At 68.4% G+C, this 55304-nt stretch carries 57 protein-coding genes (2 of these 57 only partly in view); 32 read left to right on the forward strand and 25 right to left on the reverse strand.

Translation table 11 applies throughout. The features are described from left to right. The 3 genes in view from GH266_RS04195 to GH266_RS04205 are tightly spaced (at most 34 nt apart) and all read left to right on the forward strand, a layout consistent with a single transcriptional unit that may run on beyond the window. Positions 1 to 488: the end of an enoyl-CoA hydratase-related protein gene (locus GH266_RS04195; protein WP_158192783.1), read on the forward strand. 904 nt of this gene lie to the left of the window's left edge; 488 of the gene's 1392 nt are visible here — the last part of the coding sequence; its start codon lies off the left edge, out of view; it ends in the stop codon at positions 486 to 488. After that, positions 485 to 1279 (forward strand): enoyl-CoA hydratase/isomerase family protein, encoded by a 795-nt coding sequence (locus tag GH266_RS04200; protein WP_158192784.1) that lies wholly within the window; start codon positions 485 to 487, stop codon positions 1277 to 1279. Before GH266_RS04195 ends, GH266_RS04200 begins: the two co-directional genes overlap by 4 nt. Before the next feature lie 34 nt (positions 1280 to 1313). Further along, complete coding sequence (locus GH266_RS04205) at positions 1314 to 2252, forward strand: NAD(P)H-dependent flavin oxidoreductase (RefSeq protein ID WP_158192785.1); 939 nt, start codon at positions 1314 to 1316, stop codon at positions 2250 to 2252. Between the two features lie 20 nt (positions 2253 to 2272). Here GH266_RS04205 and GH266_RS04210 read toward each other — a convergent pair whose 3' ends face one another. The 5 genes from GH266_RS04210 to GH266_RS04230 form a co-directional block, all read right to left on the reverse strand. Then, positions 2273 to 2578 carry a type II toxin-antitoxin system RelE/ParE family toxin gene (locus GH266_RS04210; RefSeq protein WP_158192786.1) on the reverse strand — a complete coding sequence of 102 codons (306 nt, stop codon included), beginning with the start codon at positions 2576 to 2578 and terminating at the stop codon, positions 2273 to 2275. Then, positions 2575 to 2829: a type II toxin-antitoxin system ParD family antitoxin gene (locus GH266_RS04215; RefSeq protein ID WP_158192787.1), complete on the reverse strand. Its 255-nt coding sequence runs from the start codon at positions 2827 to 2829 to the stop codon at positions 2575 to 2577. Before GH266_RS04215 ends, GH266_RS04210 begins: the two co-directional genes overlap by 4 nt. A gap of 76 nt (positions 2830 to 2905) precedes the next feature. After that, positions 2906 to 3361, reverse strand: coding sequence for a translation initiation factor 2 (locus tag GH266_RS04220; RefSeq protein WP_199270439.1), 456 nt, complete (start codon positions 3359 to 3361; stop codon positions 2906 to 2908). A 105-nt stretch (positions 3362 to 3466) separates the two neighbouring features. Continuing rightward, complete coding sequence (locus GH266_RS04225; RefSeq protein ID WP_158192788.1) at positions 3467 to 3961, reverse strand: GNAT family N-acetyltransferase; 495 nt, start codon at positions 3959 to 3961, stop codon at positions 3467 to 3469. A 116-nt stretch (positions 3962 to 4077) separates the two neighbouring features. Continuing rightward, a complete protein-coding gene (locus tag GH266_RS04230) occupies positions 4078 to 4977 on the reverse strand; it encodes a LysR family transcriptional regulator (protein WP_158192789.1) in 900 nt (299 codons plus the stop codon). Between the two features lie 127 nt (positions 4978 to 5104). Here GH266_RS04230 and GH266_RS04235 point away from each other — a divergent pair, with 127 nt between their 5' ends. From GH266_RS04235 to GH266_RS04275, 9 genes are all read left to right on the forward strand, one after another. Then, positions 5105 to 6037: a VOC family protein gene (locus tag GH266_RS04235; RefSeq protein ID WP_158192790.1), complete on the forward strand. Its 933-nt coding sequence runs from the start codon at positions 5105 to 5107 to the stop codon at positions 6035 to 6037. A 73-nt stretch (positions 6038 to 6110) separates the two neighbouring features. Beyond that, complete coding sequence (locus tag GH266_RS04240) at positions 6111 to 6713, forward strand: alpha/beta hydrolase (protein WP_158192791.1); 603 nt, start codon at positions 6111 to 6113, stop codon at positions 6711 to 6713. A 30-nt stretch (positions 6714 to 6743) separates the two neighbouring features. Continuing rightward, the gene (locus GH266_RS04245) at positions 6744 to 7460 is read left to right on the forward strand and encodes a pirin family protein (RefSeq protein WP_158192792.1); all 717 of its coding nucleotides are present in this window, start codon (positions 6744 to 6746) and stop codon (positions 7458 to 7460) included. A gap of 173 nt (positions 7461 to 7633) precedes the next feature. Further along, positions 7634 to 8548: a helix-turn-helix domain-containing protein gene (locus tag GH266_RS04250; protein WP_158192793.1), complete on the forward strand. Its 915-nt coding sequence runs from the start codon at positions 7634 to 7636 to the stop codon at positions 8546 to 8548. 115 nt (positions 8549 to 8663) lie between these two features. Further along, positions 8664 to 9320: a hydrolase gene (locus GH266_RS04255; RefSeq protein ID WP_158192794.1), complete on the forward strand. Its 657-nt coding sequence runs from the start codon at positions 8664 to 8666 to the stop codon at positions 9318 to 9320. Positions 9321 to 9398: 78 nt separating this feature from the next. Beyond that, on the forward strand, positions 9399 to 9692 hold the full coding sequence (locus tag GH266_RS04260; protein ID WP_158192795.1) for a DUF1427 family protein: 294 nt from the start codon (positions 9399 to 9401) through the stop codon (positions 9690 to 9692). Between the two features lie 37 nt (positions 9693 to 9729). Next, positions 9730 to 11598 carry an amidohydrolase gene (locus GH266_RS04265; protein ID WP_158192796.1) on the forward strand — a complete coding sequence of 623 codons (1869 nt, stop codon included), beginning with the start codon at positions 9730 to 9732 and terminating at the stop codon, positions 11596 to 11598. Positions 11599 to 11603: 5 nt separating this feature from the next. Continuing rightward, a complete protein-coding gene (locus GH266_RS04270) occupies positions 11604 to 13250 on the forward strand; it encodes an MFS transporter (RefSeq protein WP_158192797.1) in 1647 nt (548 codons plus the stop codon). Further along, positions 13247 to 14065 carry an alpha/beta fold hydrolase gene (locus GH266_RS04275; protein ID WP_158192798.1) on the forward strand — a complete coding sequence of 273 codons (819 nt, stop codon included), beginning with the start codon at positions 13247 to 13249 and terminating at the stop codon, positions 14063 to 14065. The genes GH266_RS04270 and GH266_RS04275 overlap by 4 nt, the downstream gene beginning before the upstream one ends. Here the strand turns inward: GH266_RS04275 and GH266_RS04280 are convergent. Further along, the gene (locus GH266_RS04280) at positions 14055 to 15005 is read right to left on the reverse strand and encodes a LysR substrate-binding domain-containing protein (RefSeq protein WP_158192799.1); all 951 of its coding nucleotides are present in this window, start codon (positions 15003 to 15005) and stop codon (positions 14055 to 14057) included. The two genes, GH266_RS04275 and GH266_RS04280, sit on opposite strands and share 11 nt — an antisense overlap. A gap of 319 nt (positions 15006 to 15324) precedes the next feature. Between GH266_RS04280 and katG the strand changes: the two genes are divergently transcribed. From katG to GH266_RS04295, 3 genes are all read left to right on the forward strand, one after another. Next, positions 15325 to 17529: a catalase/peroxidase HPI gene (gene katG, locus GH266_RS04285; RefSeq protein ID WP_158192800.1), complete on the forward strand. Its 2205-nt coding sequence runs from the start codon at positions 15325 to 15327 to the stop codon at positions 17527 to 17529. A 333-nt stretch (positions 17530 to 17862) separates the two neighbouring features. Continuing rightward, positions 17863 to 18786: a dihydrodipicolinate synthase family protein gene (locus tag GH266_RS04290; RefSeq protein WP_158192801.1), complete on the forward strand. Its 924-nt coding sequence runs from the start codon at positions 17863 to 17865 to the stop codon at positions 18784 to 18786. Continuing rightward, a complete protein-coding gene (locus tag GH266_RS04295; protein ID WP_158192802.1) occupies positions 18786 to 19562 on the forward strand; it encodes an SDR family oxidoreductase in 777 nt (258 codons plus the stop codon). The genes GH266_RS04290 and GH266_RS04295 overlap by 1 nt, the downstream gene beginning before the upstream one ends. Before the next feature lie 37 nt (positions 19563 to 19599). Here GH266_RS04295 and GH266_RS04300 read toward each other — a convergent pair whose 3' ends face one another. Genes GH266_RS04300 through GH266_RS04310 form a run of 3 tightly spaced genes read right to left on the reverse strand, consistent with a single transcriptional unit; the run spans position 19600 to position 22336 of the window. After that, on the reverse strand, positions 19600 to 20361 hold the full coding sequence (locus GH266_RS04300) for an enoyl-CoA hydratase/isomerase family protein (RefSeq protein WP_158192803.1): 762 nt from the start codon (positions 20359 to 20361) through the stop codon (positions 19600 to 19602). Continuing rightward, positions 20358 to 21662, reverse strand: a complete 1305-nt coding sequence (locus GH266_RS04305) for a phenylacetate--CoA ligase family protein (protein ID WP_158192804.1) — start codon at positions 21660 to 21662, stop codon at positions 20358 to 20360. The genes GH266_RS04300 and GH266_RS04305 overlap by 4 nt, the downstream gene beginning before the upstream one ends. Beyond that, positions 21659 to 22336 (reverse strand): TetR/AcrR family transcriptional regulator, encoded by a 678-nt coding sequence (locus GH266_RS04310; protein ID WP_158192805.1) that lies wholly within the window; start codon positions 22334 to 22336, stop codon positions 21659 to 21661. Before GH266_RS04310 ends, GH266_RS04305 begins: the two co-directional genes overlap by 4 nt. Before the next feature lie 747 nt (positions 22337 to 23083). Here GH266_RS04310 and GH266_RS04315 point away from each other — a divergent pair. The 3 genes from GH266_RS04315 (at position 23084) to GH266_RS04325 (ending at position 26246) form a co-directional block, all read left to right on the forward strand. After that, on the forward strand, positions 23084 to 24043 hold the full coding sequence (locus GH266_RS04315; RefSeq protein WP_158192806.1) for an IS110 family RNA-guided transposase: 960 nt from the start codon (positions 23084 to 23086) through the stop codon (positions 24041 to 24043). A 96-nt stretch (positions 24044 to 24139) separates the two neighbouring features. After that, entirely contained in the window at positions 24140 to 24370 is a 231-nt protein-coding gene (locus GH266_RS04320; RefSeq protein WP_158192807.1) for a hypothetical protein, read from the forward strand. A gap of 244 nt (positions 24371 to 24614) precedes the next feature. Next, positions 24615 to 26246, forward strand: a complete 1632-nt coding sequence (locus tag GH266_RS04325) for a serine hydrolase (protein ID WP_158192808.1) — start codon at positions 24615 to 24617, stop codon at positions 26244 to 26246. Here the strand turns inward: GH266_RS04325 and GH266_RS04330 are convergent. Together GH266_RS04330 and GH266_RS04335 are read right to left on the reverse strand one after the other, a co-directional pair. Then, the gene (locus GH266_RS04330; RefSeq protein ID WP_158192809.1) at positions 26243 to 27577 is read right to left on the reverse strand and encodes an SDR family oxidoreductase; all 1335 of its coding nucleotides are present in this window, start codon (positions 27575 to 27577) and stop codon (positions 26243 to 26245) included. The genes GH266_RS04325 and GH266_RS04330 overlap by 4 nt on opposite strands. Before the next feature lie 3 nt (positions 27578 to 27580). Next, positions 27581 to 28087, reverse strand: a complete 507-nt coding sequence (locus GH266_RS04335; protein ID WP_209001540.1) for a DUF2269 family protein — start codon at positions 28085 to 28087, stop codon at positions 27581 to 27583. Between the two features lie 112 nt (positions 28088 to 28199). Between GH266_RS04335 and GH266_RS04340 the strand changes: the two genes are divergently transcribed. Then, the gene (locus GH266_RS04340; RefSeq protein ID WP_158192811.1) at positions 28200 to 29414 is read left to right on the forward strand and encodes an MFS transporter; all 1215 of its coding nucleotides are present in this window, start codon (positions 28200 to 28202) and stop codon (positions 29412 to 29414) included. Positions 29415 to 29562: 148 nt separating this feature from the next. Here the strand turns inward: GH266_RS04340 and GH266_RS04345 are convergent, their stop codons facing one another. The 10 genes from GH266_RS04345 to GH266_RS04390 all read right to left on the reverse strand — a co-directional run bounded on the left by GH266_RS04345 (position 29563) and on the right by GH266_RS04390 (position 39157). Further along, a complete protein-coding gene (locus GH266_RS04345) occupies positions 29563 to 29973 on the reverse strand; it encodes a Fic family protein (RefSeq protein ID WP_158192812.1) in 411 nt (136 codons plus the stop codon). Next, positions 29970 to 30161, reverse strand: a complete 192-nt coding sequence (locus GH266_RS04350; protein WP_158192813.1) for a hypothetical protein — start codon at positions 30159 to 30161, stop codon at positions 29970 to 29972. Before GH266_RS04350 ends, GH266_RS04345 begins: the two co-directional genes overlap by 4 nt. A 106-nt stretch (positions 30162 to 30267) precedes the next feature. Further along, on the reverse strand, positions 30268 to 31182 hold the full coding sequence (locus GH266_RS04355; protein ID WP_158192814.1) for a LysR family transcriptional regulator: 915 nt from the start codon (positions 31180 to 31182) through the stop codon (positions 30268 to 30270). 205 nt (positions 31183 to 31387) lie between these two features. Next, positions 31388 to 32200 (reverse strand): class II aldolase/adducin family protein, encoded by an 813-nt coding sequence (locus GH266_RS04360; RefSeq protein ID WP_158192815.1) that lies wholly within the window; start codon positions 32198 to 32200, stop codon positions 31388 to 31390. Positions 32201 to 32330: 130 nt separating this feature from the next. Beyond that, complete coding sequence (locus tag GH266_RS04365; RefSeq protein ID WP_158192816.1) at positions 32331 to 33653, reverse strand: TRAP transporter large permease; 1323 nt, start codon at positions 33651 to 33653, stop codon at positions 32331 to 32333. Continuing rightward, entirely contained in the window at positions 33650 to 34204 is a 555-nt protein-coding gene (locus tag GH266_RS04370) for a TRAP transporter small permease subunit (RefSeq protein WP_158192817.1), read from the reverse strand. Before GH266_RS04370 ends, GH266_RS04365 begins: the two co-directional genes overlap by 4 nt. 110 nt (positions 34205 to 34314) lie before the next feature. Beyond that, on the reverse strand, positions 34315 to 35373 hold the full coding sequence (locus tag GH266_RS04375; protein ID WP_158192818.1) for a C4-dicarboxylate TRAP transporter substrate-binding protein: 1059 nt from the start codon (positions 35371 to 35373) through the stop codon (positions 34315 to 34317). A 59-nt stretch (positions 35374 to 35432) separates the two neighbouring features. After that, positions 35433 to 37808 carry a xanthine dehydrogenase family protein molybdopterin-binding subunit gene (locus tag GH266_RS04380; protein WP_158192819.1) on the reverse strand — a complete coding sequence of 792 codons (2376 nt, stop codon included), beginning with the start codon at positions 37806 to 37808 and terminating at the stop codon, positions 35433 to 35435. Then, positions 37805 to 38320 (reverse strand): (2Fe-2S)-binding protein, encoded by a 516-nt coding sequence (locus GH266_RS04385; RefSeq protein WP_158192820.1) that lies wholly within the window; start codon positions 38318 to 38320, stop codon positions 37805 to 37807. Before GH266_RS04385 ends, GH266_RS04380 begins: the two co-directional genes overlap by 4 nt. A gap of 9 nt (positions 38321 to 38329) precedes the next feature. Beyond that, complete coding sequence (locus GH266_RS04390) at positions 38330 to 39157, reverse strand: FAD binding domain-containing protein (RefSeq protein WP_158192821.1); 828 nt, start codon at positions 39155 to 39157, stop codon at positions 38330 to 38332. Positions 39158 to 39377: 220 nt separating this feature from the next. On the opposite strand from GH266_RS04390, the gene GH266_RS04395 reads away from it, so the two are divergent. Further along, positions 39378 to 40082, forward strand: a complete 705-nt coding sequence (locus tag GH266_RS04395) for a TetR/AcrR family transcriptional regulator (RefSeq protein WP_158192822.1) — start codon at positions 39378 to 39380, stop codon at positions 40080 to 40082. Here the strand turns inward: GH266_RS04395 and GH266_RS04400 are convergent. From GH266_RS04400 to GH266_RS04410, 3 genes are all read right to left on the reverse strand, one after another. Further along, complete coding sequence (locus tag GH266_RS04400; protein WP_158192823.1) at positions 40052 to 40456, reverse strand: hypothetical protein; 405 nt, start codon at positions 40454 to 40456, stop codon at positions 40052 to 40054. The two genes, GH266_RS04395 and GH266_RS04400, sit on opposite strands and share 31 nt — an antisense overlap. Positions 40457 to 40528: 72 nt before the next feature. After that, positions 40529 to 42388 carry a sodium:solute symporter family protein gene (locus tag GH266_RS04405; protein WP_158192824.1) on the reverse strand — a complete coding sequence of 620 codons (1860 nt, stop codon included), beginning with the start codon at positions 42386 to 42388 and terminating at the stop codon, positions 40529 to 40531. Between the two features lie 10 nt (positions 42389 to 42398). After that, complete coding sequence (locus GH266_RS04410) at positions 42399 to 42665, reverse strand: DUF4212 domain-containing protein (RefSeq protein WP_244953772.1); 267 nt, start codon at positions 42663 to 42665, stop codon at positions 42399 to 42401. A gap of 249 nt (positions 42666 to 42914) precedes the next feature. Between GH266_RS04410 and GH266_RS04415 the strand changes: the two genes are divergently transcribed. Further along, complete coding sequence (locus GH266_RS04415) at positions 42915 to 43541, forward strand: esterase (protein ID WP_158192825.1); 627 nt, start codon at positions 42915 to 42917, stop codon at positions 43539 to 43541. Beyond that, entirely contained in the window at positions 43538 to 45712 is a 2175-nt protein-coding gene (locus GH266_RS04420) for a DUF294 nucleotidyltransferase-like domain-containing protein (RefSeq protein ID WP_158192826.1), read from the forward strand. The genes GH266_RS04415 and GH266_RS04420 overlap by 4 nt, the downstream gene beginning before the upstream one ends. Positions 45713 to 45895: 183 nt before the next feature. Here GH266_RS04420 and GH266_RS04425 read toward each other — a convergent pair whose 3' ends face one another. Then, entirely contained in the window at positions 45896 to 46450 is a 555-nt protein-coding gene (locus tag GH266_RS04425) for a tautomerase family protein (protein WP_158192827.1), read from the reverse strand. A gap of 259 nt (positions 46451 to 46709) precedes the next feature. On the opposite strand from GH266_RS04425, the gene GH266_RS04430 reads away from it, so the two are divergent. The 10 genes from GH266_RS04430 to GH266_RS04475 form a co-directional block, all read left to right on the forward strand. Continuing rightward, positions 46710 to 47522 (forward strand): GntR family transcriptional regulator, encoded by an 813-nt coding sequence (locus GH266_RS04430; protein WP_158192828.1) that lies wholly within the window; start codon positions 46710 to 46712, stop codon positions 47520 to 47522. 64 nt (positions 47523 to 47586) lie between these two features. Then, complete coding sequence (locus GH266_RS04435; protein ID WP_158192829.1) at positions 47587 to 48819, forward strand: ABC transporter substrate-binding protein; 1233 nt, start codon at positions 47587 to 47589, stop codon at positions 48817 to 48819. Between the two features lie 76 nt (positions 48820 to 48895). Continuing rightward, complete coding sequence (locus GH266_RS04440) at positions 48896 to 49768, forward strand: branched-chain amino acid ABC transporter permease (protein ID WP_158196040.1); 873 nt, start codon at positions 48896 to 48898, stop codon at positions 49766 to 49768. 3 nt (positions 49769 to 49771) lie between these two features. Continuing rightward, positions 49772 to 50740 (forward strand): branched-chain amino acid ABC transporter permease, encoded by a 969-nt coding sequence (locus tag GH266_RS04445; RefSeq protein WP_158192830.1) that lies wholly within the window; start codon positions 49772 to 49774, stop codon positions 50738 to 50740. A 7-nt stretch (positions 50741 to 50747) separates the two neighbouring features. After that, on the forward strand, positions 50748 to 51533 hold the full coding sequence (locus GH266_RS04450) for an ABC transporter ATP-binding protein (RefSeq protein WP_158192831.1): 786 nt from the start codon (positions 50748 to 50750) through the stop codon (positions 51531 to 51533). Then, positions 51526 to 52230, forward strand: coding sequence for an ABC transporter ATP-binding protein (locus tag GH266_RS04455; RefSeq protein WP_158192832.1), 705 nt, complete (start codon positions 51526 to 51528; stop codon positions 52228 to 52230). The genes GH266_RS04450 and GH266_RS04455 overlap by 8 nt, the downstream gene beginning before the upstream one ends. Continuing rightward, entirely contained in the window at positions 52230 to 53531 is a 1302-nt protein-coding gene (locus tag GH266_RS04460; RefSeq protein ID WP_158192833.1) for a 3-isopropylmalate dehydratase large subunit, read from the forward strand. Before GH266_RS04455 ends, GH266_RS04460 begins: the two co-directional genes overlap by 1 nt. Then, positions 53528 to 54034, forward strand: a complete 507-nt coding sequence (locus GH266_RS04465; protein ID WP_158192834.1) for a LeuD/DmdB family oxidoreductase small subunit — start codon at positions 53528 to 53530, stop codon at positions 54032 to 54034. The genes GH266_RS04460 and GH266_RS04465 overlap by 4 nt, the downstream gene beginning before the upstream one ends. After that, a complete protein-coding gene (locus tag GH266_RS04470) occupies positions 54031 to 54930 on the forward strand; it encodes an isocitrate lyase/PEP mutase family protein (RefSeq protein WP_158192835.1) in 900 nt (299 codons plus the stop codon). Before GH266_RS04465 ends, GH266_RS04470 begins: the two co-directional genes overlap by 4 nt. Continuing rightward, on the forward strand, positions 54927 to 55304 hold the start of the coding sequence (locus GH266_RS04475) for a hydantoinase B/oxoprolinase family protein (protein WP_158196041.1). Its footprint extends 1362 nt past the window's final position; only the first 378 of its 1740 coding nucleotides appear in the window; it begins with the start codon at positions 54927 to 54929; its stop codon lies beyond the right edge, outside the window. Before GH266_RS04470 ends, GH266_RS04475 begins: the two co-directional genes overlap by 4 nt.

Consider the following 55304-nt stretch of genomic DNA (forward strand, 5'->3'; position numbering starts at 1 on the left):
AGGGCCGGGCGCGGGCGGACCGGGACGGACCTCTTGCCACCGCCTGCCGAAACGCGCTCGACGCCGAAGCGCTTCGCATGCAGGCTGAGGGCATGAGTCCCGCCTTCATCCGCAATGCCGCCGAGGCGATCGGTCTTTCCGCCCTGCCCGCCTTGCCGACCGACGTGCCCCTTGCGGCCGCCGACGACGAGCGCGCGCGCGCGGCTCTGCGCCCCGCCGGCCTGCGGCTTTTGCGCGCCATGGCGCTTGCCGCCGCCGCAACGCTTGACCGCGGCGACGTCGCCTCGGCAAGCGAGGCCGATGTCCACGCCATCGACGCGGCGGGCTTCCCCGTGTGGACCGGCGGACCGCTCAGCCTGATCGACACGCAAGGCGCGGCGGAGTTCGTCGCCGCCTGCCGTGCCGACAAGCTGGAGATCCCGGTCGGCCTTGCCGCCATGGCCCGCGACGGCGGACGGTTCCATTCAGTGAAGGAGGCCGCCGCATGAGCGACGACCTGGTGCTTGCCGAGATCGATGCCGCAACCGGCATCGCCACCATCACCATCAACCGGCCGAAGGTGCTGAACGCGCTCGACGTGCCGACCGCTCGCGCCTTCCTGCAGGCGGTGCGCAAGGTCACCACGACCAAGGGCGTGCGCTGCATCGTCCTTTCCGGCAGCGGCCGCGCCTTCATGGCCGGCGGCGATGTCGCCGCCTTCGGCACCGACCCGGACCGCGCGGCCGAGGTCGTCCACGACCTGCTCGACGCGCTGCACCCTGCGCTCACCGCCTTGCGAGAGTCCCCTGCTCCGGTGATCGCCGCCGTGCGCGGCGTGGCGGCCGGCGCCGGCTTCAGCCTGGTGCTCGGCGCCGATCTCGTGATAGCGGAGGCCGGCGCGCGCTTCGTCGTCGCCTATGACCGCATCGGCACCTCGCCCGACTGCGGCGGCACCTGGGCACTGCCGCGCAAGGTCGGCCGCGCCAAGGCGATGGAACTGCTGCTGCTCGGCGACGCCTTGGGCGCGGAGGAAGCCCGCGAGGCGGGCATCGTCAACAAGGTGGTGCCGGCCGAGGAGCTCGACGCCGAAACCCTCGCCCTTGCAAGGCGCGTTGCCAGCGGCCCGACACAGGCGCAGGGCGCGGTTCGCGCGCTCATTGATGCGGCGCTCGACCGCCCCTTCGCCGCCCACCTGGAGGCGGAACGCGCCTCCTTCATCCGCATGACCGGGACCCGCGATTTCCGCGAGGGCGTCTCGGCCTTCCTCGAAAAGCGCCAGCCGCAGTTCCGCGGCGAGTGACCGGCACGCCCGGCAGATACCGGAGGGATCCCGCATGACCATGCCGAATGCATTCGAAGGCCGCCTCAAGGTCCCGGCGATCGCCTCGCCGATGTTCCTCGCCTCCGGCCCGGACCTTGTCGTTGCCACCTGCCGCGCCGGGGTGATCGGCACCTTCCCGGCGCTCAACCAGCGCACGACCGAAGGATACGGCGAGTGGCTGAGCGAGATCGAGGACCGCCTGTCCGGCCATGCCGATGCCGCGCCCTACGGCGTCAACCTGATCGTCCACCGCAGCAACAAGCGGCTGGAGGCCGATCTCGCGATGACCGTCGAGCGCAAGGTGCCGCTGGTCATCACCTCGCTCGGCGCCAACCCGGATGTCGTCTCCGCCGTCCAGTCCTATGGCGGCCTCGTCTTCCATGACGTCATCAACCCGCGCCACGCCCGCAAGGCGGCCGAGGCCGGCGTCGACGGCATCATCGCGGTCTGCGCCGGCGCCGGCGGTCATGCCGGCACCATGAGCCCCTTCGCGCTGGTCTCGGAAATCCGCGCCTTCTACGACGGCGCCATCATTCTGGCCGGCGCCATCAACACCGGCGCGCAGATCGCCGCCGCCCGCGCCATGGGCGCGGACCTCGCCTATCTGGGCACCCGTTTCCTCGCCACCGCCGAAGCGATGATCGTCGACGACTACAAGCAGATGATCCTGGACGCGACCGCCGCCGACATCCTCTACACCCCGGCGATCAGCGGCGTGAACGCCAACTTCCTGCGCCCGAGCATCGAGCGCGCGGGCCTCGACCCGGACAACCTGCAGCACGCGGGCGGGCTCGACATGGGCAGCGAGGCGAAGGTCTGGAAGAACATCTGGTCCGCCGGCCAGGGCACCGGCACCATCACCGACCTGCCGCCTGCGGCCGAGCTGTGCGTGCGCCTTCGCGCCGAATACCGCGCCGCCTGCGCCGCCCTTGCCTCGGACCCTTACGCCTGAGTTGAAGTTGGGCGCGAAGGCTATTCGCCTCCCGCCCAATCTTCACGCGCCCAATCTTCGTGGCCATGGCGGATACGCACGACCAGTATCCCGCCATCTTCGTCCATGACGTAGACGACGAGATGCGCCTTGAAGGGGTGAATGCGCACAGGAGGCGATATCTCGCCGCGTTCGCGCGCCAGTTTCGGATTTTCGGAAAGAAGCTCCAGCACCGCAGCCAGGTCGCGGTGATAAGCCTCGGCATGCGCCTCGCCGAAAAGACGCACACCTTCCAGATAAACCTGGATGAGGTCCTCGGCAGCCCTGGCGGACAGCCGATAGGTCACGACGTTCCGGTGTCCTTCACCGCCCGCGCACGCGCGGCTTCCAGGACGCCGTTCATGTTCAGGTCGCTCACGCCGCTCGCCAGTCCCTCGTCGACGAGACGCTGCATGGTCGCAATCCGGTCGTTCCGCTCCTGATCCCTGCGGATGAGGTCGCGCACGTAATCGCTCGCGTTCGCGTATCGCCCGCTCCGGGCCCGGTCTTCGACCCAGGCCTTCATCTGCTCGGGAAGGGAAACGTTCATCGTCGCCATGTCGACCTCCAGTGTCGACATCATACGATATTTGGCAAGCTTTGCCAAAAAGCGGATCGCAGCGTCTCCTTGCTCCTTACGAAACAGGAACGGCCTTTGGCTTCGTCACCGGCGGTTCGGGCTTGCTGATGTTGGTGCTCTCGCCCTCGGCATCGACCGGGACCAGGGTGATGTTCACCGGGTTGGGTGTATGGTCGAGGGTCGCACCGGAAATGGCGTCGACACCGACGCCGACCACGCCGCCCAGCAGGATGTTGCCAGCGAGTCCGGCCGCTCCGCCGCCGCTCACCTTGGTGTCGACGAAGACCTGCCCCGGCTTGTAGCCTTCCTTCTCCGCACGCACCATGAAGGTTTTCTTGCGGCTCACTTCGACCGTGCAAGGCGACTGCTTGCAGGAATGTCCAAGCGTCGTGGTGACCAGGGCATCTCCCGGTTCCACGTTGATGATGACGTCCTCGCTGGTGCCGCGAACGACCGAAGCGCAGCCCGAGGCCAGCACGGCGCAGGCAATCACACAAACAATGGCTTTCACTTCCACCCCCTAAAAAATACGAGGGCCACGGAAGCATGATCGGGCAACGAGAGTCGATACAATTGCCAGTGTTTTTCCACGGAAAATGCCGCAGCGTGAAGCCGCCTAGGCGTCGCCCGCCAAGTCTAGCCGGTATTTGCGAAAGCGCGTGCCCTCGTACTCGACTTCGCCGAGGAACCGCGCGCCGAGCCGGGCCAGCGCCGACAGGCTGCGCCGCGAGGGCGCCAGCAGGAAGGTGACATGGGAAATGCGCGGGTCCGCCTTTGCGACGTCGAGCGCCTTCGCCGCGATCCTCGAGCCGAGCCCGAACGCATCAGGCCGCAGCACGAGGCCGAAATCCCAGTCCTCGCCCTCCTTCTGGAAACCGCCCCAGCCGACATAGCACCCGTCGCACAGGATAGCCCAATGGCCGAGCCCGTCGCGCTCCCAGCGCGCTTCCTTGGCGGCGATGAAGCCCTCCACCGTCTGCGCGTCCCAGGGCTCCGTCATCAGCGGCATGTGCTCGCCGACGCGCGGGTCCTGCATATGCGCCAGGATCTCCTCGCGGGAAACCTCGGTCAGTCGAACAAAGGCGATTTCGGGCAGGCCGGGGCGGCTCATGGCAGGTGCGATTCCTGGGCGGGTCGGTCCGGCGGAAGGTGGCCGCCATCACGCTGTCTTGCAAGAGGCCGCGCCCACTGCCCGCATCAACTGGGCGTGCACGACCCGGGCGCCGGCTAGAGCGGCCGCGTCTTCGTCACATAGGCCTCGAAGAAGTCGGAGAATTTCGCGACCCGCATCGGCAGGCGTTCGTAAGGCGGATAGTAGAGCGTCAACCAGATGTCCGGCGCCTGCCAGTCGGGCAGCACCTGGGCAAGCCGGCCTTTCGCCAGCCCGTCCTCGACGATGAACAACGGCAACAGGGCAATGCCCTCGCCGTTTTCCGCAAGGCGCGCCAGCAGGTCGCCATTGTTGCCGGCGATCGTGGCGCCAGCCCGCACCCGGCGCGTGCGCCCGTCGTGGCGCAACTCCCAGGTCTCCGCCTGCGAGCGCTCGTCATAGGCAAGGCAGGAATGATCCGAAAGGTCGTCCGGCGTCTCCGGCACGCCGCGCAAGGCCAGATAGGCGGGAGACGCGACCATCACCCGCCGCACGAGGCACATCTTGCGCCAGATCGTCGACTTGTCGCGCGGCGCCTCGGAAATGCGGATGGCGAGGTCGAAATCGTCGGACACGATGTCGATGAAGCGGTCGGTGAGGCTGATCGACAGCGAGGCCCGCGGATACTGGCTGCGGAACCCGGCCGCCACATCGGGAAGCACCTGCTGGCCGAGCGACATCGGCGCATTGATCCGGATGGTGCCGGCCACATCGCCATGCTGTTCCTGCAGGTCCTCGGTGGTACGGCGGAATTCCTCCAGCAGCGGCGCGATGCGCGCGGCATAGACAGCACCGGACGAGGTCAGCGACACCTGCCGCGTGGTGCGCAGAAGCAGCTGCACGCCGAGCTGCTCCTCGAGCGCGCTGACCGCGCGCGTGACCGTCGGCGCCGTCATCGACAGCTGGCGCGCAGCGGCGACGAAGCTCCTGTGCTCGGCGACCGCCAGGAAGATGCGGATGTGGTCGAGATCGATCATGCGCGAGATTATTACACATATTGCAATAATCTAAGCGAAATTAATTCCATTCTCAAAAGGCCTCGCCTGCCCCATCTTCACGTCAACGGCACAAGCCGGCGACGTTTCGAGAAAGGGAACCAGCGCCATGCTCACGCAGATCAAGGGCCTGCATCACGTCACCTCGATGGCGGGCGATGCCCAGGAAAACAACGATTTCTTCACCCGCAGTCTCGGCCTGCGGCGCGTCAAGAAGACGGTCAACTTCGACGACCCGGAGGTCTACCACCTCTATTACGGCGACGAGACCGGCACGCCCGGCTCGGTCATGACCTACTTCCCCTTCCCGCATATCGTGCAGGGCCGTCCCGGCGCCGGCGAGGTAGGCGACACCTATTTCGCGGTGCCCGAGGGCTCCCTGCCTTACTGGACGGAGCGCCTTTCCGGCCAGGGTGTCGGCGGTCTCGAAGAGTACGACGCCTTCGGCGAGAAGCGCCTGCGCTTCAAGGGGCCGGACGGCGACGGCTTTTCGCTGGTGGAAACGAAGGACGACGAGCGTCTCGGCTGGACGGCCGGCGGCGTCGGTTCGGCCGAGGCGATCCAGGGGTTCCGCGGCGCGGCCTTCCGTCTGCAGGATGCCGGCGGCACCGCCGAACTGCTCCGCTTCATGAACTACCGCGAGGTGGAGCGGAGCGGCAACTGGACCCGCTTCGCCATCGAGGGCGGCAACGGTGCCGATGTCATCGAGATCGAGGAAGTGCCGTCCGCCGGCCACGCCCGCCAGGGTGCCGGCTCGGTGCATCACATCGCCTTCGCGGTGGAGAACCGGGCGGCCCAGCTGGAGGTGCGCAAGGCGCTGCTCGACACGGGATACCAGGTCACGCCGGTGATCGACCGGGACTATTTCTGGGCGATCTACTTCCGCACCCCCGGCGGCATCCTCTTCGAGGTGGCGACCAACGAGCCCGGCTTCGACCGGGACGAGGACACCGCCCATCTCGGCGAGGCGCTGAAGCTGCCGACCCGCTACGAGCAGTTCCGCGCGCAGATCGAGGACATCCTCACCCCGATCCGGGACTGACATTCACGCCTCCGCAAGGCTCCTGAGGGCCGGGCGGAGGCCTTCTTTCTCGGCTCATCTGGGACTTAACGCCATGACAACGCAAACCTATCACGCCCTGACCACGGAGCCGGCACCCGGCGCACCGCTGGTTTTCGCCTTCCACGGCACCGGCGGCGACGAGCACCAGTTCGCCCGCTTCGTCGAGGAAGCGCTGCCCGGCGCCGGTCTTGTCGCCCCGCGCGGCGACGTCTCGGAGCACGGGGCGCTGCGCTTCTTCCGCCGCACCGGCGAAGGCGTCTACGACATGGACGACCTTGCCCGGCGCACCCAGGCGATGGCCGGCTTCGTCGAGGCCCACCGCAAGGCCCATCCGGGTCGCCCGGTCTACGGCTTCGGCTACTCCAACGGCGCCAACATCCTGGCCTCGGTCGCCTTCCTGCGGCCGGACCTGTTCGACCGGATCGCCCTTCTGCATCCGCTGATCCCGTTCGAGCCGGCACCCCAGCCGGGTCTTGCCGGGCGAAAGGTGCTGGTTTCCGCCGGCCAGCGGGACCCGATCTGCCCTCCGGCCGCGACCAGCGCGCTGATCGACTGGTTCAAGGCCCAGGGCGCGGACGTCACGCTCGCCGCCCATGAGGGCGGGCACGAGTTGCGACAGAACGAAATCGACGCGCTGGTGGGCTTCCTCAAGTAGCCGCCACGCGCATGACAAGGAGACGGTACGATGGTCCTGATCCATGAGAACATGAGCCGTGGCCGCACGCAGAGCGGATGGCTCGACGCCTGGCACACCTTCTCCTTCGGCGGCTTCCGCGATCCCACGCGGATGGGCTACGCCGCCCTGCGGGTGCTCAACGAGGACCGTGTCGTTCCCGGCGCCGGCTTTTCCGAACACGCCCATTCCGACATGGACATTCTCACCATGGTCCTGTCGGGCCGGCTGCGCCACACCGACACGCTGGGCAACGAGGCGGAGATTGCCGCCGGCGAGCTCCAGCTCATGTCCGCGGGAAGCGGCATCCGCCATGCGGAGATGAACGCCTCCGACAGCGAGCCGGCCCATGTGTTGCAGATCTGGCTGATCCCGGACGCGACCGGCGGCGCGCCGACCTATCAGCAGGTCGACCTGCCGGCGCCGGAGACGACGCGGGACTGGACCCTTCTGGCCAGCGGCAAGGAGGGCGAGGCGCCCTTGCGGCTCCTGTCCGATACAAGCGTGTCGCTTGCCGCCCCTTTGGCGGGAGATACGACCGCCCTTCCCGTCGCCCCCGGGCGGCGGCTCTTCGTCCACCTGGTCGAGGGTATCGCCACCGTCGAGGGCGAGCGTCTGGTTGCCGGCGACGGGTTGCAGATCGGCGAGGAGGAGATCGGCGATCTCCTTTGGCAGACAGACGGCCGCGCCCTGCTCTTTGACATGAGCGCCCGCGCCGGCACCGCCTGAGCGTGCCGGCCTCACGCACCGACCCGGCCCGATTCGCCGGACCGGGTCGGCTGCGAAACCATCTTGTATGCAGTGCAAAATCCCGTTGCCTGTCACACGGGCGCGGAAAATACTCTCCAAAAGCGGCGGCAAGACCGAAAACCTTCGTCGGAAACGAAGTACGAGGTGTCGTGATGAACGCTGTCGCACCGTCCCGCGATCGTCTTGGCTGCCGTGCAACGGACCTGGCACGGGACGAGGAGCTGGCCCTGAACGACGTCACCTTCCTGCGCAAGACCTCGTGCAGTGCAACGCCGGTCAAGGTCGAGACGCCACCGACCGGACAGGGCCTCGTCCTCGGCATGTCGCTGGGCGACGAGCATTGGCGCGACATTCGCGCCGGCAAGGCGGCGCATCGCCACCACTTCCAGCGCAACAGCCTTTATTTGCGCGACTTCGAGATCGCCTACCGGGCGGAGCTCGGCGGCCAGTTCGACTTCCTGCTGGTGGAGATCCCCTGGGAGCGCTTTCTCCCGCAGGACGAGACGAGGCCGCGCGTGATGCCGCGCCGGATCGATTTCGAGACCGGCACCACCGATCCCACGGTCACCCATCTGCTTTCCGCCATCCAGCCGATGCTGTCCGGCCAGCAGCCGCGCGACCAGCTCTTCATCGATCAGGTGGCAGAGGCGCTCGTCACCTACCTGCGTCATCGCTACGCCCGCACCAGCCTCCCGGAGCGCCCCCGTGAGCATCGCCCCTCCCCGCTGATCCGCCAGGCGCTGGAGATCCTGCGCACCAGCCTGGACGGCAACGTCTCGCTCGACGACATCGCCCGGCGCTGCAATGTCTCGCGCTCGCATTTCTACCAGGTCTTCCGCCAGGAACTCGGCTGCACACCGCACGAGTGGCTGGTCAGGACACGGTTGGAGCAGGCCCGCGCCCTGCTGCGCCGGCCCGGCCTGTCGCTGGCCGACATCGCCGCCCAATGCGGCTTCGCCGACCAGAGCCACTTCACCCGCGCCTTCGGCCGCCGCTTCGGCCTGTCGCCAGGGCGCTGGCGGGCGGAGCACGGCGCCGCAAGCTCGAGAGAGCCGGCCTCGGGGTAGGTAGAGTCCCGGACAATCCTTCAACCGCTAGACGACGGGCATTCAAGACAGTCAATGCCAGGGGCCGATACGGTCGAGCCATCCGATTGCCACTCCTCCACAAGGACTGACGACCATGGCTCCCACTGCCACGCCGACCCCCGGCGAGTTGCTGCTTTCCCCGACCGACCACATGCTGGTGATGATCGACTTCCAGTCGCAAATGTCCTTCGCGACCAAGTCGATCGATGCCACCGTGCTGCGCAACAACGCCGCCCTCGTCGCCAATGCCGCCGCCGGCTTCAAGGTACCGACGATCCTCACCACCGTCGCCGAGAAGTCGTTCTCCGGGCCGATGTTCGACGAGATCACCGACGCCTTCCCGGGCCAGGCGCTGCTCGACCGCACCTCCATGAACACCTGGGAGGACGCCGCCGTCATCGACGAGGTCAATCGCATCGCCAAGCCGCGCATCGTGCTGTGCGGGTTGTGGACCAGCGTCTGCATCGTCGGCCCGGCGCTCTCCGCCCTGTCGCAGGGCTTCGAGGTCTATGTCATCGCCGATGCCTGCGGCGACATCACCGACGAGGCGCATGAGCGCGCGATGGAGCGGATGGTGCAGGCCGGCGCCCGGCCCATGACGTCCCTGCAATACATTCTCGAGTTGCAGCGCGACTGGGCCCGCACCGAAACCTACGACATGACCACCGGCATCGCGAAGAGGTTCGGCGGCGCCTACGGCCTCGGCATCATCTACGCCAAGTCGATGTTCGGCGCCTCCGAAGGGCACTGACGACGAGGCCGGGGCGGGGCCGCGTCCGCGCGGCCCCGCCCCGGTCTTTGCATTCTCTCGCGGCCGGAGCGCCCGATCATGAAGATGTACCTGCTCTCGCTCGGCGCTGGTATCCTCGTCGGCATCGTCTACAGCCTGCTCAACGTGCGCTCGCCCGCCCCGCCCATCGTTGCGCTGGTCGGCCTCCTCGGCATCCTGCTCGGCGAGCAGGTGGTGCCGATGGTCCGCCATGCCCTGCGCGGCGCCCCGGTGACCCTCGGCTGGATCGCCGAGCACCGCCTGCCGCATGTCTGCGGCGAGCTGCCGAGCGGCACCGACCATCGCCAGGCCGCCGCACCGCCATCAAGGCGCGACGACAGCACCGCCGGCTGATGCCGTCCCGATCCACGACCCGACGCGAGGCCACGCCATGACACCCGATCTCGTCCTCTACAACGGCCGCGTCACCACGCTCGACCGCACCCGGCCGGAGGTCTCGGCCCTGGCGATCCGCGGCGGCGCCTTCACCGCCGTCGGCGAGGACGCCGCGATCCTCGCGCTCGCCGGACCGCAGACCCGCCGCATCGACCTGCAGCGCCGAAGGGTGCTGCCGGGCCTCATCGACAACCACACCCACGTCGTGCGCGGCGGCCTCAACTTCAACATGGAGCTGCGCTGGGACGGGGTGACCTCGCTCGCCGACGCCATGGCCATGCTGCGCGCCCAGGTCGCCATCACGCCGCCACCGCAATGGGTTCGCGTCATCGGCGGCTTCACCGAGCACCAGTTTGCCGAAAAGCGCCTGCCGACGCTGGACGAGATCAACGCCGCCGCGCCCGACACGCCGGTCTTCCTGCTGCATCTCTACGACCGCGCCTTGCTGAACGCAGCAGCCCTGCGCGCCGTCGGCTACGACCGCGACACGCCCAATCCGCCGGGCGGCGAGATCCAGCGCGACGCGCAAGGCAACCCGACCGGCCTGCTGCTGGCCAAGCCCAATGCCGGCATCCTCTATTCGACCCTGGCGAAGGGGCCGAAGCTGCCGCCCGAATACCAGCTCAACTCCACCCGCCATTTCATGCGCGAGCTCAACCGGCTCGGCATCACCGGCGTGATCGACGCCGGCGGCGGCTTTCAGAACTATCCCGAGGATTACGAGATCATCCGCACCCTGGCCGAGGCCGGGCAGATGACCGTGCGCCTCGCCTACAACCTCTTCACCCAGAAGCCGGGCGAGGAGAAGGAGGACTTCCTCGCCTGGACCCGCTCGGTCAAATACCGCCAGGGCGACGACTATTTCCGCCACAACGGCGCCGGCGAGATGCTGGTCTTCTCCGCCGCCGACTTCGAGGACTTCCGCCAGCCCCGGCCGGACATGGCCGAGAGCATGGAGGACGAGCTCGAGGAGGTCGTGCGCATCCTCGCCGAGAACCGCTGGCCCTGGCGGCTGCACGCCACCTATGACGAGACGATCTCGCGCGCCCTCGACGTCTTCGAGAAGGTCGACCGCGACATCCCGCTGGCCGGCCTCAACTGGATGTTCGACCACGCGGAGACGATCTCGGAGCGCTCCATCGACCGGGTCGCCGCGCTCGGCGGCGGCATCGCCACCCAGCACCGCATGGCCTATCAGGGCGAATATTTCGTCGAGCGCTACGGCGCGGCGGCAGCAGCCGCCACCCCGCCGATCGCCCGCATGCTGGAAAAGGGCGTCAACGTCTCGGCCGGGTCGGACGCCACCCGCGTCGCCTCCTACAACCCCTGGGTCTCCATCGCCTGGATGGTCACGGGCCGCACGGTCGGCGGCCTGCGGGTGACGCCGGCGGCGAACTGCCTCGACCGCGAGACCGCCCTTCGCATGTGGAGCGAGAAGGTCGCCTGGTTCAGCAATGACGAAGGCCGGCGCGGCCGCATCGCGCCGGGCTATCTCGCCGACCTCATGGTGCCCGACCGCGACTATTTCTCGGTTCCCGAGGCCGAGCTGTCGCATCTCGTCTCGGACCTGACGATGGTCGGCGGCCGCGTCGTCTGGGGCTCCGGCGACTTCGCCGCCCTCGACGACAACCCGCTGCCGCCTGCGATGCCCGACTGGTCGCCCGTGCGGCGCTACGGCGGCTTCGCGGCCTGGGCGGCGGACAAGCCCGACGCGGGCCTTGCGCGCACAGCGGCGGCCGGCTGCGGCTGCGCCAGCGCCTGCCAGGTGCACGGCCACGACCATGCCCGCGCCTGGGGTGCGGCGCTGCCGGTCGGCGACCTCAAGGGTTTCTTCGGCGCGCTCGGCTGCGCCTGCTGGATGTGATGCGGATGAGCAAGCCCTCCGCTCCCTCTCCCGCTTCCGCCGCGTCCGCCCCCGGCGCCTTCGCCCCGCTTGCAGGGCGCGTCTTCCTGGTGTTGTGGGTTGCCACCGTCGTCGGCAATGTCGGCAGCTTCATCCGCGACACGGCCAGCGCCTGGATCGCCACCGACCTCAGCGCCTCGCCCGCCGCCATCGCCACCGTACAGGCCGCCGCCACCTTGCCGGTGTTCCTGCTCGCCATCCCCGCCGGGGTCCTGTCCGACATTCTCGACCGCCGCCGGTTCCTGATCGTCGTGCAGGTGTTTCTCGGCCTCGTCAGCCTCTCCTTGATGCTGCTGTCGGCCTTTGGCGCCATGTCGCTGACCGCGCTCGTCGCCCTCACCTTTCTCGGCGGCACGGGCGCGGCCCTGATGGCGCCGACCTGGCAGGCCATCGTGCCCGAGCTCGTCGAACGTCCGCAGATGAAGGCCGCCGTCGCGCTCAACTCGCTCGGCATCAACATCGCCCGCGCCGTCGGCCCTGCCGCCGGCGGCCTGTTGCTCACCGCCGCCGGCACCACGATCACCTACGGTGTCGACGTGCTCAGCTACGTGCTCGTCGTCGCCGCACTGGCCTGGTGGCCGCGCAAGGCGAAGGGCAGCGATCCGCTGGCCGAGCATTTCGGCGGCGCCTTCCGCGCCGGCCTGCGCTACGCGCGCCAGAGCCGGGAACTGCATGTGGTGCTGCTGCGTGCCGCCGTGTTCTTCCTGTGCGCCAGCGCCGTCTGGGCCCTGCTGCCGCTCGTCACCCGCGAGCTGCTGGGCGGCGGTTCGGGCCTCTACGGTCTGCTGCTCGGCGCCGTCGGTCTCGGCGCCATCGGCGGCGCGATCCTGCTGCCGCGCCTGCGCGCCCGTCTCGACGCCGACGCCCTGCTGCTGGCCGCCTCGCTCATCGCCGGTGCGGTCATGCTGGCACTCGCCCTAGGCCCGCCGCAGCAGGCAGCGCTTGCCCTGCTCGCCCTGCTGGGCGCGGCGTGGATAACCGCCCTGACGACGCTGAACGGCACGGCCCAGTCGGTCCTGCCCGACTGGGTGCGCGGCCGCGCGCTTGCCGTCTATCTCACTGTTTTCAATGGCGCAATGACGCTCGGCAGTCTCGCCTGGGGCGGCGTCGCGCAGCTCTTCGGCATTGCCGCCGCACTGATCGCCGCAGCCATAGCCCTCGCCCTTGCCGGGGTGATCTTCCACCGGATCCGCCTGCCGCGCGGCGAAGCGGACCTCACCCCCTCGAACCACTGGCCCGAGCCTCTGGTCGCCGGCGACCTTGCCGAAAATCTCGAGGCCGACCGCGGTCCGGTGCTGATCACCATCGCCTATCAGGTCCCAGCCGAGAACCGCCCCGCCTTCCTGAACGCGGTCCATCGGCTCGCCGGCTCGCGGCGCCGCGACGGCGCCTTCGCCTGGGGCATCACCGAGGATATCGCCGAGCCCGGCGTGCTGCTGGAGTGGTTCCTCGTCTCGTCCTGGGCCGAGCATCTGCGCCAGCACCGCCGTGTCGCCGGCCACGATGCCGACCTGCAACAGGAGGTCCAGCGCTTCCACACGGGCGACAGCCCGCCGCAGGTCCGCCACTACCTGACCCTCGACCCACCCACACCTGAAGAGGCAAGCAAATGAGCACCTTGACCACCAGCGACGGCACCGAGATCTTCTACAAGGACTGGGGCTCCGGCCAGCCGATCCTCTTCTCCCATGGCTGGCCGCTGTCGGGCGATGCCTGGGACGCGCAGATGCTGTTCTTCGGCATGAACGGCTACCGGGTCATCGCCCATGACCGGCGCGGCCACGGCCGCTCCTCCCAGCCGTGGGACGGGAATAACATGGACCGCTATGCCGACGATCTGGCCGAGCTGACCGAGCATCTCGACCTCAAGGATGCGATCCTGATCGGTCATTCCACCGGCGGCGGCGAGGTCGCCCGCTATGTCGGCCGCCACGGCACGGCCCGGGTCGCCCGCGTCGTGCTGGTCGGCGCCGTGCCGCCGGTGATGCTGAAGTCGGACAGCAACCCGGAAGGCACGCCGATGGACGTATTCGACAGCATTCGCGAAGGAACCGCCAAGAACCGCGCGCAGTTCTTCCTCGACCTGACGACACCGTTCTACGGTCTCAACCGCGACGGCGCGCCGAAAGTGCCCGGCATGCAGGAGAAATTCTGGCTGCAGGGCATGGCCGGCAGCATCAAGGGCCACTACGACTGCATCCGCGAGTTCTCGGAAGTGGATTACACTGAAGATCTGAAGAAGATCGACGTGCCGACGCTGGTCATCCATGGTTCCGACGACCAGATAGTGCCGATTGCCGCCTCGGCGGAGAAGGCCGTGAAGCTGCTGCCGCAGGGCGAGCTGCTGGTGATCGAGGGCGGCAGCCACGGGCTGGCCGAGATCGATCCCGACACGTTCAATCAGGCCGTGGACAAGTTCATCCGCTGACGGGCATATCGGCGGAAGACCCCAGCGGGTCCGGCAGCGGCCGGGCCCGCATGTCCTGCGCGGTCTGGCGCACCGCATCGGCGATCTGCTGCAGCTGGCGGGCAAGCGGGCTCGCCTTGCGCCAGATCATGCCGATGGTGCGCGAGGGCTGCGGCTCGTCGAAGCGCGAGACCGAAACGGAGGCCGAGCGGGTCTCCACCGGCAGCGCCATTTCGGGGATCAAGGTCACGCCGATGCCGGCACTGACCATCTGGACGAGCGTCGACAGCGAGCTGCCGTCCATCAGCTCGCGCGGTTGCGCCGAGCCGAGATTGCAGAAGGAGAGCGCCTGCTCGCGGAAACAGTGCCCCTCCTCCAGCAACAGCAGCCGCATCTCGCGCAAGGCTTCGCGGTTGGGCACCGGCTTGCCTTCGTCCTCCGTCGGGCGCACCAGGACGAAAGTCTCGGAAAACAGCGCCACTTCGGTAAGGGCCGGCTCGGAGACCGGCAGCGCCACGATGGCCGTGTCGAGGCGCCCCTCGGCAAGTTCCTGCACCAGCCGCGAGGTCACCGTCTCGCGCACATGGATGTCCAGCCCCTCGTTGGCGCGGGTCAGCCGGGCGATCACCGCCGGCAGCAGATAGGGCGCGATGGTCGGGATGATGCCGATGCGCAGGCGCCCGGCCAGCCGGTCGCGCGAGGCGCGGGCGAGATCGCCGAGTTCGTCCACCGCCTGCAAGATGTCGCTGACACGGCTGGCGAATTCCTCGCCGAACGCCGTCAGCCGGACCTGCCGCGCCGTGCGCTCGAACAGCTCCGTGCCGAGCGAGTCCTCCAGATCGCGGATCTGTACGGAGAGCGCCGGCTGGGAAATCGCGCAGGCTTCCGCCGCCCGGCCGAAATGGCCGTGCTCGGCCAGCGCCCGGAAATAGCGCAGCTGCTTGAGTGTGAGATTTCTCATAATAAAAAACTATCGTCACAATCAAAAAATACAACTTAAATTAATGAAGCAGCTGAGGCATAGTGCCCATGCGAGGATGAGAAGCGACGACCTTGGCGCCCCGCTGGCGCAACGGATCCGGGCCGCGCGCAATGGCGTGCCACCGGGCCTGGAAGGATCGTCGTCCCTCCCGGCATGCAGTGCTTCGGGACGACCTCGAGAGGGAGAGTGCATGGCAGCGCGACAGGGTCGCCATGCGGGTCGCAGGGCGGATCACCGCGCTGCACGCCATGATTTTCTCCTTCTCAGGCAGTCATTTACAACCTGACGAGTGAGAGACATGGACAGACCCGATTTCGACACCGCCGGCAAATGCCCGGTTGTTCACAACACGGCCCGCGTCCGGCAGAACTGGTGGCCCAACCAGCTCAACCTGCGCGCCCTGCACCAGAACTCTTCGCTGTCCAATCCGATGGGCACCGGCTTCGACTACGCCGAGGAGTTCAAGAAGCTCGACCTGGCGGCCGTCAAGGCCGACCTGACCGCGCTGATGACCGACAGCCAGCCCTGGTGGCCGGCCGACTGGGGCCATTACGGCCCGCTCTTCATCCGCATGGCCTGGCATAGCGCCGGCACCTACCGCACCTTCGACGGTCGCGGCGGCGGCGGCAACGGCCAGCAGCGTTTCGCCCCGCTGAACAGCTGGCCGGACAACGTCAACCTCGACAAGGCCCGCCGCCTGCTGTGGCCGGTCAAGCAGAAGTACGGCGACAAGCTGTCCTGGGCCGACCTGATGATCCTGGCCGGCAACGTCGCGCTGGAGAGCATGGGCTTCAAGACCTTCGGCTTTGCCGGCGGCCGCGCCGACACCTGGGAGCCGGAAGAGTTCGTCTACTGGGGCGCCGAAGCCGAGTGGCTCGCCACCAGCGACAAGCCGAACAGCCGCTATTCCGGCGAACGCGACCTGGAGAACCCGCTCGCCGCGGTGCAGATGGGCCTCATCTACGTCAACCCGGAAGGCCCGGACGGCAATCCGGATCCGGTCGCCTCGGGCCGCGACATTCGCGTGACCTTCGCCCGCATGGCCATGAACGACGAGGAAACCGTCGCCCTGGTGGCCGGCGGCCACACTTTCGGCAAGTGCCACGGTGCGGGCGATGCCGCACTGCTCAGCTCCGAGCCGGAGGGCGGAAGCCTTGAGGACATGGGCCTCGGCTGGACCAGCCGCTTTGCCTCGGGCCTGGCCGGCGACACCATTTCCAGCGGCATCGAGGGTGCCTGGAAGCCGAACCCGACGACCTGGGACATGGGCTACCTGAAGGTCCTGTTCAAATACGAGTGGGAGCTGGTCAAGAGCCCGGCGGGCGCCAAGATGTGGCTGGCCAAGGACGTCGACGAAGAAGACATGATCGTCGACGCCCACGACCCGTCGAAGAAGCATCGCCCGATGATGACGACGGCGGACCTCGCCCTGCGCTTCGACCCGATCTACGAGCCGATCGCCCGCCGCTTCCTGGAAAACCCGGCCGAGTTCGCCGACACCTTCGCCCGCGCCTGGTTCAAGCTGACCCACCGCGACATGGGCCCGAAGTCGCGCTACCTCGGCCCGGAGGTTCCGGCAGAGGAGCTGCTGTGGCAGGACCCGATCCCGGCCGTCGACCATCCGCTGGTGAACGATGCGGACGTCGCTGAGCTCAAGGCCAAGGTCCTGGCCTCCGGCCTCAGCGTGTCCGAGCTGATCTCGACCGCCTGGGCCTCGGCTTCGACCTTCCGCGGCTCCGACAAGCGCGGCGGCGCCAACGGCGCACGTATCCGCCTGGCCCCGCAGAAGGACTGGGAGGTCAACCAGCCGGCCCAGCTCTCCAAGGTGCTGGCGAAGCTTGAGGACATCCGCTCGACCTTCAACGCGGCCCAGACGGGCGGCAAGAAGGTGTCCCTCGCCGACCTGATCGTGCTGGCCGGCGGTGCCGGCGTCGAGAAGGCCGCCAGGGACGCCGGCCTCGAGGTGACCGTGCCGTTCGCGCCGGGCCGCACCGACGCGAGCGCCGAGCAGACCGACGTCGAGTCCTTCGACGTGCTGGAGCCCGCCGCCGACGGCTTCCGCAACTACGTCTCGGACCGTTCGGTCCTGTCGCCGGAAGAGGCGCTGCTCGACCGCGCCGAACTGCTGACCCTGACCGCGCCGGAAATGACCGTGCTGATCGGCGGCCTGCGCGTGCTGGGCATCAACCACGGCGGTTCGACCCACGGCGTCTTCACCGACCGTCCGGGCACCCTCACCAACGACTTCTTTGTGAACCTGCTCGACATGGGGACAAAGTGGAAGCCGGTGTCGGATAAGCAGGACGTGTTCGAGGGCTCCGACCGGGCCACCGGCACCCCCAAGTGGACCGGCACCCGCGTCGATCTGGTGTTCGGCTCGAACTCGCAGCTGCGCGCCCTCTCGGAGGTCTACGGCCAGCACGATGCCAAGGAGAAGTTCGCCCGCGACTTCGTCGCCGCCTGGAACAAGGTGATGAACGCGGACCGCTTCGACCTGCGCTGACAGCAAGGTTGTCCTCGCCGGCGACCGGGGTTCTCCCCGCTCGCCGGCGCAAGAAACCCGAAAGGCGCGGCGGTTCTTCCGCCGCGCCTTTTTTGTTTCAGGGCAGAGGCTTGCCCGCAATTGACTCCTGCCGCCCGCGGCCTACCATCCCCTTCCCCGAGGCCGGCCGGGCACGGAACTCCCCGCCGGCCTGCCGACCTGTCCACGGCCCGCAGCCTCTTGTGGGGCCTTGGCGGGGCTTTGCAAATTTTGCGCGGAATTTTGCGAAATTCCGTCTCGAAATCGCTGAAATTCGAGAATCCCGTCTCAATTCACCTCATGCGGAAGGACATCATGGCCCGACTGGACGAAAGTGCCCGCGGCGTCTACCTGATCGCCGTCACCCCCTTCACCGAGACCGGCGCGCTCGACCTCGACGGCTGCGACCGGATGGTCGACTTCTACCTGGAGGCGGGAGCCACCGGCCTGACCCTCCTGGGCGTGATGGGCGAGGCGCCGAAGCTGACGACCGACGAGTCCGCGACCATCGTCAACCGGGTGTTGAAGCGTGTCGACGGGCGCGTGCCGATCGTCGTCGGCGTGTCGTCGCCGGGCTTCGCCCAGATGCAGGCGCTGACGGGCCGGGTGATGGACGACGGCGCCGCCGGCGTGATGATCGCCCCGCCGGGCAGCCTTCGTACCGACGACCAGATCGCCGGCTATTACGAGCAGGCGGCCGAGATGATCGGAGATGTCCCCTTCGTGCTGCAGGACTTCCCGCTGACCACCGGCGTGCAGATGTCCGTGCCGGTGATCGCCCGCATCATCAAAGATATCCCCACCTGCGTGTGCCTGAAGCACGAGGACTGGCCCGGCCTGGCCAAGATCACGGCGCTGCGCAAGGAGGGGGCGACCGCCCGCCGGGTGTCGATCCTGTGCGGCAATGGCGGCGTCTTCCTGCCCGAGGAGATGGAGCGCGGCGCCGACGGGGCGATGACCGGCTTCGCCTATCCGGAGATGATGACGGGCGTCGTCGAGAACCACGCGAAGGGCGACATGGAGCGGGCGCGCGACCTGTTCGACGCCTATCTGCCGCTCGCCCGCTTCGAGCAGCAGCCGGGCCTCGGCCTTGCCATCCGCAAATACGTCCTCTACCGGCGCGGCGTGCTCGCCAACCCGACCCTGCGCAAGCCGGGCGCCGCCCTCGATCCGCTGTCGCGGGCCGAGGTCGACCGGCTGATGGCCCGTCTCGAAAAACGCCTGAAGGAGCTCAACTGATGGATCTCGGCCTGAAGGGCAAACGCGCCCTCGTCCTTGGAGCCAGCCGCGGCCTCGGCCGGGCCATCGCCGAAACGCTGGCCCGCGAGGGCGTCCGCGTGATCGCCGCCGCCCGCAACGAACCGGCGATTGCCGAATGGGCCGCCGCGATGCCGGACTGCGACATCACCCCGCTGCGCATCGACCTTGCCGACATCGCCTCGATCGACGGCACGCTGGAGGCGATCCTGGCCGATGGCGGGGTCGACATCCTGATCAACAATGCCGGCGGCCCGCCGCCCGGAACGGCGCTGGCCGCAGACCATGCCGCCTGGACCGCCAATTTCTCGGCGATGGCAGCGAGCCTCTTCCACATCACCTCGAAGCTGGTGCCGCCGATGCGCGAGCGCGGCTTCGGCCGGGTGATCACCATCGGCTCGTCCGGCGTCGAACAGCCGATCCCCAACCTTGCCATGTCGAACGGCATCCGCGCCGCGGTGCTGGCCTGGTCGAAGACGCTGGCAAGCGAGGTCGCGGGCGACGGCGTCACCGTCAACATGGTGGTGCCGGGCCGCATCCACACCGCCCGCGTCGACGAGCTGGACGCGGCCGCCGCCAAGCGCACGGGCAAGAGCGTGGAAGAGATCGCCAAGGCGTCCGCCGCCTCGATCCCGGCAGGGCGCTACGGCCGGCCGCAGGAATTCGCCGACATGGTGGTGTTCCTGGCGTCCGAGCGCGCGTCCTATGTCACCGGCAGCCGCGTGCGCGTCGACGGCGGGGCGATCCGAAGCCTCTGACCGCAAACGCTTTTCAAGACAGGCCGCCGGGTCGCGCTCAAAAGGCGGAGATCCGGCGGGTGGTCTCCGGATCGAGGAAGCCGGCGACCGTCGCCTCGGTTTCCAGATCGAGCGCCCGGTGAAGATCGCCGGCGGCAACCGCGTTGAGCACCCGCTTCATCGCCCGCACGGCGAGCGGCGGCAGCTCGGCAAGCCGCCGGGCCAGCGCCTCAGCTTCCGCCAGCAGCGCGTCGTCCGCCACCACCTTGTGGGCAAGGCCCAGCCTGCCGAGCTCAGCCGCCGTGTAGCGCTCACCCAGAAACAGCATCTCGCGCGCCTTCATCAATCCGACCAGCGCCGGCAGCAGCGCCGTCACCGCACCGGTGACGAAGACGTTCAGCGAGACTTCCGGGAAGAAGGCCTTCGCCCCCTTAGCCCATACGGGGAAGTCGCAATTGATCGCCCATTCGAAGCCGCCGCCGACAGCCCAGCCGTGGATCGCGCCGACCACCGGCTTCGGACCGAAGGAGATGGCATGGGTCGACCGCTGGATGGCGAGGACGAGATCGCGCGCGGCCTCCTCCGTTTCCGGGTGGACATGCTCGCGCCGGTCGTCGCCGGCACAGAACGCCTTGCCGGCGCCGGTGAAGAGGATCGCGCGGGTTTGCGGGTCGCGGTTGGCATCGTCGAAGGCGCGCGCGACATCGTCGATCAGCTGCCGGTTCATGGCGTTGAGGCTTTGCGGCCGGTTGAGGGCGATGGTGCGCACCCCGCCCTCGCCGAGCGTACTCAGCACGGTCTTGTAGGTGAAATCGGTCATTGGTCCCCCCTTATGACGCGGCGCGTCTTGCCTTCGGTGCGCGGCAGGCTGCCGGCAGGCAGCAGCGTGACGCTGGCACTGGCGCCGAGCCGTGCCTTGATCTCACCCGCCACCCGGGCGGCAAGTTCCACTGTGTCCGCCGCGCCCTGCGCCAGCTCCGCCTCCACCGGCAGCGTGTCGTAGGGCGGCGGCGACGCGAGGCGGATGCGGTATTCGCCCGACAGCTCGGCAAAGGAGTTGAGCACCGCCGCGACCATGGTCGGGAACATGTTGAGCCCGCGCACCACCACCATGTCATCGGAGCGGCCGACGACGGAAAAGCGGAAGCCTGTGCGCCCGCAGGAACACGGCGCGGTCGCAGCGACGCGGATGATGTCGCCGGTGCGGAAGCGCACCAGCGGCTGGCAGTCGCGCACCAGATGGGTGAGCACCAGCTCGCCGCTCTCGCCCGCCTCCAGGGCCTTCGGCGCGCCGCTGTCCGGGTCGATCAGCTCGGCATGCAGCACGTCGGCCGCCATGAAATGTAGATGCGTGTCGTGCTCGCATTCGGAGGCGAAATTGCAGAAGACGTCGGAGACGCCATAGTTGGAATTGCGCGGCTGCAGGCCCCAGGTCGCGGTCATGCGGGCGCGGAAGGCGGGGTCGTCGACGCCCGGCTCGCCGCCGAAAAGGCCGAGCTTCAGGCCGAGATCGCGCGGGGCAAGGCCGGGGAACTTCTCCGCGATCACCCGTTCCAGCACCGCCGGATAGGACGGCGTGCAGGAGATCGCGGTTACCCTGACCTCCAGGATCGTGCGCACCAGCAGCTCGGTCGAGCCGACGCCGAAGGGCACGACGGTCGCCCCGGTCTCCTCCAGCGTCAGGTGGTCGGTCAGCCCGCCCATCCACATCTGGTAATTGAGGCAGTGCACCACCGTGTGGCCGGGGCCGAGGCCCGCCGCGCTCTGGCAGCGGCCGCCGATCTCCTGGGTGATGCGGGTGTCGCGGGCCGACAGGGCAAGGTTCATCGCCTGTCCCGTGGTGCCGGAGGTGCGGTGCATCCGGCGCACGGTGTCGCGCGGGGCGGCGAGATAATCGCCGAAGGGCGGATGGGCGGCCTGCGACAGGCGCAGTTGCGACTTGTCGGACAGCGGCAGGCGGGAGAGGTCCGCAAGGGCGCGCGGAGGCGCCTCGCCCTGCCACAGGGCGCGGTAGAAGGGCGAGTTCGCCATCACATGCGCCCGCTGCCGCTCCCAGGCGGCCTCAAGATGCGGCCGCAGATCCTCGGCGGACGCGAAGTCCGCCCGCGCCAGCGTGCTCATAGGCTCATTCCCCGCTTCCAGATGAGGGTCAATGTGTCGATGACAGCCTCGTCGCTGGCCGAGATCGCGACCAGCGCCGGGTCCTGCGACAGGATGAGGGCGGACAGATACTGGTCGACCATGCCGCCGAGCGCATAGGCGCGGCGCAGCAGCTCGTCGCGGTCCACCGCCTCGCCGCGCCCGAGGCGCATCAGCCGGCGCTCGACCGCCGCGACCACGGTTTCCAGCCAGTCGCGGTTCAGCCGGTGAAACGCCTCGCGCGCCTGCGGCAGCGTGTCGAGATGATGGACGAGGCAGCGCATCAGGCCGGGATTGCGGCGGAACAGCTCGACATAGGCGCTGGTCGCCGCGCGCACCGGGTCTTCCGGATGGGCGGAGCCGGCCACCCGCATCGCCGCCTGCAGGAAGCCGACGAAGCCGACCAGCAGCTCGTCCAGCAGCACGGTTCGGTCGGCGAAGTAGATGTAGAAGGTGCCGTTGGAGATCCCCGCCGCCTCGCACACGGCGGAGACGGTGAAGTCCTGCGGCCCCTGCCGGTCGAGCACGGCACAGGCGGCCGCCTGGATCTGGGCGCGCGTGCGCTCGCCCTTGGGCCGCCCGGCGGCGCGCGCGGCAAGAGCCTGCGGATAGAACAGCACCTGATCCTCCCCCTTCAGGGGCACGGCACGCAGCATGGCGGCGACCTCATAAATAAAACTGACGTCATTTTCATATTTTGAAGACGAGCGAGAGTCAAAGGGGATTTTGGGTGGGATGGGGGTGGAGGGCGTGTTGCCGAGCGGACGGGGGGCTATTGGCTGCCAGAGCGGCAGCGAAACACGCCGGCCATGCCCCACGCACTCTTCTCCCCCCTTGAGGGGGAGATGTCGGCGCAGCCGACAGAGGGGGGTGAGCAGCGCCCGCGACGGGGTGCCCTCCCCGCGTCCTCCCGGACGGCGCACCAGCGCCGAGCCGGGATCGGAGAGCGGCCCATCGGCGCATACGACCGACCGTCCCCACACCCGCTGCGGCTCGCCGGTCCCGGATCGTCGGCCTCCGGCCTCGTCCGGAATGACGAGGAGAGAGGTTGGAGCGAAAACCCACACGCCCGGCGGATACTGGATACCTGCCTTCGCAGGTATGACAGCCGTGGGGGTGGCCGCGCCCGTCCACCTCGCACCCGCTGAGGGTACCAATGGATCCCGGCTCTCCGGCTTCGCCTGCGGCCGGGATTGTTTGTTTGCTTTGGTGGTAGAGTTTGGGTGGTCTCCCGGACACGCCCGTCCGGGAGACCAGCGGCCGGCGACCGTGCCGGGATCGGGTTTGTACCCGTAGTCATCAAGGTTCCCGGCCGCTTCCTTTTCCCGCTTGGAGAGTTGATTGGGCCTCTGGCCAACACCACGCCCGCAAACAATCCGAAGCACGATCAGGATACCAGTCCCATGACCAGACTCAAGGACGCTCCCGACCGGGTGCTTGGCATCGATGTCGGCAAGGCGACGCTCACCGTGTTCGACAGCCGGGCCGGCACGCTTTCTGTCATCGACAACACAGCCCCCGCCATCAAGGCGCTGTGCGAAGACCTTCGCCCCGGCACGCTCGTCGTCTGCGAGCCGACGGGGGGATACGAGGCCGCGGTGCTGGCAGAGCTCGCTGCCGCAGGCATCGCCTGCCACCGGGCCGACACCCTCAAGGTCAAGGCTTTCCTGCGCTCCTTCGGCACTCTGGCCAAGACCGATGCCATCGATGCCCGCGCCCTGGCCCGCTATGCCCAGGAGCGGTGGCAGCTCCTCGCCCTGGTCGCCCTGTCGCAGGCCAGGCAGGCCGAACTGGCCGCCCTCGTCGCCCGCCGCAAGGATCTCGTCGATCTCAAGGTGGCGGAGACCAACCGCCTCAAGGCGCCGGGCCTGAGGGTGGGCATGAAGGCGGTGCGGGCGTCCTGCAAGGTCGTCCTGCGCTGCCTGCAAGGCCAGATCGTCCGGATCGATGCCGCCATCGAAGCGCTGCTGGCCAAGAGCCCGTCCTTAGCCCGGCGCATCGCCGTGTCCCGCTCCCTGCCGGGCGTCGGACCGCGCACCGCCATAACCCTCGCCGCCATGATGCCCGAACTCGGCAGCCTCACACGCCGGCAGGCTGCCTCGCTTGCGGGCGTCGCCCCGCATCCCAGGGACAGCGGCACCCTCAAAGGCTACCGGCGAATGCGCGGCGGACGGGCAACCATCCGTCCCGTCCTGTTCATGGCAGCCCTCGCCGCAAGCCGCGCCAAGGGCGATCTGCGCCTGTTCTATCAACGCCTTGTCCAGAATGGAAAGAAGCCCATCGTCGCCATCGCCGCGCTCATGAGAAAGATCGTCGTCATCCTCAACGCAAGGCTCCGAGACCAAAGCCAACAACAGAGTTGATGACGAAAGCGGAGGCCGCTCGAAGATGCGCCCGAGACTTGCAATCGGCGTCCGACCTCGAAACGATGGGCGGATCGGAATCCGGGGAGACGGCCCTTGCTGCGCGCAATGCTATCGCTGGTGTTTCTCGCCGTCTCCGGCGTTTCCGCGCAGCTCTACTATTCGAACCACTTCAAATGGCGCGACTGCTTCAACGAACTGGGCCGATGCCACGACCCGGAAACCGGCGTCGTCTATCTGGAGCAGGGCGGACCCGTCTGGCTTGCTCTCGCGATTTCCGCATTCGCGATGGCGGCCTACCAGGCCTGGCGCTGGACAAGGCGGTAGCGCTCTCCCCGCCCGCAACGCGGCAATAAGGGGTGGCAATGCCGACCGCATGGCTTCAAAAATAGATTTTGCCAACAGACCGGAAGGGTTCAGCCGGAAACCGGAGGAGGAATTGGGCCGGCGCTGCACCCCGACCAAAGGACCTGCGACCCGGTTCGCAGCAGCGCCCCGGCAACGCACCTTTGCACGACGATGTCGTTTCATTCGCCGCACGATAAAGGACAGAATGTTGAACTTTCCCCCCATGTCTTGCTTCATCCCGCTTTGCCGCATCCCGCTCTCCCGCACCGCTGTTGCCCGTGCCGCACTTGTCGTGTGTCTCGGCGCCGGCTCGGTCGTCCATGCCGAAACGGCCCTTCCCGCCCTCGGCCTGCCGAACCCGATGCCGGCCCCGGATCGGATGGTGTGGCTCCCGGTGACGCAGGAGAGGATCGAAACGGCGGTGGCCGCTCTCGACGCGCTCGGTGCCTCGATGCTGGAGCGCTCCGACATTCCCGGCCTTGCCATCGCCGTGGTGCACAAGGGCGAGACGATCTATGCGCGCGGCTTCGGCAAGCGCGCGGCAAACGGCGATGCTGACGTGGATGCGGACACGGTCTTCCTGCTGGCCTCCCTGTCGAAACCCGTCGGGGCGACCGTGGTCGCCGGGCAGGTCGGGACCGGGCGCATCGCCTGGGACACCCCGCTGCGCGCGCATCTGCCGCGCTTCGACATGGGCGATCCCTGGGTGAGCGCGCAGGTCACCATCGGCGATCTCTATGCCCACCGCTCGGGCCTGCCGGACCATGCGGGCGACGATCTGGAGGATCTCGGCTACGACCGCAAGACGGTGCTGGAGCGGCTGGCCCTGCTGCCGAAGCACCCGTTCCGCGCGCACTACGCCTATACCAATTTCGGGCTGACCGCCGCGGCCGAGGCGGTGGCCGCCGCTTCCGGCACCGACTGGGCGAGCCTGTCGGAGGAAACGCTCTACGCGCCACTCGGCATGACCTCGACCAGCTCCCGCCACGCCGACTACCTGGCGCGCGACAACCGCGCCTCCAGCCACATGATCGACGGCGACGGCTACGCCCTCACCGACCTGCGGCAGCCGGACGCACAGAGCCCGGCCGGCGGCGTCAGCTCGAGCGTCAACGACATGGCGCGCTGGATGGCGATGGTGCTGGCCGGCGGCGAGGCGAACGGCAGGCAGGTGGTGAACGCCAAGGCGCTGCTGGCGGCGACCTCGCCGCAGGTGATCAGCGGCGCCCCCGGAACGGTGGACGCGCGGGCCGGCACCTACGGGTTCGGCTTCGGCGTGGGAGTTCGCCCCTCGGGCCGGGTGACGATCAGCCATTCGGGCGCCTTCGCGCTGGGGGCCTCGACCAATTTCGTCCTGGTCCCGGATCTCGAGCTCGGCATCGTCGTGCTGACCAACGCCGCGCCGAGCGGCGTCCCGGAAGCGGTCACCGCCTCATTCCTCGACCGTGTGGAACTGGGGATCGAGACGCGCGACTGGCTCGCCGGCTACGGCCCGCGGCTGAAGGCGCTGAGCCGCCCGTTCGGCAGTCTCGTCGGCGTGCAGAAGCCTGCCGATCCGGCCCCCGCGCAGCAGGCCGAGGCCTATGTCGGGCGCTACGACAACGCCTATTTCGGCCCGGCGACGGTGGAGGAGGCCGATGGCGGCCTGGTGCTGCGCCTCGGGTCCGGACAGGCGCCGCTGGCGATGCAGCACTGGGACGGCGACAGCTTCATCGTGCAGCCGATGAGCGAGAACCAGCCGCAAGGGTCGGTCTCGCGCGTCGACTTCTCGCGCACGGCCCCGGCCAGCGCCGCCTCGGTGACCATCGAGCATCTCGACGAGAACGGACTGGGGACCTTCGAGCGGCCGCGCTAGCGGTCGTCGAGGATCGCAAGCGCGACGAGCATCAGCACGATGGCGGGGCCGGTCTTCACCAGCGCGCCGAGCGGCTCGATCCACATCTCCGGCGTGAGAACGGCCGCGCCCGCCATGTAGAAGAGCGACAGGGCGATGCCGGCGAGAAGCCCTGCCCGGCAGCTGCGCCGGACCGCGATGGCCGCGCCGATGCTCATATCGGCAAGGCTGGTGACCACGGTGATCAGTTTCGCCAGCAGCGGCGGGAAGGCATGCGCCGTCAGGATCGCCACCGCCGCCTCGAAGGCCACCGTGAGCGCAATCAGCCCCGAGACGAACCAGAAGACGACGAGAATGCCGAGGATCGCCGGCTTCAGCATGTAAAGGCGGGCGAACCAGAGCTCCTGCACGCCGGCGGGACAACGGGCGAGCGCCGCCTCCAGCGACCGGGGCTCGAGGCTTGTCGCCGCCGACCAGGGGGCGGGATCGCCGGCAACGCCGCGCCGCAGCTCGGCAAGCGCCGTACTGCGCACGGGCGGTGCCCAGCCAAGGCGCGCGGCAAGATCCCCCGCCCGTGCTCCCAGCGACAGGAGCGCGCCCGGCAGCTGCCAGCGCGGTACCGGGCCGCCGATGCGGGCGCGGAACGCCTCCACCACCTCGCCAACGGTGTGCGGGCGGCGCTCCATCACGTCCCAGGTCTCGCGCCAGTCGCGCCGCCCCTGCCCCCAGGCCTCCGCCAGAACGGCGATGCTGCGGGAAATGTCGGCGACGTCGGTCGCGGCAAAGGGGCGCGAGGCTTCCTCCTGCGGCAGGCGGACCGGCAAAGCGGCAAGGCCGCGGATCAGCGCGCTGCCGCCATAGGCCACCGGCGCGACGACGAAGCCGGGCCGCAGGATCGCGAAGGGAACGGTGCTGTCGGAAATCAGCCGCTCGGCCTCGCGCTTGGTGGCGGAAAAGGCAGTGCGGTCGCCCTCGGGCGCGCCGGGGATCGACAGCTGCACCAGGAGCTGCGGCCGCGCGCCCTCTTGCCCCATCGCGGCGAGCAGACGCGAGACGAAGCCGCCATGCGCGTCCGCCGCTGTGCCCTTGCCCGGCATGTCCTGCAAGACGCCGATGCAGTTGACGAGGATATCGACATTGCGCCCGGCCAGCAGGGTGGCCAGGCCGCGCGCGTCCAGATCGACCAGCGGCGCCTCGACGGCAGCATCCCCGAGCGCGGCCTTCTGTGCGCGGGTGAAGCGGCGGGCGAGCGCGGCGACGGGAAAGCCCCGGTCCATGAGATCCAGCGCGACGGCGTGGCCGATCAGGCCGGAGGCGCCGAGAACGGCGATGGTGGGAGCGTCGGCGGCCATCGGTCAGATCTCCGGTTTTGCGATCATCAGCCAGAGGATCGCCGCGACCGAACCGAAGCCGGGAAAGCCGAAGACGAACCAGATGCGGAACAAGCGGTGATAGGCGGCGGGAAGCGGCGCCCCCTCTGCGGCGGCACCGCGCGCAAGGTCGCGCATGCGCGCCTGGATCCACACCACCGGCAGCCAGAAGACGCCGGCGACGAGGTAGAGCCCCAGCGACAGGGCGATCCAGCCGTCGGCAAAGGTGTATCCGCTCTCGCGCATCAGCAGATAGCCGGTGACCGGCTGCACCGCGACGGCGGTGGCGGTGAACAGCTTGTCGGCCAGCACGACCACCGCCGAGGTCTCGGCGATAAAGGCAGCGCTGCGGGAGCGATGCGCCATCAGCATGAAGAAGGCGATGCCGGTGCCCGTGCCGAGAATGACGATGGCGCCGAGAACGTGGAGATACTTGAGCAGCAGATAGGTCACGGCAGGCGGCCCCAGGAGAGCGGGCTTTCCTCTTCGCATCCGCAGCAGGCGGGATCAACCCGGCAAGCGGACGACCCGCCACTCGCAAATCGGGTCGAGCCGGCCGGACGGCCTTCGTTAAATGCGCGCATCACCGCCAGCGGAGCCTGCCATGCGCGCCCTCGACAGACTTGTCGCCTCTTCCTACGGACTGAACATCGCCGACCAGATCGCGCTGGTGGCCGTGCCCATCGTCGCCGCAACCGCCTTCGGTGCCGGGGCCAGCACCATCGGCCTGCTGGTCGCGTGCCAATCGATGGCGCATCTGGTGGGCAGCCTGCCCTTCGGCGTGCTGGTCGACCGCATCCAGCCGCGCAGCGCGGTGCTCGCCTCGGCGGTGCTGTCGCTTGCCGGCTTTGCGGCGGCGGCACTCGCCATCGCGGCCGGGGCGATCCTGCCCTTTGCCGGGGCGATCGCGCTCGCCGGCCTCGGCATCGTGCTCTACGGGCTGGCGAGCCTGTCGATCCTGCCGCGGATCGTGACGCAGGCCGAGCTCGCCGGTGCCAACGCGGCGATCTCCCTGCCCCGCTCGGTCGCCTCGCTGGCCGTGCCGCTCGCCCTCGGGCTGATGCTGGGCGTGACGGGCGCCGCCGCCGTGTTCTGGGCCGCGGCCGCCTGTGCACTGTCGGCGCTGGTGCTGACCGTGCGCCTGCCGATCTTTGCCTTGCGGCCCGCGCAGCGCGAGGCGCTGATCCAGCAGCTGGCGAAGGGCGCCGGCTTCGTGCTGCGCCACCCGATGCTGCTGCCGATCACCCTTTGCGCCGTGTTCTGGAACTTCGCCTTCTCCATGCTGGTGGTGCTGGCCGTGCCGGTGATCACCCAAGCCCATGGCGGAGAGGCGACGCTCTTTGCCAGTGCGATGGCCGCCTTCGGCCTCGCCTCGGTCGCCGGCACCTTCGTGGCGGGACGGGTCGCAGGCAGCCTCGCCCCGCGCATCGTGCTGATGTTCGGCCCCGGCAGCTCGGCGCTCGCCGCCTTGATGCTGCTGATGCTGCCGGAAAGCAATCCCGGCCCGCTGCTGATGGCGGCGTTCTTCGTGCTCGGCTTCGGCCCGTCGATGTGGCTGGTGACGCAGAACACGGTGCGCCAGCTGGTGACGCCGGCGCAGATGCTGGGACGGGTCAACGCGGTGATCCAGACGGCGATCTACGGCACGCGGCCGCTCGGCGCGCTGGCGGGCGGGGCCATCGGCACGGCGGCCGGCCCGCAAGCCGGGCTGATCGTGGTGGCGGTCCTGTTCGCCCTGTCCTTTGCCGTGGTGCTGGCGAGCCGGCTGACGACGGTCGCCGACTACGGCGCGCTGGCGATTGCGGAGGAGAGTGCGTGAGGAGAGCACTCCCTTGGTAACGGAGAGGCCGCGGGTTCAGCCCCGGCCGCGACAGGGCGGCACGCCCTGCACGCCGTCCGTCGCCAGAAAGCGGCAAGGCGCCCCTGTAGCGTGCGCGGAAGATGCGGCAAACCGGTGGGAGTCAGTGTTAGTCCCAGTCGATCAGTTCCGCATGCTGCTCGAACAGCCCAGCGAGTTGATCGACAGTGATCAGGTTCGCCATCAGGTCCTTGATCGGCTGGGCGAAGAACCGCGGTCCGGGCTCGCTAAGGTCGACGCCGTTGTGCTGCAGAAACAGGGACGCAGCCAGAAAGCAGACGCGCTTGTTGCCGTCGCCGAAGGCATGTGCCTTGCCGATGCCGAACGCATGCTCCGCCGCCAGAACCATCAGGTCGTTCTGGCCTTCGAAGGCCCACTTGTTGCGGGCGCGATAAAGGCCGGCTTCCAGATCGCCGATCTTGTGGGGATAGAGCTCGATGAAATGGCCGGGAAATTCCGCCTCGATTGCCCGGACGATGACGTCGATGTCCTGAAGCGTGAGCCAAGTCGGCTCGATCATTCGCCGAGCGCCTTGAGGGTCTCGGCGAAACGCTTCACGTCCCGGCGGACGATCTCCTCGCTGGATCGGCGCGGCGCACCGTCCTTGCGGGCCCGCAGGACATCCTCCGCGCTGAACTTCGGCGCAGGACGGCCCTCGCCGTCGCGGGCCTCGCCCGGACGCTCATCCACCTTGGGATCGTCGGCCATCGTCGCACCTCGTTGCCTGGCGGATGCCGGATCCGCGGGGATCATCTTACGCCCGCGCCGGGAATAACTGCAAGAACGCGGCACTCTTGCGGGATATGGGACGGGATCAGGGCGCCGACCAGGGCGGGACGCGGAAGGTCTCGACCAGGTAGTCGATGAAGAGGCGCGTGCGCGGCAACAGCTGGCGCTCGGGCAGGTAGACCGCGTGGAAGGCGGTGTCGTCGCGCACCTGGTACTCGCTCAGCAAGGGCACCAGGTCGCCGCGCGCGATGGCCGGATTGGCCAGATGCTCGGCCATGCGCATGACGCCGTGGCCGGCAAGGCAGATCTGCGCCAGGGAAAAGCCGTTGGCGCTGCGGAAGTCGCCCTCGACCGCCACGGTCTCGACGACGCCGTCCACCAGGAACGGCCAGCGGTTGAGATGGCCGCGCCGCCCCTCCCACATCAGGCAGTTGGCGCGGGCAAGATCGCGCGGATGCGCGATGGGCCCGTGCGCGACAAGATAGGCGGGCGCGGCGACGACGACCCGCTGCAGGTCGCAGAGCTTGCGGCTCATCAGCGAGGAATCCTCCAGCCGCCCCATGCGCACGGCGACGTCGATGTTTTCCTCGATGAGATTGGCGAAGCGGTCGGTCAGCGACAGGGCGAGGGTCAGGCCCGGATGCCGCTTCAGGAAGTCGGGAATGCGCGGCACGATCTGGTCGGTGCCGAAGGCGATGGGCGCGCTGACGCGCAGCTCGCCGGCCGCCGCCCGCGTGGCCGAGGACACCTCCCCTTCCGCCGCCTCCACCGTGTCGATGGCGCGCACGCAGGCCTCAAAATAGGTCTGCCCCTCGTCGGTGAGCCGATGGCCGCGGGTCGAGCGGTGCAGCAGCTTGACGCCGAGCCGCTTTTCCAGCCCCGAAACGCTCTGGCTGACGAAGGGCTGGCTGACGCGCAGCATGTCGGCGGCATGGCGGAAGCCGCCTGCCTCGACGACCGCGCGGAACACCCGCATTTCCAGCAGACGATTGTCCTTCATGCCCCGTCCGTGTCTCCCTCGCCCCCCTCACCGCCCCTCTCGGGCAGCGGGCCAGACTAGCAAGGCGGGCGGGCGGCGTCAGCCGGGGGACGAAAAAAGAGACGGCCGGGCGCACGGGACGCACCGGCCGTGAAGTAGGGCAAAACAGGGCAGACACTCGTCAGTCGAACAGGCGTCAGTCGGCCACGTGTCAGTCGAACATGTCTCAGTCGAACATGTCCGGGCAATCCTGGACCAGCTGGTCCCAGATGGTCTGGAAATGCAGCCAGCCGATATATTCGCTGCCGACATGCTCGCGGCTGTAGCGGGCGCGGTCCTCGCGGATGTAGATCGGCGGGATGCCGGCCGCGGCAATCGCCAGCTGCTGCTGGCAGCAGCGCTCCAGCGCGATGAACCAGAAGGCCGCCGCCTCGATGCTGTGGCGGCTCGCCGTCAGCAGGCCGTGGTTCTGGTGGATCGCCGCCTTGACGCCCTTGAAGGCGGTCGCGACGTTGGACCCGGCATGGTTCTCGACCGCGACCGCACCGGCCTCGTCGCCGATGATGACATGGTCCTCGAAGAAGGCGCAGGCATCCTGGGTGATCGGCTCGATGGGCCGGCCGAGCGCGGCATAGGCGGTGCCGTAGACCGTGTGCGCATGGCACATGGCGATGATGTCGGGATGCGCCTCGTGCACATTGGCATGCAGGACGAAGCCGGCCCGGTTCACCGCATGGGTGCCCTCGATGACGTTGCCCTCATGGTCGACGAGGATCAGGTTCGACATCTTCACCTTGTCGAAATGGATCGCCATCGGGTTGGTCCAGTAGAGCTCCGGACGCTCCGGATCGCGCACGGTCAGATGGCCGGCGAAACCGTAGTCGAAGCCCTGCCGGGCGAAGGCGCGGCAGGCGCCGACGAGGCGCTCCTTGCGGTGGCGGCGCTCGTCCTCGACGCTCTCGAACGAGGGCTCGTACGGGAAGATCAGGCCTTCCTGCTCCGGCTGGTAGATCGAAACCCGTCCCTTGAGATCCAGCATGTCGTTCCCTCCTGAAGGCCGGCGCAATCCCGGCTCGCATCTCTCCCCATCTGGCTCGCATGCCCGCCGGAACGGGTCAATTCCGCCCCGGTGATAACTGTTATCGCCCGATTTCGCCCTCGGGGCCGCCCTATGTCAGGGCAAGCGTCAGGAAGGGAAACAGCGCGATCAGCGCGAGCGAGCCGAGCATGACAGCCATGAAGGGCACGGTGCCGAGGAAGATCTGCTCCACGCCGACGCTCGGGTCGGCCAGCGTGTTGTGCACCGTGAAGACGGAGATGCCGAAGGGCGGCGTCAAGAGGCCGATCTCCACCGCGATGACGGTGACGATGCCGAAATGGATGAGGTCGAAGCCCATCGACTGGGCGATGGGCGCGGCGATGGGCACCATGATCAGCAGGATCGAGCTGCTGTCGAGGATCATGCCGAGCAGCAGCAGCAGCACGACATAGAGCATGAGGAAGCCGTAAGGGCCGAAGCCGCTCATCCGCACCACGTCGCCGATGGCGTTGGGAATGCCGGCGACCGACAGCATGCGGCTGTAGAAGCCGGCCGCGATCAGCAGGATCAGGATGCCGACGGAGACCGTGCCGGTCTGCTTCAGGACCTCCCAGATGCGGTGGCGGTCGAGCTTGCGGCGGGCAAGCGCGATGACCAGCGCGCCGAAGGCGCCGACGCCGCCGGCCTCCGTCGGGGTGAAGAAGCCGCTGTAGAGGCCGCCGAGCACCAGGACGACGAGCAGCAGGATCGGCAGCAGCTTGACCGCGATCTCGCCCCCGCCCATCTCGCGCTCGCGGGTGGCCATGCGCGCGGCGGCGGACGGATCGGTGAAGACGAAGCCGGGACGGAAGCGGGCGAGCAGCATGATCACCGCGACGAAGCCCAACGCGAGCATCAGGCCGGGAATGACGCCGGCAACGAACATGCGCCCGATGGAGACCTCGGCGAGTACGCCGTAGATGATCAACAGCAGGCTCGGCGGGATCAGCATGCCGAGGACGGAACTGCCGGCGACGGTGCCGGCGGAAAAGCCCGCGCGGTAGCCGTGGCGGCGCATCTCCGGCACCGCGACGCGGGTGAAGACGGCGGCCGAGGCGATGGAGACGCCGGTGACGGCGGCAAAGACCGTGTTGGCGGCGACGGTGGCGACGCCGAGCCCGCCGGCGATCCGCCGCAGCAGGCTTTCGGCGACCTCGAACGTGTCGCGCCCGACATTGGAGACGCTGACGAGGAGCCCCATCAGCACGAAGAGCGGGATGGTGGCGAAGAGATAGTCGGCGATGCCGTTATAGGCGGTGATCGACAGGAGCCGCATGGCGAGCTCGAAATTGTCGCGGATGATCCACACGCCGGCAAAGGCGACGGCGAACAGCGCCACCGCGATCTGCATGCCCAGCAGCACCAGGAAGATGAGCGCGGCGATCAGCAGGACGCCGATGGTCAGGGCGGTCATGGACGGGCCTTCCGATAGGCAGAAAGATGCGAGACGGCGACCGCGAGATAGGCGGCGACGGCAAAGCCCGAGCCGATGACGATGATGGCGCGGAACGGCAGGGTGGGAATGGTGAAGACGCCCTGGACGCCGAAATACTCGCTGCCGCGCCAGGCGCCGACCGTATCCGGCCAGGCGGAATAGAGGATCGCCAGGAAGACGGCGGCGCCGACCAGCGAGAACAGCGCGTCGACCAGCGCCATCAGGCGAGGCGTCGCGCGCTCCAGCCCGCGCACGAAGAAGTCGGCCCGGGTCATCCGGCCGCTGAGAATGGCGGAGGAGACCTGCAGGAAGACGATGGCGACGACCGAGCGGGCGCAGACCTCGGCGACGCCGGTGATCGGGGCATTGAGCAGGTTGCGGCCGACCACGTCGGCGACGATGGCCAGCATCATCGCGAAGATCCAGATCGTGCCGATGGCGGCCAGCGCATTGGCGGCAAGCCCCAGCAGGCCGCCGCTCGCCGGTGGCGCACTCGCCTCGCCGGCCTCCAGGTCGATTTCCTCAGCCATCGTCTCCCCCGCTGGCTTTTCGCGTGATGCGCCGCTTGCCTCCCCCTGGCCGGCAAGCAAGTCCCGCCCGGCAAGCGGCCGGGCGGGACGGTCATTGCAGCGTCAGGATATTACAGACCTTCGTCCCATGCGCGCAGCGGCTCGATACCGCGCTCGCGCAGGGCCGCGAAATAGGCCTTGAGCACGGTCTTGGCCGGCTCGCCGCCGGTCGCCAGCCAGGGCTCGACGATGTTCGGCAGGTTGTTCACCCACTTGCGCTTCTCCTCCTCGGGAAGCTCGCGGATCTCCAGGCCCGCCGCCTGCATCTCGGTGATGGCGGTGGTCGCCTTCTCCGTGACATAGGCGCCGTGACGCTTGGAGGTCTCCTTGCCGGCGGCGCGGAACGCGGCCTGCACATCCTCCGGCAGACCGTCGAAGAAGGTCTTGTTGACGGCGATGCCGCCGAAATACATCGAGCCGATGCCGACGCGGGTGAGCTTCGGCGCGACCTCGTAGACGCGGGTCGGCAGAATGCCCGAGGCGAAGGACAGCGTACCCTCGGTCACGCCGGTCTGGATATTGGTGTAGTAGGTGGTCAGCGCGCCGTCGACGGGCGTCGCGCCGGTGTCGCGCAGCCAGTTGGCCGAGGTGCCCGGCGCGTTCAGCTTGCGGTTCTGCAGATCGGCGAGGCTGTTCACCTCGAACGTGGCATAGATGTCGTAGCTGTCGGTGATCAGCGACGACAGGTGCACCATGTTCTGCTCGGCCCAGCTGTCGCGCAGCTCCGGGAGTTCGTCGGTGAGCTTGTCGAAGATCTCGATCAAGAGCTCATGGTCGCCGGTGGCGAAGGGCGTGAAGTAGGTGACGTTCTGGAGCGGCATGGTGGCGCCCTCCCAGACCGTGCCGACCATGCCGACATCGACGATGCCGTCGCGCACCGCCTCGCGGGTGTCGGTGAACTTGTAGAGCGTGCCGCCGTAGGACTCGACCCAGTTGACCTTGTACTCGCCCTTTTCGGCGAGCAGGCGGTCGACCTCCGGCTGGAAGCCGTTCTTCATCGCCCAGGCCCAGATATTGGCCTCCGGATGGCTGGAGCCGATGTTGACGGTGATGGTCTGCTGGGCGCTGGCCGGAACGGCGAAGACCGTCCCCGCAAGCGCGGCTGCCACGATGAGATGCTGGAACTTCATGGTCTTCCTCCCCAGTTCGGCCCCGCCAGCGGACGGGGCCCGGCACCCTTGAGGGCGCGTTACACGACCCCGAGCGCAGCCAGGATCCTGGCCGGCGTGAAGGGCATTTCGGTCACCCGCCCTCCCAGCGGGCGCAAGGCGTCGTTGATGGCGTTCATCACGGCCGCCGGCGCGCCGGCGGTGCCGGCCTCGCCCGCGCCCTTGGCGCCGAGCACGGACTCCTTCGTCGGCGTCTCCACATGGCCGATCACCATGTCCGGCATCTCCGCCGCCATCGGCACGAGATAGTCAGCCATGTTGGCATTGAGCAGCTGGCCGTCCTCGTCGTAGTGGCACTCCTCGTAGAGCGCCCCGCCGATGCCCTGGACGATGCCGCCGCGGATCTGCTCGTCGACCAGCTGCGGGTTGATCACCCGGCCGCAATCCTCCACGCACCAGTGCTTCAGCAGCTTGACGAAGCCCGTTTCCGTGTCGACCTCGAGATAGCTCGCCTGGACGCCGTTGGTGAAGGCGAAGGGATAGTCCGAGGTGATGAAATGGCGGGTCTGCACCAGCTCGCGCGGCAGGCCCTTGGGCAGCGTGTCGCCGCGGAAATAGACGATGCGGCCGAGTTCCTCCAGCGGCATGCGCGCCTCGCCCGTGGCCTTGTCGGCGACCGCACCGTCGACGATGTCGAGCCCGTCGGCCGAGGCCTGCAGCATGGAGGCGGCGACGGTGAGGATGCTCTCCTTCAGCGCAAGGCCGGCCTGGAGCGCCGCCTCGCCGCCGATGCCGGCGCCGCGCGAGGCCCAGGTGCCGCCGCCATAGGGCGTCGTCTGGGTGTCGCCGGTGATCACCTTGACCCGCCCGACCGGCACGCCGACCGCCTCGGCGACGACCTGCGCCAGCATCGCCTCGGTGCCCTGGCCCTGCTCGGTAACACCCGACATGGCGACGACGCTGCCGTCCGGGTCCATGCGCACGGTGCAGCCGTCCTGCGCCGAGATGCGCGCACCGCCGATGCCATACATGAACGGGCTCGGGTTGGTCAGCTCGATGAAGCTGGCGATGCCGATGCCGCGATAAATGCCCTTCTCGCGCAGGGCCGCCTGCTCGGCCCGAAGGCCCTCATAGTCCATCAGCTCCAGCAGCTTGGCGAGCGAGGCGTGATGCGACAGGCCCTCGAAGCGCATGTTGGCCGGCGAGGTGTAGGGATAGGCATCGTCCGCAATCAGGTTGCGGCGGCGGATCTCGACCGGATCCATGCCCAGCGCCTCGGCCGCGAAGTCGACGAGGCCTTCGGTGATCGCCGCGGCGATGGGATGGCCGACGGCGCGATACTGGCAGGTCGGCGTCTTGTTCTGCAGCACCACGGTGGTGCGGGCCCGGTAGGCGGCGAAGTCGTAGGGGCCGCCGCACAGGTTGACCACCTGGTTGCCCTCGATGGCCGAGGTGCGCGGATAGACCGAGTACGGGCCGATGCCGGTCCAGTCGTCGACGTCGATGGCAAGGATCCGGCCCTCGCCGTCGACGGCGATGCGCGCGTCGATCTCGTGGTCGCGGGCGTGAATGTCGGTGGCGAAGCTCTCGATCCGGTCGGCGATGAACTTGACCGGCCGGCCCATCGCCTTGGCGATCGCCGCCGTTGCCATCTCGTCCGGATAGACGTGGACCTTGATGCCGTAGGAGCCGCCAACATCGCCGCAGATCACCCGGACCTTGCCTTCCGGCAGGTCGAGATGGCGGGCGATGATGCTCTGCATCATGTGCGGCGCCTGGGTGGAGTGATGGACGGTCATCTGGCCTTCGGCCGGATTGTAGTCCGCAAGGATCGAGCGCGGCTCGAGGCACACGCCGGTGTGACGGCCGGTCTTGAAGCTGGCCTCGACCACCGTGTGCGCCTCGGCGAAGACCGTGTCGACCTCGCCCTGCTCGTGCAGGCGGCGGAAGGTGAGGTTGTCGCCGAGATCAGGATGGATGAGCGGCGTTTCCGCGTCGAGCGCGGTGCGGATGTCGGTGACGACGGGCAGCGGATCGTACTCCACCTCCACCAGCGCCGCCCCGTCCTCGGCCGCCGCGCGGCTGTCCGCGACGACGGCGACGACCGCCTCGCCGGTCCAGGTGACCCGGTCGACGGCCAGCGCGTGCTGGGGCGCCGACTTCAGCCCCTTGAGATGGGCGAGCACCGCCACCCAGGGCGTGCAATGCTCGGCAAGCTCGGTGCCGGTGAAGATGCGGCGCACGCCGCGCACGGCGCGAGCCTCCTGCGTGTCCACCGACAGGATGCGCGCATGAGCGTGCGGGCTGCGCACAAAGGCGACATGCAGCATGCGCGGCAGCACGATGTCGTCGACATAACGGCCGCGCCCTTCCACCAGGCGGCGGGCATTGGGCCGGGGAACCGTACGGCCGATATAGCTGTTGGGCCGGTCGGGATTGCCGAAATTGATGGTCATGCCGAGACCTCCTCGCCCCGCGCGCGGGCCCCCGCGACGGTCTCGATGGCATCGACCACCGCTTCGTAGCCGGTGCAGCGGCAGTAATTGCCGGAAATGTGCTCGCGGATCGCCTCGCGGCTCGGCTGCCCGTCCTGCGCAAGGATGTCGGCGGCGGCGAACAGCATGCCCGGCGTGCAGAAGCCGCATTGCAGGGCATTGCGCTCCACGAAGGCGGCCTGCAGGTCGGCAAGCGCGCCGGTCTCGGTCAGGCCCTCGACGGTCCAGACCTCGGCGCCGTCGAGCTGGGCGGCCAGCATCAGGCAGCCGCGCACGATCTCGCCGTCGACCTGCAGCGTGCAGGCGCCGCACACCCCGTGCTCGCAGCCCGCATGGGCGCCGGTGAGGCCGAGATCGAGGCGGAGGAAGTCGACGAGATGGCGGGAAACATCGACACGGGCATCGACCGGCTCGCCGTTGACGGTGAGCGAGATGTCGACGCGGGTGGGAAAGCTCTGCGCGGTATCGGACATGTCGGACCTTCAGGAACGTGTCGCGGCAAGGGCGCGGCGCAGCAGCACCCGCGCCAGATGAAGACGGACGGCAGCCGGAGCATGGACGTCGTCGAGCGGCTGCAGGTCGCCCTCAAGCAGCTCGGCCGCATCGTCCGGCGAGGCGCCGCGGTCGATGGCGGCCATCGCGCCGGTGGCGAGGATCGGCGTCGGCCCGACGCCGAAGAAGGCCGCGCGGACACCGGACGGACGGTCGACCAGCACGATGCCGGCCAGCGCGTAGTCGCCGGAGCGGCGCGCCAGCTCCATGGTGGTCTGGCGCTCGCCGGCCACCGCCACCGGCACCTCGACGGCGACGATCATCTCGTCCTCGGCAAGGTCCGTGGTGAACAGGTCGATGAAGAAGTCGCCGGCCCGCACGCGGCGCTCGCCGGCCGGCCCGCGCAGCACGATCACAGCATCCAGCGCCAGCATGCAGGCGGGCAGCTCGGCAGCCGGGTCCGCATAGGCGAGCGAGCCGCCGATGGTGCCGCGGTTGCGGATCGCCGCATGGGCAATGAGCGGCGCTGCCTGCGCAATCGCCGGCACATGGCGGGCGACGAGATCGGAGGCGGCAAGCTCCCGGTGGCGGGTCAGCGCGCCGATGCGCAGTTGCTCGCCGACGAGCTCGATGCCCGACAGCTCGGCAACGCCGTTGATGTCGATGAGGGCGGTTTCGCCGGCCAGTCGCAGGTTGAGCGATGCAATGAGGCTCTGCCCGCCGGCAAGGATGCGCGCCTCGCCCCGCGACTGCTCCAGCAGGGAAATGGCGTGCGCAAGATCGTTCGCCCGGATGTATCCGGCCGCTGCGGCTTTCATCTCGATGTCCTCCCCCGTGCCGCCGGATGGCCCGACCTCTCCCCCCGGAAAGGTTCGCCCCAGAAGGGTTGCCCCAAAAGGCTTGCTGGGCCGGCGGCACGCTCTTATTGATCAAATGATCTATTGCGCCCGGAGAAAAAGCAAGAGAAAACTTGACGGAGCGGTTTCAGCCCTGAACAAGAGGGCTTTCCAGAAATTCTGCCCCGATGAGCGCAGCGCGATGACCAAGGCTTCCCCTTCCGCAGGCGACCGCAAGCGCCTGTCCCCCGAAGAGCGACGGGCGATGATCGTGGCCGGCGCGACGGCCTATTTCTCGGAAGTCGGGCTGGAGGGGAACACGCGCGAGCTGTCGAAGCGGCTCGGCGTCACGCAGTCGCTGATCTTCAATTATTTCAGCACCAAGACCGACCTGCTGGAGGCGGTCTACCGGGCGGTCTATCTCGACCGCATCTCGCCGGACTGGCCCGCGCTGATCGCCGACCGCAGCCGCTCGATCCACGACCGGGCGCTGACCTTCTACCGCGAATACACGCAGGCGATCTTCAGCTACGAGTGGATGCGCATCTTCATGTTCTCCGGCCTTGCCGGCGCGGAGCTGAACCGGCGCTACCTGGAACATGTCAGCGGGCTGTTGCTGCGCCCCCTGATGGAGGAGTTCCGCCGCGCCGCGCCGGGTCCGCGCAAGCCGGAGATGGAGGACATCTGGAACCTGCACGGCGGCATCATCTATATCGGCATCCGCCGCTACGTCTATCAGGTGCCCTGCCCCGACGACCAGGATCCGGCGATCCGCGCCGCGATCGGCCGCTTCGTCGACGCCTTCGACATTCCGTGCGAGCAGGCCTGCGAGACAGCGGCCACCCAGACCGTGCCCGGCCTGCCGGACGGCAAGGCTCAGGCGAACGCCGACATCACCACCAGGTAGATGACGATGAACAGCGGCGGCACACCGAGGAAGGCGTCGCCGAACAGGAACAGCTTCAGCAGGAAGAACAGGAAGGCCGAGTAGAGGCACACGGCGAAGGGCAGCAGGAAGCCCGGCGTCAGCGGCGCGGTCAGCGCCAGCAGCGGGTCGGTCAGCTTGCGCAGCACCACGAAGAAGGTGAGATCGCGGTCCGAGCCGACGAAGAACTCCAGCACCCCGCGCGAGAACAGGAAGGCGGCAAGCCCGGTCAGCGCGTAGGTGCCGCCCAGGAAGATCGCCACATTGGCGGGAGCGCCGGCGATCAGGAAGGTGCCGAGGGCGAGCAGGTAGGTGGCGATGAGCAGAAGAATGCCACCGAGCGCGGAAGCTGGCATGAATGTCCGTCCCTTCGAGGATAAAAAAGCGCAGGGCCCGTGGGCCCTGCGCCTTGTTTTATAGCCGCTTTGTCAGTGGCCTTGAACCATCATCGTACCGCCCTTGGGCAATCGCAGACGGTCCACGAAGTCCTGCATCTCCTCGCTCGGTTCCGGCGTGATCAGCGACACCACATAGGTGACGAGGAACGCGACCGGGACACCGAAGACGCCGGCGGAGATCGACGCCACGCCGAACCACGAGATCTCGTCGCCCGTGCCCTTGACGAAGTCGAAGCCGTAGACGTTGCCGATCAGGTAGTACATCGTGGTCAGGAAGCCCGCGGCCATGCCGAGGACGCCGCCCATCGTCGTCGTCCGCTTCCACCACACGCCCATGACGAGCGGGGCGAAGAGGCCGGCAGCGGCAATCGAGAACGCCCACGCCACCATCGACAGGATGTCGGACGGCTTGGTGCGCGCCAGGAACGCCGCCGCGAGCGCGACCACCACAAGCAGGATCTTGGCGACCAGCAGGCGGCGCTTGGCGTCGGCCTTCGGGTCGATCATCTTGTAGTAGACGTCGTGCGACAGGGCATTGGCGATGGCCAGAAGCAGGCCGTCCGCGGTCGAGAGCGCAGCGGCGAAACCACCGGCACCGACGAGACCGACGACCCAGATCGGCATGCCGGCGATCGACGGGGTCGACAGCACGATCATGTCGTTGTTGAGCTTCAGTTCCGAGTAGGGGAAGCCGGTGGCGAAGCCCTTGGCCTCGCAGGCCGCCTGGATCGCCGCGACGGTTTCCGCCTTGACGCCGCAGATCGTCACGAGCTGGTGGCCCGCGATCGATCCCCACTGGATCATCCACTGCGGGATGGCAGTGAAGGCCAGCTGGTAGTTCGCCTCCGCACCGGCACCCACGAAGAGACCCATCAGGTTGAACTTCGAGAAGGCCGCATAGGCGGGTGCCGTGAAGTACAGCAGGAAGATGAAGAGCAGCGACCAGCCCACCGACTTGCGTGCCTCACGAACCGTCGGGGTCGTGAAGAAGCGCATCAGGATGTGCGGCAGCGAGGCCGTACCCACCATCAGGCAGAAGATCAGGAAGAAGTAGTCCATCGCGCTGTAGGTCTGGAACGGCACCACATAGGGCTTGGCAACCTCCAGGAGCCGCTCGTACTCCGCGATCTGCGACAGCGCACCGCCATAGGTCAGCTGCGGCACCGGAATGCCGAACTGCACGGTGGACATCCACACCGCCGGCAGCAGATAGGCGACGATCAGCACGATGTACTGCGCCACCTGGGTCCAGGTCACCGCCTTCATGCCGCCCAGCATCGAGCACACGAGAATGCCCGCAAGACCGGCGAACACCGCATAGCGGAAGTCGATGCCGAGGAACTGCGAGGCGATGATGCCCGAGGCGTAGACCTGTGCGGTGATGTAGGTGAAGGAGCAGCAGAACAGCACGACGATGCCGACGAGGCGCGCCATGTTGCCGCCGTAGCGGGTGCCCAGGAAGTCCGGAACGGTATAGGCGCCGAACTTGCGCAGGTAGGGTGCAAGGAGCACGGCCACCAGCACATAGCCGCCGGTCCAGCCCAGCACGAAGGCAAGGCCGTCGTAACCCAGCACGAACAGCGTGCCGGCCATGCCGACGAAGGACGCGCCGGACATCCAGTCCGCGCCCGTCGCCATGCCGTTGTAGATGGCAGGCACCGAGCGTCCGGCGACGTAGTATTCCGCCACCTGCGCGGTTCGCGACATGATGCCGATGAACGCGTAGATGCCGATCGTCATCGCCATGTACGACCACAGGATGAAGCGGTCGGGCACGCCGATCATGGAGAAGACCGCCATCAGGACGACGAAGGCGGCAAAGCCACCGACATAGATCCCGTAGATCTTTCCAAGGTTTTCGGTGAAATCGCCTTTCATTGAGAATGCCATTGGGTCCCCCTCAGTCTTCGGCGACGCCGAATTCCTCGTCGATCGCATTCTGGCGCGAAGCGAACCAGAAGATCTGGATGACGAAGATGATGAGCGACCCCTGCGCGGCCATGTAGTAGCCGAGCGGGAAGCCAAGGATCACGACGTTGTTCAACGCCGTCACGAAGAAGTGGATGAAGAAGCCGAAGAACGCCCAGATGGCCAGCGAAACCCACATCAGGTTGCGCGTCTTGGCCCAGTGCGCCTCCGCCACTTCCGGTGGCAGTTTCTCGGTCAAAACAAATCCTCCCAGTGAGAGCACCGTCGACTGGTCGACCTCGACCAGCCCGGTCTTCCCCGCCCGCAATAATCACAAAGTCTAATAGGGTCCTCCCCGACCTTTTCGCACTAGCAGCATGCGATATATTGCAATGCAGGGGCACTTGCGCCGTCAGGTTATTCTCTCCAATGTAGAAAAGGAAAGTTATCCGAAAGACTAATCACCAAAGCCGGGGCAAACCGGCCGGCCACCAGGGAGAGGCACCAAGTGCTTGATTTGATTGGATCCATCCTGCCCCGACGGCAACGCTCCGACTGGGACTCGGCCGTCGAGGCGATCCGCGCCGGCGCCGCTTTTCTCGCGCAAGGGGCGAGTTACTCGTACCTGCGCGCCCGCTCGCTGCTGGCCGGGCCCCGCCTGTTCCAGGACGAGGGATTCGGAATGGCCCTCAAGATCTGCAAATGGGAGGGTTTCGCGGTTGCAGCGCAGGACCTGATCCTGATGATCGAGGCCGAGATCCGCCCGCATCTTCCCGCCGATCCGAAGCTGCGCGCCGCCGGCCTTGCCGAGCTCTACCGCGCCGTGCTGGCCGCAGAGGAGATGCCCGAGCACCGGACCGAGCGCGGCTGGGCCGACGCGATCGAGGAGTTCGACCGCCGGCTGGAAGTCTACATGGCCAAGCCGCCGCTGAAGCCCGACGCCATCTCCATCGCCACCGCGCTGCGCCTGCTCGACCACGCGCCCATCGACGATGCGGTGCGCGAGGCCGACAAGATGATGGTGGTCAACAACGTCGCCTTCCGCTTCATCGATTACCAGGCGACGCTGCGCAAGCGCATCGACCTCGTCGCCTTCGCCCGCCAGCTCTCCGACCGGATGGTGAGCGTGCCGTGAGCCCGGCGTCGCGTGGAGGCAACGGACACCGCGCCGGCGCGACGCCCCTGATCGCGCTCGACGTGGTCGTGCTCGACACCGAGACCACCGGGCTCGACATCCGCAAGGACCGCATCGTGCAGATCGGCGCGGTGCGCATGGAAGGGGTGGAGGTGCACCCCGAGCAGGACTTCCGCCAGCTCGTCGACCCTGGCATGCCGATCCCGGAAGTCGCCCGCCGCATCCATGGCCTTGGCGAGGACGACGTGAAGGGCCAGCCGGATTTCGCGCAGGTCGGCCCGCGGCTGCTGGAATTCATCGGCGACGCCGTCGTCGTCGGCCATTCGATCCATTTCGACCTCGCCGTGCTGCGGCACGAGGCCGACCGGCACGGCATCGCCTGGCGCGAGCCGCGCTCGCTCGACGTCGCGCTGCTGGTCGCCGGGCTCGACCGCGCGATGATCGACACCTCGCTCGACAGTCTGGCGCTCGGCTTCGGCATCCCCGTGGAAGGCCGCCACACCGCCTATGGCGACGCGGTGGCGACCGCGCGGGTCTATTCCGCGCTGATCCCGAAACTGCTCGCCAAGGACGTGCGTACCCTGGCCGAGGCGGAGAACCTGTCGCGCAAGCCCGCCGGCCTGATCGCCCGGCAGGAGGAGGCCGGCTGGTTCGAGCGCCCCTCCGAGCGGCCGGACTTTTCCCGCGCCGTGCTGCGCTCGGGCAGCCAGCGCGCCATCGACAGCTTCCTCTACCGCCACCGGCTCGGCGAGGTGATGAACAGCCCGCCGATCTGCATCTCGCCGGAGGCGAGCCTGCACGAGGCGGCGCAGCTGATGGCCGAGCGCGGCATCGGCTGCCTGATCGTCGACCCGCCCGGCGAGGACGGCGAGCCCGGCATCGTCACCGAGCGCGACGTGCTGCATGCGCTCGCCCGCGAAGGCTCCGGCGCCAGCATCGTGCCCGTCGGCAAGGTGATGAGCGCGCCGGTGATCAGCGCCCCCGACGACACGTTCCTCTACCGCGCGCTCGGCCTGATGGCCCGGCGCAACCTGCGCTATATCGGCGTCACCGACGACAGCGGCCGGCTGGCCGGCGTCTTCACCCTGCGCACGCTGCTGCGCAAGCGGGCGCTGGCAACGCTGACCGTCGGCGACGAGATCGCCACCGCCGCCCGTCCGCGCGATCTGGCAAGGGTGCAGGCTGCCCTGCCCTCGCTCGCCGCCGGCCTGCTCGCCGACGGCCAGGACGCACGGCAGGTCGCGGCGATCATCGCGGCGGAAGCGCGGGCGATGACGGCGCGCGCGGCGGAACTGGCCGAGGCGGAGCTGCTGGCCGCCGGCCACGGCCCGGCCCCGGCCGACTATGCGCTGCTGGTGCTGGGGTCCGGCGGGCGCGGCGAGAGCCTGCTCGCCCCCGACCAGGACAACGCGCTGGTGATCGCCGACGAGTATGCGGGCGATCTCGACGATCCGGACGACTGGTTCGTGCGCTTTGCCGCGCGCATCAACGAGATCCTCGACCGCGCCGGCATCCCCTATTGCAAGGGCGGGGTGATGGCGAAGAACCGGCCCTGGCGGCGGCGCCTCGGCGAATGGCTGGCGCAGGCGCGCGACTGGGCCGGCCACCCCTCGCCGCAGGCGCTGCTCAGCGTCGACATCTTCTACGATTTCACCCCTGCGCATGTGTCGGGCAGCGGCGGCAGCCGGCTGGCGGGACAGCTGCGGCGGGAGACCGGCGAGATCGCCCGCGGCTCGCTCTCCATGCTGCGGGCGCTCGGCAATGCGGCCGGCAGCCACGCCCCGCCGCTCGGCCTGTTCGGGCGGATCAAGAAGGACGACACGGGCCGCGTCGACCTCAAGGCCGGCGGGCTGCTGCCCATCGTCTCGGGCGCGCGCGCCATCGCCCTGCGCCACGGTGTCGCCTCGCTGTCGACGCCCCAGCGCCTGCGCCAGGCGGCGGAAAAGGCCGGCCGCTCGCAGGCCGATGCGGACCTTTTGGCCGACATTCACGGCTTCCTGATGCGGCTGATCCTGACCCAGCAGATCGCCGACCTGGAGACCGGCGTGCCGCCGACCAACCGGGTGCGGCTCGACGCGCTGAGCCACCGCGACCAGGACGAGCTGCGCGAGGCGCTCGGCCGCATCGACCTGATCACCCACATGCTGCAGGACCTGTTGCAGGGGCTGTGAGGCAGGGCGGCGCGCTCAGCCGAGCAAGCTCTCGGCTAGTGTGGTGAATTTGAAATACGCCTCACTTTGGCAGCACACCCAGAGCGTATTTCAAATTCGAAAACCACACTAGAAACATAAACTTGCTAGTCACCCTTTTGAATCTGAAGTTCGTTCAGAGCATGCCGTGAAATACGACGAACTTCAGATTCGGGTGACTAGATCATTCCACACCATCTGCCGCGTCAGCTTGCCCGCCTCGACCTCGAACCGGTCGATGAAGCGCACGCCGGAAAAGGCGGTGCCGTCCGGCCATTCGCCCGCAAGGGTGCCGAAGCAGAAGACCACGGCGCCCTCGATGCCCAGCGCCGTGTCGAAGCCCTCATAGGTCTTGCGCACGAAGCGGTAGCGCCCCTTCGCCCAGGCGGCGAGCTCCTCGGGCCGGGAAAAGCTGACCCCGCCGGGGAAGGTCATGACGAACCCTTCGGCCAGGAATTCGGAAGCGCGGGCAAGGTCGCGGGCCTCCATCGCCTCCAGGAAGCCGCGCACCAGCGCCTGCGGGTCGGGAGACGGGGCGCCGGGCACGCGGGACGTGCCGCCGCGCATGTAGTTGTCGGGGCGCACCTCCTCGATCGCGACGGTGATTCCCTCCAGCGGCGCGGCCATCGTGCCGCGCACGGCGGCCGTCAGCCGCTCGCCCAGAAGCCGCCGCGTCTCGGCCGGATAGCCCTCGATCAGGGTCACGCGCACCACCGGCATCCGCCTCTCCTCCCTATTCTCTGGCCCAGTCTCTGGGCAAGTCTCTGGCCAAGTCTTTGGCCTGCCGCCGCCCCTCGAAAACAAGGATATTTCGCGAGACTGCACCTAGTTGACATATTGATATAATGACATACCATTATCACACATCAACCGGAAAGAACGGCCGCGCAAGACGGCCGCTCGACAGCGCAAGGCGAGGCCGGACGTGGCAGCGACGAAGTCCCGGAACGGATCGGCGGCAGGCCCGGATGCGGGCAGCATGGCAGCGCCCGCGACCAGCGCGCTCGACCCCAACGGCCCGGTGCCGCTCTACCACCAGATCTTCCTGATCCTGCGCAACCGCATCTATGGCGGCGATCTGGCCGCCGGCGAGCGGGTGCCGAGCGAGCAGGACCTGACGACCGAGTTCGGCGTCTCGCGCATCACCGCCAAGCGCGCGCTCAACGAGCTGGCCGATGCCGGCCTCGTCATCCGCGAGCGCGGCCGCGGCACCAGGGTCGTCAACCGCCCGCCCGCACCGGCCGTCACCTCCTCCATCGAGGGCTGGCTGGAGAACATCTCGCTGATGGGCCAGTCGACCACCGCGCAGGTGCTGTCCTTCGCCTATCCGCCGGCGAGCGAGGAAATCGCCGCCGCGCTCGAGATCGAGCCGGGCACCGAGGTGCAGCGCGCGGTGCGCGTGCGCCGGCTCGAGGGCGAGCCGATGTCCTATCTCGTCACCTATGTGCCCGCCGATATCGGCCGCCAGTACGAGCGCGAGGAGCTCAACTCGCAGCCGCTGCTCAACCTCCTGGAGCGTGCCGGCGTCGACGTCGCCTCCGCCCGGCAGACCATCTCGGCGACCGTCGCCGACACCGACGTCGCCGAGGTCCTGTCCATTCCCGCCGGCTCGCCCCTCATCGAGGTGCGCCGCGTGGTGCGCGACCGGATGGAACGGCCGGTCGAATACATCCGCGTCCTCTATCGGCCGGATCTCTACCGTTTCGAGATGTCCATGCGCCGGGTGCGCGCCGAAAGCGGCCCGCGCTGGACAACGACAAGCTCCTCGCCGGTCCCGGCCGGCGGCGGATAACCAAAATGGGGTTCCGGGGTCACCATCCGGCCGCATGACGCGGCCTGTAGTGGGAGGTTTGCGAATGACTGACACGAAGAAGACCGGTGGCCTGCGCCGCCGCGAGTTCCTTGCCACGGGCGCGGCCGCCGTCGGCCTCGGCCTCACCGGGTTTCCGGCGATCCTGCGGGCGCAGCCGGCAGCGGTGAAGCTGGGTCTCATCCATCCGGTTTCCGGCTTCATCGCCTTTTCCGGCACCCAGTGCCGCGAGGGCGCGCTGATGGCGATCGCCGACATCAACGCCGCCGGCGGCATCAAGTCGCTGGGCGGTGCCCAGATCGAGGCGATGCTGGCCGACAGCCAGGGCAAGCCGGAGATCGGCGCGGCGGAAGTGACCAAGATGGTCGAGGCGGGCGCCGACGGCATCGTCGCCGGCTATTCCTCGGCGATCTCGCTGGCGACCTCGCAGGAAGCGGCCAAGAGCAACACGCCGCATATCGTCGACGTCGGCGTCTCCGACCAGATCGTCCAGCGCGGCCTGAAGAACACGTTCCGCTTCAGCCCCGGCTACGGCAAGATCGCCCAGTTCGCCGTCGACAATCTCGACACGATCAACAAGGCCGCCGGCTCGCCGGCCAAGACCGCGATGATCATCCACGAGGAGTCGCTGTTCGGCACCGGCACCGCCGAGCTGCTGCAAAAGCGCCTGCCGGAGAAGGGCATCGAGGTCGTCGACGTCATCAAGCACGCCAACCCGACCCGCGACTTCACCAACATCGTGCTGCAGATCAAGTCGAAGAAGCCCGACCTGATCATCCCGGCGAACTACTACAACGAGTATGTGCTGCTCGCCCGCACCATGCGCCAGCAGCGCGTCGAGGCGATGGGCATCTACTCGGTGCTCGGCGGCGCCGCCTCCAGCTACCAGTTCGTGAAGGAGTTCCCGGAGGCTGCGGACCTGATCATGGACTGCAACCACTGGTTCAACCCGAAGTCGGACCTCGCCCAGAAGCGCAAGGCTGCCGCCGAGGCCAAGGGCCTGATCTACACCTACGAGGTGTTCCTGGCCTACAACGCCGTGCTTGCCTATGCCGACGCGCTGGAGCGGGCCGGCACCACCGACAAGGAGGCCGTCAACGCGGCGCTGGCAGCCTCGACGCTGGACATGTCCTACATGCCCTACGGCCCGACCAAGATGGTCGACGGGCAGAACGAGGGCGCCCAGCCGGTCAACACCCAGGTGCAGAAGGGCGTCATCGAGGTGATCTTCCCCGAAGAGTTCGCCTCGGCTGACACCGTGTTCCCGATGAAGTCGTAACCGTCGCCCCATCGACGACGACTGCCGGGCGGGGCAACTCCCGCCCGGCCCCCTCCTGCACAGCGATCGGGTGACCATGCCGGACCTGGCGATCATCGTTCCTTCCGTGCTGAACGGGCTGACGACGGGCGCGCTCTACGCGCTGGTCGCGCTCGGGCTGACGCTCATCTACGGCGTGCTGCACATCATCAACTTCGCCCACGGGGCGCTGCTGATGGTCGGCCTCTATGCCGTCTACTTCCTGCACAGCAGCTTCGGCATCGATCCTTACGTGTCGCTGCTGATCGTGCCGCCGGGCATGTTCGCGCTCGGCTATGCCCTGCAGCGCGGCATCATCGGCCGCGCCAGCCACGGCCGCGACGAGAACATCCTGCTCGTCACGCTCGGCCTGTCGATCGTCATCGAGAACCTGGCGCTGTTCGTCTTCCGCTCCGACACGCGCAGCGTCGACACGCCCTATTCCTTCGAGGTGGTCGAGATCCTCGGTGCCTTCCTGCCGCTGCCCAAGGTGGTCGCCTTCGCCGGGGCGCTCATTACCGCCGCGCTGCTGTGGCTGCTGATGTCGCGCACCGACCTTGGCCGCGCGATCCGCGCGCTCGCCAAGGAGCGCAAGGGCGCCAAGCTCGTCGGCATCGATGTCGACCATGTCTTCGCCATGAGCTTCGGCCTCGGCATTGCGTGCCTCGGCGTTGCCGCCTGCCTGCTGCTGCCGAGCTACTACGTGACCCCGCAGGTCGGCCACGGCTTCGTGCTGATCGCCTTCACCATCGTCGTGCTCGGCGGCATGGGCTCCTTCGTCGGGGCGCTGGTCGGCGGGCTGATCATCGGCGTCGTCGAAGCGCTCGGCGGCCTGTTCCTCGGCGAGAGCCTCGGCCAGATCGGCATCTTCCTGATCTTCATCCTGGTCCTCGTCTTCCGGCCGACCGGCCTGCTCGGACACAAGGTCTGACCCATGCGCCAGCTCGCCCTTCTCGGTCTCGTCTTCGCCGCCCTGTTCTTCGTGCCCTTCGTGGTCACCTCGGAGGCCTGGCAGAACACCATCCTGATGACCCTCTACGCCGCCCTGCTCGGCCAGGCGTGGAACATCCTCGGCGGCTATGGCGGCCAGTTCTCCTTCGGCCATGCCGCCTTCTTCGGCACCGGCGCCTACACGGTCGCGGTGCTGCAGGTGCAGCTCGGGGTCAATCCGTGGGTCGGCCTTCTCGCCGGGGGCCTGATGGCCGTGGCGGTCGCCGCCTTCATCGGCTTCACCACATTCCGCTACGGCCTGCGCGGATCCTATTTCGCGCTGGTGACGCTGGCCTTCGCCGAGGTCTTGCGGATCCTTGCCAACACCGTGCCCTTCACCGGCGCCGGCGTCGGCATCCTGATCCCGCTCGACCAGAGCGCGGCCAACCTGCAATTCGCCTCCAAGGCGAGCTATTACTGGCTGGTCTGGGCGATCGCGCTCGCCGCCTTCCTCACCGTGTGGTGGATCGGCCATTCCCGCTTCGGCGCGCGGCTGATGGCGGTGCGCGACAACGAGGACGCCGCGCGCGCCCTCGGCGTCGATCCCTTCGCGGTGAAGATGCGGGCGATCATGCTGTCGGGCCTGTTCTCCGGCCTCGCCGGCGTCTTCTACGCCCAGTATTTCCTCTATCTCGACCCGGCCATCGCCTACGGCCCCGCCATCTCGGTGGAGAGCCTCTTGGTGCCCATCGTCGGCGGCATGGGCACCCTGTTCGGCCCGCTGCTCGGCGCCGTTGCCCTGCACGGCGTCTCGGAAGCCTCGCGCGCGCTGATCGGCGACCTGCCGGGCATCAGCCTGGTGCTCTACGGCACGATCCTGATCCTGATGGTGCTGTTCGCCCCGCGCGGCCTTGCAGGCCTGGTGCGCCGCCTGTCGGCCCGCCGCAACTCGCGGGAGACGACGAATGTCTGAGACGGCAATGTCTGAGACGGCACAGTCGGACACCATGCTCCGCGTCGAGGGCGTGTCGAAGAGCTTCGGCGGATTGCAGGCCTCGAAGGACATCTCGATGTCCGTGCCGAAGGGCAAGATCACCTCGCTGATCGGCCCGAACGGCGCCGGCAAGACGACGCTCTTCGCGCTGATCACCGGCTTTCACAAGCCCGATGCCGGCACGGTCTCGTTCCTGGGCGAGGACATCACCGGCATGGCGCCGCAGGACATCGCCCGGCGCGGCATGATCCGCACGTTCCAGATCGTCCAGCCCTTCGCCGGACAGAGCGTGCGCGAGAACATCGCCGTCGGGGCGCACCTGCATATCCGCTCGCGCGATGCAGCACTCGCCAAGGCCGAAGAGGTCGCGCGCAAGGTCGGTCTCGGCGACCGGCTGGACATGGATGCGGCGGCGCTGACCGTTGCCGGGCGCAAGCGGCTGGAAGTCGCACGGGCGCTCGCAACCGACCCCAAGCTGATCCTCTTCGACGAGGTGCTGGCCGGGCTCAACCCGTCCGAGATCCGCGACGTGATCCCGGTGATCCGCGCCATCCGCGACGAGGGCGTCACCATCCTCCTGATCGAACACGTCATGCAGGCGGTGATGAGCCTGTCGGAGCACACCTGGGTGCTGAACCAGGGCGAGTTGATCGCGCAAGGCCCGCCGGCCGAGGTGGTGGGCGACCCGCTCGTCATCGAGGCCTATCTCGGCAAGGGCATGGCCGAGCGGATCGCGCGCCAGCGCATGACGGCGGGAGGCGCCCATGCTTGAGATCGACAACCTGCGCGCCGGCTATGGCGCCGTCGAGGTGCTGCGCGGCGTCTCGCTGGACATCCAAGACGGCGAGATCGTCGCCCTGCTCGGCTCCAACGGCGTCGGCAAGACGACGATCTCCTCGGTCCTGTCCGGCCTGCTTCCCGCCTGGAGCGGAACCATCCGCTTCAAGGGCGAGCCGATCGCCGGCCTGTCGCCGCAGGCCGTCGTCGACCGGGGCCTGATCCATGTGCCGGAAGGCCGCCACATCTTCCCGAACCTCGCCGTGCGCGAGAACCTGGAGCTCGGCGCCTATCGCCGGGGCAAGGCGAACCGGGCGCGCAACCTTGAGCGGGTGATGGAGACCTTCCCGCGCCTGCGCGAGCGCTCAGGCCAGAAGGCAGGCACCCTGTCCGGCGGCGAGCAGCAGATGCTGGCCATCGGCCGCGGCATGATGGCCGAGCCGGACCTCCTGATCCTCGACGAGCCGTCCATCGGCCTGTCGCCGCTCCTGGTGGAGGAGATGTTCGCGCTGATCGGCAAGCTCAACGAAAGCGGCCTGCCGATCCTGCTGGTCGAGCAGAACGTGCTGCAGTCGATGGAGATCGCCGCCCGCGCCTTCGTCATGGAGAACGGCGAGATCCGCCTGTCCGGCCCGACCGCGCAGCTGATGGACGATCCCGAGCTGAAGCGTTCCTATCTGGGGCTTGCCTGATGACCGCCTCCCCCACCACCCTCGCCCAGAAGATCGTCGCGCGCGCGGCCGGCAGGGTCAGCGTCGCGCCCGGCGAGATCGTCACCGCCCGCGTCGATCTTGCCATGATCCATGACAGCGGCGGCCCGCGCCGGGTCGAGCCGATCCTGCAGGACCTCGGCGTCGGCCTGTTCGATGCGAACAAGGTCGTGCTGATCTCCGACCACTTCGTGCCCGGCGATACCGACGAGGGCGCCCGGATCCTGGAGCTGACCCGGCAATGGGCGGCACAGCGCAAGGTCGCCTTCCACGACGGCGAAGGCATCTGCCATGTGGTGCTGCCCGAGCGCGGGCACCTGGCGCCCGGCATGCTGGTCGTCGGCGGCGACAGCCACTCGCCCACCGGCGGGGCCTTCGGCGCCTACATGTTCGGCGTCGGCGCGACCGAGATGGCCGGCGTGCTCGCCACCGGCGAGATCTGGCTGAAGGTGCCCGAGACCATCCTGATCGAATGGCGCGGGAGGCTTTCCGACGGGGTCACCGCCAAGGACATCATGCTCGCCCTGTGCGGCCGGCTCGGCATGGACGGCGGCAAGTATCAGACGGTCGAATATGCCGGCGAGGCCATCGCCGCGCTCTCCATGCAGGAGCGCATGACGCTGTCCAACATGGCGGCGGAGCTGGGCGGACAGGCCGGGCTGATCGCCCCGGACGAGGTGACGGCCGCCTTCCTGCGAGAGGCCGGCAGCGACCCGGCCGGCTGGGGAGACTGGCAGGGCCTTCGCACCGATCCCGGCGCACCGCTGATGGAGCATCACGTCTTTGCGGCCGGAGATCTCGCCCCGCAGGTCGCAGCCCCCCACTCGCCCGCCAATAGCGGCCCGGTGGACGACGCCCCGACAACGCCGGTGGATGTGGCGTATCTCGGCGCCTGCACCGGCGCCAAGTATCAGGACCTTGCCAATGCCGCGCGCATCCTGAAGGGCCGGCGCGTCGCCTCCGGTGTCGAGCTGCTGGTCGCCCCGGCCTCGCGCCGCGACCAGGACCGCGCCGCCCGCGACGGCATCATGGCCGTGCTGGAAGAGGCCGGCGCGAAGCTGCTGCCCAACGCCTGCGGCATCTGCGCGGGTTATGGCAGCGCCCGGCTCGGCGAGGACGTCACCTGCATCTCCTCGACGGCCCGCAACTTCAAGGGCCGCATGGGCGCGGCAAGCTCCAAGGTGTGGCTCGGCTCGCCGCTGACCGTGGCGGCCTCCGCCGTCGCGGGCCGGATCACCGATCCGCGCCTGATGCTGACCGAGGGCGCGGGAGGCACGGCATGAGCGGGCGCGTCTTCCTGTTCGGCGACGACATCGACACCGACCAGCTGGCACCGGGCCAGTACATGAAGGGCGGGATCGCGGCCCTTGCCGCCCATTGCCTGGAGGGCGTGCGGCCGGACTTCGCGACAAGCGTCGCCTCCGGCGACGTGGTGGTGGCGGGCAGGAACTTCGGCATGGGCTCCTCGCGCGAGCAGGCGGCCGAGGCGCTGAAGCATCTCGGCGTTGCCGGCGTCGTTGCCCTGTCCTTCGCCGGCATCTTCTACCGCAACGCGATCAATCTCGGCCTGCCGGTGCTCACCGCGCCAAGCCTTGACGATCTTACTGATGGCGAGCGCGTCACTCTCGATCTCGACAACGGCCGGCTGGTGCGCGCGGGCGAAAAACCTGTCCTCCCCCTCGATCCGCTGCCCGACAATCTCAAGGCCCTGCTCGCCGACGGCGGGCTGGTGCCGCATCTGAAGAAGCGCTTTGCGCAAGAGCGCCAGAAGGAGCAAGGCCGATGAGCCTGGAAACGCCCGCAACCCCGCCGCTGCCGGACCTGAAGCAGCGGCTCGCCGGACCGCGCATCCTGCTTGCGCCCGGCGTCTACGACGCGCTGACGGCCCTGATCGCCGAGCAGAGCGGCGCGGAGACCGTGTATCTGTCGGGTGCCTCCATCGCCTATACCCGCTTCGGGCGGCCGGATATCGGCCTCGTCTCGATGAGCGAGGTCGCCGACACCATCGCCGTGATCCGCGACCGGGTGGCGCTTCCCATCGTCGTCGATGCGGATACCGGCTTCGGCAATGCGCTCAACGTCCAGCGCACGGTCCGCGTCTTCGAGCGCATGGGCGCCAATGCCCTGCAGCTGGAGGACCAGACCAGCCCCAAGCGCTGCGGCCACCTCAACGGCAAGTCGCTGATCCCGGCCGGCGAGATGGCCGGCAAGATCCGCGCCGCCTGCGACGCAAGGGCGAGCGATGCGACGCTGATCATCGCCCGCACCGACGCCATCGCGGTGGAAGGCTTCGAGGCCGCGCTCGACCGCGCCGAGGCCTATCTGGAGGCCGGCGCCGACATGCTCTTCGTCGAGGCGCCGCGCTCGCTGGAGGAGATCCGCGCCATCCACGCCCGCTTCGGCGGACGGGTGCCGCTGATGGCCAACATGGTGGAGGGCGGCAAGACCCCCATCGTCAACGCCGCCGGGCTGGAGGAGCTGGGCTTCAGCTTCTGCATCTTCCCCGGCGGGATCGTCCGCGCTCTGGCCGCCACCGCGCGCGACTATTACGGGAACCTGGTCGCGAACGGCTCCAACGAGGCGTTCCGCAACCGCATGTTCGACTTCGCCGGCCTCAACGGCGTCATCGGCACGCCCGAGATGCTGAAGACCGGCGAGCGCTACGACACGGGAGCCGCCTGATGGCGATCGATACCGTCACGCTGGCGATCCTCAAGGGTCGCCTGGAACAGATCGCCGACGAGATGGACGCGACGCTGTTCCGCTCCGCCTTCAACCCGATCATCGCCGAGGCGCACGACGCCTCGCACGGCATCTACGACGCCGCCACCGGCGAAACGCTGGTGCAGGGCAAGTCCGGCCTGCCGATCTTCGTCGGCGTCATGGCCTTCGCCGTGAAGGCGGTGATCGACAAGGCGGCGAAGTCCGGCGGCGTCAACGAAGGCGACGTGTGGATCTTCAACGACCCTTACGACGGCGGCACGCACCTGTCCGACTTCCGGCTGGTCAAGCCGGTGTTCCGGGACGGGAAGCTGTTCTGCTTCCTCGCCTCGGTC

Source organism: Stappia indica (assembly GCF_009789575.1).
In the GTDB taxonomy this organism is placed as follows: Bacteria; Pseudomonadota; Alphaproteobacteria; order Rhizobiales; family Stappiaceae; genus Stappia; species Stappia indica_A.

Excerpts from the sequence above, each read along its gene's own strand:
- GH266_RS04200 (WP_158192784.1), top strand. The coding sequence starts at position 485 with ATGAGCGACGACCTGGTGCTTGCCGAGATCGATGCCGCAACCGGCATC.
- GH266_RS04205 (WP_158192785.1), top strand. The coding sequence starts at position 1,314 with ATGACCATGCCGAATGCATTCGAAGGCCGCCTCAAGGTCCCGGCGATC.
- GH266_RS04215 (WP_158192787.1), bottom strand. The coding sequence starts at position 2,829 with ATGGCGACGATGAACGTTTCCCTTCCCGAGCAGATGAAGGCCTGGGTC.
- GH266_RS04225 (WP_158192788.1), bottom strand. The coding sequence starts at position 3,961 with ATGAGCCGCCCCGGCCTGCCCGAAATCGCCTTTGTTCGACTGACCGAG.
- GH266_RS04230 (WP_158192789.1), bottom strand. The coding sequence starts at position 4,977 with ATGATCGATCTCGACCACATCCGCATCTTCCTGGCGGTCGCCGAGCAC.
- GH266_RS04235 (WP_158192790.1), top strand. The coding sequence starts at position 5,105 with ATGCTCACGCAGATCAAGGGCCTGCATCACGTCACCTCGATGGCGGGC.
- GH266_RS04240 (WP_158192791.1), top strand. The coding sequence starts at position 6,111 with ATGACAACGCAAACCTATCACGCCCTGACCACGGAGCCGGCACCCGGC.
- GH266_RS04245 (WP_158192792.1), top strand. The coding sequence starts at position 6,744 with ATGGTCCTGATCCATGAGAACATGAGCCGTGGCCGCACGCAGAGCGGA.
- GH266_RS04250 (WP_158192793.1), top strand. The coding sequence starts at position 7,634 with ATGAACGCTGTCGCACCGTCCCGCGATCGTCTTGGCTGCCGTGCAACG.
- GH266_RS04255 (WP_158192794.1), top strand. The coding sequence starts at position 8,664 with ATGGCTCCCACTGCCACGCCGACCCCCGGCGAGTTGCTGCTTTCCCCG.
- GH266_RS04260 (WP_158192795.1), top strand. The coding sequence starts at position 9,399 with ATGAAGATGTACCTGCTCTCGCTCGGCGCTGGTATCCTCGTCGGCATC.
- GH266_RS04265 (WP_158192796.1), top strand. The coding sequence starts at position 9,730 with ATGACACCCGATCTCGTCCTCTACAACGGCCGCGTCACCACGCTCGAC.
- GH266_RS04270 (WP_158192797.1), top strand. The coding sequence starts at position 11,604 with ATGAGCAAGCCCTCCGCTCCCTCTCCCGCTTCCGCCGCGTCCGCCCCC.
- GH266_RS04275 (WP_158192798.1), top strand. The coding sequence starts at position 13,247 with ATGAGCACCTTGACCACCAGCGACGGCACCGAGATCTTCTACAAGGAC.
- GH266_RS04280 (WP_158192799.1), bottom strand. The coding sequence starts at position 15,005 with ATGAGAAATCTCACACTCAAGCAGCTGCGCTATTTCCGGGCGCTGGCC.
- katG (WP_158192800.1), top strand. The coding sequence starts at position 15,325 with ATGGACAGACCCGATTTCGACACCGCCGGCAAATGCCCGGTTGTTCAC.
- GH266_RS04290 (WP_158192801.1), top strand. The coding sequence starts at position 17,863 with ATGGCCCGACTGGACGAAAGTGCCCGCGGCGTCTACCTGATCGCCGTC.
- GH266_RS04295 (WP_158192802.1), top strand. The coding sequence starts at position 18,786 with ATGGATCTCGGCCTGAAGGGCAAACGCGCCCTCGTCCTTGGAGCCAGC.
- GH266_RS04300 (WP_158192803.1), bottom strand. The coding sequence starts at position 20,361 with ATGACCGATTTCACCTACAAGACCGTGCTGAGTACGCTCGGCGAGGGC.
- GH266_RS04305 (WP_158192804.1), bottom strand. The coding sequence starts at position 21,662 with ATGAGCACGCTGGCGCGGGCGGACTTCGCGTCCGCCGAGGATCTGCGG.
- GH266_RS04310 (WP_158192805.1), bottom strand. The coding sequence starts at position 22,336 with ATGCTGCGTGCCGTGCCCCTGAAGGGGGAGGATCAGGTGCTGTTCTAT.
- GH266_RS04315 (WP_158192806.1), top strand. The coding sequence starts at position 23,084 with ATGACCAGACTCAAGGACGCTCCCGACCGGGTGCTTGGCATCGATGTC.
- GH266_RS04325 (WP_158192808.1), top strand. The coding sequence starts at position 24,615 with ATGTCTTGCTTCATCCCGCTTTGCCGCATCCCGCTCTCCCGCACCGCT.
- GH266_RS04330 (WP_158192809.1), bottom strand. The coding sequence starts at position 27,577 with ATGGCCGCCGACGCTCCCACCATCGCCGTTCTCGGCGCCTCCGGCCTG.
- GH266_RS04335 (WP_209001540.1), bottom strand. The coding sequence starts at position 28,087 with ATGCGAAGAGGAAAGCCCGCTCTCCTGGGGCCGCCTGCCGTGACCTAT.
- GH266_RS04340 (WP_158192811.1), top strand. The coding sequence starts at position 28,200 with ATGCGCGCCCTCGACAGACTTGTCGCCTCTTCCTACGGACTGAACATC.
- GH266_RS04345 (WP_158192812.1), bottom strand. The coding sequence starts at position 29,973 with ATGATCGAGCCGACTTGGCTCACGCTTCAGGACATCGACGTCATCGTC.
- GH266_RS04350 (WP_158192813.1), bottom strand. The coding sequence starts at position 30,161 with ATGGCCGACGATCCCAAGGTGGATGAGCGTCCGGGCGAGGCCCGCGAC.
- GH266_RS04355 (WP_158192814.1), bottom strand. The coding sequence starts at position 31,182 with ATGAAGGACAATCGTCTGCTGGAAATGCGGGTGTTCCGCGCGGTCGTC.
- GH266_RS04360 (WP_158192815.1), bottom strand. The coding sequence starts at position 32,200 with ATGCTGGATCTCAAGGGACGGGTTTCGATCTACCAGCCGGAGCAGGAA.
- GH266_RS04365 (WP_158192816.1), bottom strand. The coding sequence starts at position 33,653 with ATGACCGCCCTGACCATCGGCGTCCTGCTGATCGCCGCGCTCATCTTC.
- GH266_RS04370 (WP_158192817.1), bottom strand. The coding sequence starts at position 34,204 with ATGGCTGAGGAAATCGACCTGGAGGCCGGCGAGGCGAGTGCGCCACCG.
- GH266_RS04375 (WP_158192818.1), bottom strand. The coding sequence starts at position 35,373 with ATGAAGTTCCAGCATCTCATCGTGGCAGCCGCGCTTGCGGGGACGGTC.
- GH266_RS04380 (WP_158192819.1), bottom strand. The coding sequence starts at position 37,808 with ATGACCATCAATTTCGGCAATCCCGACCGGCCCAACAGCTATATCGGC.
- GH266_RS04385 (WP_158192820.1), bottom strand. The coding sequence starts at position 38,320 with ATGTCCGATACCGCGCAGAGCTTTCCCACCCGCGTCGACATCTCGCTC.
- GH266_RS04390 (WP_158192821.1), bottom strand. The coding sequence starts at position 39,157 with ATGAAAGCCGCAGCGGCCGGATACATCCGGGCGAACGATCTTGCGCAC.
- GH266_RS04395 (WP_158192822.1), top strand. The coding sequence starts at position 39,378 with ATGACCAAGGCTTCCCCTTCCGCAGGCGACCGCAAGCGCCTGTCCCCC.
- GH266_RS04400 (WP_158192823.1), bottom strand. The coding sequence starts at position 40,456 with ATGCCAGCTTCCGCGCTCGGTGGCATTCTTCTGCTCATCGCCACCTAC.
- GH266_RS04405 (WP_158192824.1), bottom strand. The coding sequence starts at position 42,388 with ATGGCATTCTCAATGAAAGGCGATTTCACCGAAAACCTTGGAAAGATC.
- GH266_RS04425 (WP_158192827.1), bottom strand. The coding sequence starts at position 46,450 with ATGCCGGTGGTGCGCGTGACCCTGATCGAGGGCTATCCGGCCGAGACG.
- GH266_RS04430 (WP_158192828.1), top strand. The coding sequence starts at position 46,710 with ATGGCAGCGCCCGCGACCAGCGCGCTCGACCCCAACGGCCCGGTGCCG.
- GH266_RS04435 (WP_158192829.1), top strand. The coding sequence starts at position 47,587 with ATGACTGACACGAAGAAGACCGGTGGCCTGCGCCGCCGCGAGTTCCTT.
- GH266_RS04440 (WP_158196040.1), top strand. The coding sequence starts at position 48,896 with ATGCCGGACCTGGCGATCATCGTTCCTTCCGTGCTGAACGGGCTGACG.
- GH266_RS04445 (WP_158192830.1), top strand. The coding sequence starts at position 49,772 with ATGCGCCAGCTCGCCCTTCTCGGTCTCGTCTTCGCCGCCCTGTTCTTC.
- GH266_RS04450 (WP_158192831.1), top strand. The coding sequence starts at position 50,748 with ATGTCTGAGACGGCACAGTCGGACACCATGCTCCGCGTCGAGGGCGTG.
- GH266_RS04455 (WP_158192832.1), top strand. The coding sequence starts at position 51,526 with ATGCTTGAGATCGACAACCTGCGCGCCGGCTATGGCGCCGTCGAGGTG.
- GH266_RS04460 (WP_158192833.1), top strand. The coding sequence starts at position 52,230 with ATGACCGCCTCCCCCACCACCCTCGCCCAGAAGATCGTCGCGCGCGCG.
- GH266_RS04465 (WP_158192834.1), top strand. The coding sequence starts at position 53,528 with ATGAGCGGGCGCGTCTTCCTGTTCGGCGACGACATCGACACCGACCAG.
- GH266_RS04470 (WP_158192835.1), top strand. The coding sequence starts at position 54,031 with ATGAGCCTGGAAACGCCCGCAACCCCGCCGCTGCCGGACCTGAAGCAG.